This window comes from Patiriisocius marinistellae, from assembly GCF_009014635.1.
Lineage (GTDB): Bacteria > Bacteroidota > Bacteroidia > Flavobacteriales > Flavobacteriaceae > Patiriisocius > Patiriisocius marinistellae.
In genome coordinates, this window is record NZ_BKCF01000007.1 from 57,672 (window position 1) to 115,342 (window position 57,671).

The 57,671-nt window shown below is 34.0% G+C and carries 48 protein-coding genes and 5 tRNA genes (2 of these 53 cut by a window edge); 42 read left to right on the forward strand and 11 right to left on the reverse strand.

Annotation, left to right across the window (positions count from 1 at the left end):
* The 4 genes in view from GB234_RS14090 to GB234_RS14105 are tightly spaced (at most 25 nt apart) and all read left to right on the forward strand, a layout consistent with a single transcriptional unit that may run on beyond the window.
* A protein-coding gene (locus GB234_RS14090; protein ID WP_235906151.1) for a GNAT family N-acetyltransferase crosses the window boundary here: on the forward strand, positions 1–391 show its final stretch. The gene continues 482 nt to the left of window position 1, outside the view; 391 of the gene's 873 nt are visible here — the last part of the coding sequence; its start codon lies off the left edge, out of view; the stop codon is at positions 389–391.
* A complete protein-coding gene (locus tag GB234_RS14095; protein WP_151895230.1) occupies positions 388–1,488 on the forward strand; it encodes a DegT/DnrJ/EryC1/StrS family aminotransferase in 1,101 nt (366 codons plus the stop codon). Before GB234_RS14090 ends, GB234_RS14095 begins: the two co-directional genes overlap by 4 nt.
* Entirely contained in the window at positions 1,489–2,796 is a 1,308-nt protein-coding gene (locus tag GB234_RS14100; protein WP_151895231.1) for an O-antigen translocase, read from the forward strand. It abuts the gene before it with no gap.
* Positions 2,797–2,821: 25 nt separating this feature from the next.
* Positions 2,822–3,652, forward strand: coding sequence for a phytanoyl-CoA dioxygenase family protein (locus tag GB234_RS14105; RefSeq protein ID WP_151895232.1), 831 nt, complete (start codon positions 2,822–2,824; stop codon positions 3,650–3,652).
* Here the strand turns inward: GB234_RS14105 and GB234_RS14110 are convergent.
* Positions 3,649–4,791, reverse strand: a complete 1,143-nt coding sequence (locus GB234_RS14110) for a glycosyltransferase (protein ID WP_151895233.1) — start codon at positions 4,789–4,791, stop codon at positions 3,649–3,651. The two genes, GB234_RS14105 and GB234_RS14110, sit on opposite strands and share 4 nt — an antisense overlap.
* A gap of 33 nt (positions 4,792–4,824) precedes the next feature.
* On the opposite strand from GB234_RS14110, the gene GB234_RS14115 reads away from it, so the two are divergent.
* Positions 4,825–5,928, forward strand: coding sequence for a glycosyltransferase (locus GB234_RS14115; protein ID WP_151895234.1), 1,104 nt, complete (start codon positions 4,825–4,827; stop codon positions 5,926–5,928).
* On the forward strand, positions 5,915–6,334 hold the full coding sequence (locus tag GB234_RS14120; RefSeq protein ID WP_151895235.1) for a sugar 3,4-ketoisomerase: 420 nt from the start codon (positions 5,915–5,917) through the stop codon (positions 6,332–6,334). Before GB234_RS14115 ends, GB234_RS14120 begins: the two co-directional genes overlap by 14 nt.
* Positions 6,335–6,366: 32 nt before the next feature.
* On the opposite strand, the gene GB234_RS14125 is transcribed toward GB234_RS14120, so the two are convergent.
* Entirely contained in the window at positions 6,367–7,299 is a 933-nt protein-coding gene (locus GB234_RS14125; RefSeq protein WP_151895236.1) for a glycosyltransferase family 2 protein, read from the reverse strand.
* Entirely contained in the window at positions 7,292–8,179 is an 888-nt protein-coding gene (locus GB234_RS14130; protein WP_172966900.1) for a glycosyltransferase family 2 protein, read from the reverse strand. The genes GB234_RS14125 and GB234_RS14130 overlap by 8 nt, the downstream gene beginning before the upstream one ends.
* Before the next feature lie 112 nt (positions 8,180–8,291).
* Here GB234_RS14130 and GB234_RS14135 point away from each other — a divergent pair, with 112 nt between their 5' ends.
* Entirely contained in the window at positions 8,292–9,713 is a 1,422-nt protein-coding gene (locus GB234_RS14135; protein ID WP_151895238.1) for an MBOAT family O-acyltransferase, read from the forward strand.
* 2 nt (positions 9,714–9,715) lie between these two features.
* Complete coding sequence (locus GB234_RS14140; protein WP_151895239.1) at positions 9,716–10,636, forward strand: LB_356 family protein; 921 nt, start codon at positions 9,716–9,718, stop codon at positions 10,634–10,636.
* 22 nt (positions 10,637–10,658) lie between these two features.
* Here GB234_RS14140 and GB234_RS14145 read toward each other — a convergent pair whose 3' ends face one another.
* From GB234_RS14145 to GB234_RS14155, 3 genes are all read right to left on the reverse strand, one after another.
* Positions 10,659–11,342: a cell division ATP-binding protein FtsE gene (locus tag GB234_RS14145; RefSeq protein WP_151895240.1), complete on the reverse strand. Its 684-nt coding sequence runs from the start codon at positions 11,340–11,342 to the stop codon at positions 10,659–10,661.
* Between the two features lie 158 nt (positions 11,343–11,500).
* Positions 11,501–13,189: a S8 family peptidase gene (locus tag GB234_RS14150; protein WP_151895241.1), complete on the reverse strand. Its 1,689-nt coding sequence runs from the start codon at positions 13,187–13,189 to the stop codon at positions 11,501–11,503.
* Positions 13,189–13,665 (reverse strand): tail fiber protein, encoded by a 477-nt coding sequence (locus GB234_RS14155; RefSeq protein WP_151895242.1) that lies wholly within the window; start codon positions 13,663–13,665, stop codon positions 13,189–13,191. The genes GB234_RS14150 and GB234_RS14155 overlap by 1 nt, the downstream gene beginning before the upstream one ends.
* Before the next feature lie 265 nt (positions 13,666–13,930).
* Between GB234_RS14155 and GB234_RS14160 the strand changes: the two genes are divergently transcribed.
* The 3 genes from GB234_RS14160 to GB234_RS14170 all read left to right on the forward strand — a co-directional run bounded on the left by GB234_RS14160 (position 13,931) and on the right by GB234_RS14170 (position 20,578).
* Positions 13,931–16,954, forward strand: coding sequence for a tetratricopeptide repeat protein (locus tag GB234_RS14160; RefSeq protein WP_151895243.1), 3,024 nt, complete (start codon positions 13,931–13,933; stop codon positions 16,952–16,954).
* A 69-nt stretch (positions 16,955–17,023) separates the two neighbouring features.
* Entirely contained in the window at positions 17,024–18,805 is a 1,782-nt protein-coding gene (locus GB234_RS14165; RefSeq protein WP_235906153.1) for a TonB-dependent receptor, read from the forward strand.
* Between the two features lie 141 nt (positions 18,806–18,946).
* On the forward strand, positions 18,947–20,578 hold the full coding sequence (locus GB234_RS14170; RefSeq protein ID WP_151895244.1) for an amidohydrolase: 1,632 nt from the start codon (positions 18,947–18,949) through the stop codon (positions 20,576–20,578).
* A 3-nt stretch (positions 20,579–20,581) separates the two neighbouring features.
* Here the strand turns inward: GB234_RS14170 and GB234_RS14175 are convergent, their stop codons facing one another.
* Complete coding sequence (locus GB234_RS14175; RefSeq protein ID WP_151895245.1) at positions 20,582–21,280, reverse strand: hypothetical protein; 699 nt, start codon at positions 21,278–21,280, stop codon at positions 20,582–20,584.
* Between the two features lie 20 nt (positions 21,281–21,300).
* Entirely contained in the window at positions 21,301–22,104 is an 804-nt protein-coding gene (locus tag GB234_RS14180) for a zinc-binding metallopeptidase (RefSeq protein ID WP_151895246.1), read from the reverse strand.
* A gap of 44 nt (positions 22,105–22,148) precedes the next feature.
* Here GB234_RS14180 and GB234_RS14185 point away from each other — a divergent pair, with 44 nt between their 5' ends.
* On the forward strand, positions 22,149–22,685 hold the full coding sequence (locus GB234_RS14185) for a DUF2059 domain-containing protein (RefSeq protein ID WP_151895247.1): 537 nt from the start codon (positions 22,149–22,151) through the stop codon (positions 22,683–22,685).
* Here the strand turns inward: GB234_RS14185 and GB234_RS14190 are convergent.
* Positions 22,657–23,379: a class I SAM-dependent methyltransferase gene (locus tag GB234_RS14190; RefSeq protein ID WP_151895248.1), complete on the reverse strand. Its 723-nt coding sequence runs from the start codon at positions 23,377–23,379 to the stop codon at positions 22,657–22,659. The two genes, GB234_RS14185 and GB234_RS14190, sit on opposite strands and share 29 nt — an antisense overlap.
* A 59-nt stretch (positions 23,380–23,438) precedes the next feature.
* Here GB234_RS14190 and GB234_RS14195 point away from each other — a divergent pair, with 59 nt between their 5' ends.
* On the forward strand, positions 23,439–23,981 hold the full coding sequence (locus GB234_RS14195) for a YkgJ family cysteine cluster protein (RefSeq protein ID WP_151895249.1): 543 nt from the start codon (positions 23,439–23,441) through the stop codon (positions 23,979–23,981).
* A 278-nt stretch (positions 23,982–24,259) separates the two neighbouring features.
* Here GB234_RS14195 and GB234_RS14200 read toward each other — a convergent pair whose 3' ends face one another.
* Positions 24,260–25,591, reverse strand: a complete 1,332-nt coding sequence (locus tag GB234_RS14200) for an exo-beta-N-acetylmuramidase NamZ family protein (protein ID WP_151895250.1) — start codon at positions 25,589–25,591, stop codon at positions 24,260–24,262.
* 9 nt (positions 25,592–25,600) lie between these two features.
* Between GB234_RS14200 and GB234_RS14205 the strand changes: the two genes are divergently transcribed.
* From GB234_RS14205 to GB234_RS14340, 28 genes are all read left to right on the forward strand, one after another.
* Positions 25,601–26,839 carry an ABC transporter permease gene (locus GB234_RS14205; RefSeq protein ID WP_151895251.1) on the forward strand — a complete coding sequence of 413 codons (1,239 nt, stop codon included), beginning with the start codon at positions 25,601–25,603 and terminating at the stop codon, positions 26,837–26,839.
* Positions 26,840–27,084: 245 nt separating this feature from the next.
* Positions 27,085–28,065 carry a PLP-dependent cysteine synthase family protein gene (locus GB234_RS14210; protein WP_151895252.1) on the forward strand — a complete coding sequence of 327 codons (981 nt, stop codon included), beginning with the start codon at positions 27,085–27,087 and terminating at the stop codon, positions 28,063–28,065.
* A 230-nt stretch (positions 28,066–28,295) separates the two neighbouring features.
* Positions 28,296–29,756 (forward strand): M66 family metalloprotease, encoded by a 1,461-nt coding sequence (locus tag GB234_RS14215; RefSeq protein ID WP_151895253.1) that lies wholly within the window; start codon positions 28,296–28,298, stop codon positions 29,754–29,756.
* Between the two features lie 10 nt (positions 29,757–29,766).
* Entirely contained in the window at positions 29,767–30,735 is a 969-nt protein-coding gene (locus GB234_RS14220; RefSeq protein WP_151895254.1) for a T9SS type A sorting domain-containing protein, read from the forward strand.
* Between the two features lie 140 nt (positions 30,736–30,875).
* A complete protein-coding gene (locus tag GB234_RS14225) occupies positions 30,876–32,147 on the forward strand; it encodes a DUF2851 family protein (protein ID WP_151895255.1) in 1,272 nt (423 codons plus the stop codon).
* Between the two features lie 31 nt (positions 32,148–32,178).
* Positions 32,179–32,409 (forward strand): PspC domain-containing protein, encoded by a 231-nt coding sequence (locus GB234_RS14230; protein ID WP_172966901.1) that lies wholly within the window; start codon positions 32,179–32,181, stop codon positions 32,407–32,409.
* Complete coding sequence (locus GB234_RS14235) at positions 32,406–33,416, forward strand: potassium channel family protein (RefSeq protein ID WP_151895256.1); 1,011 nt, start codon at positions 32,406–32,408, stop codon at positions 33,414–33,416. Before GB234_RS14230 ends, GB234_RS14235 begins: the two co-directional genes overlap by 4 nt.
* 97 nt (positions 33,417–33,513) lie before the next feature.
* Positions 33,514–35,199, forward strand: a complete 1,686-nt coding sequence (locus GB234_RS14240; protein WP_151895257.1) for an alanine/glycine:cation symporter family protein — start codon at positions 33,514–33,516, stop codon at positions 35,197–35,199.
* A gap of 64 nt (positions 35,200–35,263) precedes the next feature.
* On the forward strand, positions 35,264–36,163 hold the full coding sequence (locus tag GB234_RS14245; RefSeq protein ID WP_151895258.1) for a helix-hairpin-helix domain-containing protein: 900 nt from the start codon (positions 35,264–35,266) through the stop codon (positions 36,161–36,163).
* Between the two features lie 73 nt (positions 36,164–36,236).
* A complete protein-coding gene (locus GB234_RS14250; protein ID WP_151895259.1) occupies positions 36,237–37,394 on the forward strand; it encodes an acyl-CoA dehydrogenase family protein in 1,158 nt (385 codons plus the stop codon).
* A gap of 44 nt (positions 37,395–37,438) precedes the next feature.
* Positions 37,439–38,866: a carboxypeptidase-like regulatory domain-containing protein gene (locus GB234_RS14255; protein ID WP_151895260.1), complete on the forward strand. Its 1,428-nt coding sequence runs from the start codon at positions 37,439–37,441 to the stop codon at positions 38,864–38,866.
* A gap of 119 nt (positions 38,867–38,985) precedes the next feature.
* On the forward strand, positions 38,986–39,180 hold the full coding sequence (gene rpsU, locus GB234_RS14260) for a 30S ribosomal protein S21 (protein ID WP_151895261.1): 195 nt from the start codon (positions 38,986–38,988) through the stop codon (positions 39,178–39,180).
* 104 nt (positions 39,181–39,284) lie between these two features.
* On the forward strand, positions 39,285–40,172 hold the full coding sequence (locus tag GB234_RS14265; RefSeq protein ID WP_151895262.1) for a tyrosine-type recombinase/integrase: 888 nt from the start codon (positions 39,285–39,287) through the stop codon (positions 40,170–40,172).
* 211 nt (positions 40,173–40,383) lie between these two features.
* Positions 40,384–40,457: transfer RNA gene (locus GB234_RS14270), tRNA-Thr, on the forward strand.
* Positions 40,458–40,528: 71 nt separating this feature from the next.
* A tRNA-Tyr gene (locus tag GB234_RS14275) sits at positions 40,529–40,610 on the forward strand.
* A gap of 174 nt (positions 40,611–40,784) precedes the next feature.
* Positions 40,785–40,857: transfer RNA gene (locus GB234_RS14280), tRNA-Gly, on the forward strand.
* A gap of 134 nt (positions 40,858–40,991) precedes the next feature.
* Positions 40,992–41,063: transfer RNA gene (locus GB234_RS14285), tRNA-Thr, on the forward strand.
* 55 nt (positions 41,064–41,118) lie between these two features.
* A complete protein-coding gene (tuf, locus tag GB234_RS14290; protein WP_151895263.1) occupies positions 41,119–42,306 on the forward strand; it encodes an elongation factor Tu in 1,188 nt (395 codons plus the stop codon).
* Positions 42,307–42,479: 173 nt separating this feature from the next.
* Positions 42,480–42,552, forward strand: a tRNA-Trp gene (locus GB234_RS14295).
* Between the two features lie 37 nt (positions 42,553–42,589).
* Positions 42,590–42,775, forward strand: coding sequence for a preprotein translocase subunit SecE (gene secE, locus GB234_RS14300; RefSeq protein ID WP_151895264.1), 186 nt, complete (start codon positions 42,590–42,592; stop codon positions 42,773–42,775).
* A gap of 5 nt (positions 42,776–42,780) precedes the next feature.
* Positions 42,781–43,335 carry a transcription termination/antitermination protein NusG gene (gene nusG / locus GB234_RS14305; RefSeq protein ID WP_151895265.1) on the forward strand — a complete coding sequence of 185 codons (555 nt, stop codon included), beginning with the start codon at positions 42,781–42,783 and terminating at the stop codon, positions 43,333–43,335.
* Between the two features lie 74 nt (positions 43,336–43,409).
* Positions 43,410–43,847, forward strand: a complete 438-nt coding sequence (gene rplK, locus GB234_RS14310; RefSeq protein WP_151895266.1) for a 50S ribosomal protein L11 — start codon at positions 43,410–43,412, stop codon at positions 43,845–43,847.
* Positions 43,848–43,865: 18 nt separating this feature from the next.
* The gene (gene rplA / locus GB234_RS14315; protein WP_151895267.1) at positions 43,866–44,561 is read left to right on the forward strand and encodes a 50S ribosomal protein L1; all 696 of its coding nucleotides are present in this window, start codon (positions 43,866–43,868) and stop codon (positions 44,559–44,561) included.
* A 12-nt stretch (positions 44,562–44,573) separates the two neighbouring features.
* The gene (gene rplJ / locus GB234_RS14320) at positions 44,574–45,095 is read left to right on the forward strand and encodes a 50S ribosomal protein L10 (RefSeq protein ID WP_151895268.1); all 522 of its coding nucleotides are present in this window, start codon (positions 44,574–44,576) and stop codon (positions 45,093–45,095) included.
* A gap of 57 nt (positions 45,096–45,152) precedes the next feature.
* Entirely contained in the window at positions 45,153–45,527 is a 375-nt protein-coding gene (rplL, locus tag GB234_RS14325; protein ID WP_151895269.1) for a 50S ribosomal protein L7/L12, read from the forward strand.
* Between the two features lie 135 nt (positions 45,528–45,662).
* On the forward strand, positions 45,663–49,475 hold the full coding sequence (rpoB, locus tag GB234_RS14330) for a DNA-directed RNA polymerase subunit beta (protein ID WP_151895270.1): 3,813 nt from the start codon (positions 45,663–45,665) through the stop codon (positions 49,473–49,475).
* Between the two features lie 116 nt (positions 49,476–49,591).
* Positions 49,592–53,893 carry a DNA-directed RNA polymerase subunit beta' gene (gene rpoC, locus GB234_RS14335; RefSeq protein WP_151895271.1) on the forward strand — a complete coding sequence of 1,434 codons (4,302 nt, stop codon included), beginning with the start codon at positions 49,592–49,594 and terminating at the stop codon, positions 53,891–53,893.
* Positions 53,894–54,024: 131 nt separating this feature from the next.
* Positions 54,025–54,342 (forward strand): DUF3467 domain-containing protein, encoded by a 318-nt coding sequence (locus GB234_RS14340; protein ID WP_151895272.1) that lies wholly within the window; start codon positions 54,025–54,027, stop codon positions 54,340–54,342.
* A gap of 120 nt (positions 54,343–54,462) precedes the next feature.
* Here the strand turns inward: GB234_RS14340 and GB234_RS14345 are convergent, their stop codons facing one another.
* The gene (locus GB234_RS14345) at positions 54,463–56,067 is read right to left on the reverse strand and encodes a peptide chain release factor 3 (protein ID WP_151895273.1); all 1,605 of its coding nucleotides are present in this window, start codon (positions 56,065–56,067) and stop codon (positions 54,463–54,465) included.
* Positions 56,068–56,621: 554 nt separating this feature from the next.
* On the opposite strand from GB234_RS14345, the gene GB234_RS14350 reads away from it, so the two are divergent.
* Positions 56,622–57,671: part of an Ig-like domain-containing protein coding region (locus tag GB234_RS14350; protein WP_208997332.1), annotated on the forward strand (this coding region is incomplete at its 3' end). Its footprint extends 3,672 nt past the window's final position; the window shows 1,050 of its 4,722 annotated nt.

Here is a 57,671-nt window from a genome sequence, read left to right on the forward strand (position 1 = left end):
TGTAAAACCAGTGCATTCACTTGAAGAAATTAAACTGCTTGCATCACGTTTTCCAGAAAATATTAAACAAGTTAATGTATATAAAGACGATACCATTGTTGCAGGAACTACTGTTTTTTTAACTAAAACAACTATTCATCCACAATACGTTTCAGGTAATAGTGATAAAAATGCTTATGGCAGTTTAGACCTTGCATACGATTTTATTATTAATCATTTTGCTAAGCAAAAACGCTATTTTGACTTCAATATTTCGAGTGAAGAAAACGGAACAAAACTTAATAGCGGGCTCATTTTTTGGAAAGAAAGTTGTGGTGCGCGTACGTTTGTTGCAGATAATTACGTTGTGGAAACAGTAAAGTACAAAACCTTAGATTTAAACGTGCTATGATTCCATTTATTGATGTATATGCGATAAACGCCCGTTTTGAAAACGACTTCAAAATTGGATTTCAGAATTTTTTAGATAGTAGTTATTATATTCTTGGAAATCAGGTCAAAGCTTTTGAACAAGCCTTTGCAGCCTATTGTGGCGTTACTCATTGCATAGGTATGGGAAATGGATTAGATGCACTACGTTTAATTCTTGAAGGTTATAAGTTACTAGGAAAATTAAAAGATGGTGATGAAGTTCTTGTCGCTTCAAATACATTTATTGCCACAATTATTGCAATCAAACAGGCTGGATTGAAACCCATTCTTGTAGAGGTTGAAACAGAAAAATTTAATTTTGATTTACTAGCTTTAAAACAAGCAATAACGCCTAAGTCTAAAGCGATTATGCCTGTACATTTGTATGGACAACTAGCCCCAATGGAGGAAATTAATGCTTTAAGTAAAGAGTATGATTTAATAGTTATTGAAGATGCTGCCCAAGCACACGGCGCAAAAGATGGAGGTGGAAAATGTGCCGGAAATTTAGGTAATGCGGGAGGTTTTAGTTTTTACCCTACTAAAAATTTAGGAGCACTAGGCGATGGTGGAGCTGTGACAACCAATGATGATGCACTTGCAGCAGTACTTCGGAAATTACGTAACTACGGGACTTCTTCAAAATATGTCAATGATGTTTTGGGGTTTAACTCAAGGCTAGATGAAATTCAAGCTGCTTTTTTAAATATTAAGTTGCCAAAATTAAGTGCAGATAATGATTTCCGAAGAGAAATTGCTAAGCGTTATATTTCAGAAATAGATAATTCAAAAATTTTAATGCCCAATTATGATGGAACTGAAAATCACATATTCCATTTGTTTGTAGTTAGAGTAGAGAATAGAAATGAATTTCAGCAGTATTTAAATGATAATAAAATTGGCAGTTTAATACACTATCCCATTGCGCCACATCAACAAAATGCATTGTTAGAATTAAAAGATTTAAACTTTCCAATTACCGAAATGTTGCACAATCAAGTAATTAGTATTCCCATAAGTCCAGTGATGAATGAAGCACAAGTGAGTCGTGTTATTGAAGTTTTAAATCGTTATTAATTGAAAATTCCAGACTCCATTAAATCAAATTTGTTACTGAAGATAACTTCGGTAAATGCTCCAATTATTATTGTTAGGCAGGTATTTTCTTTGTTTATAAGAAGAGTAGTTGCAGAAAATTTTGGTGAAGTAGGGATTGACATTATTGGTCAATTGCGTAGTATTCAACAAGGAATTTTATCATTAACATCGTTTGGTTTTTTTAATGGTATTGTAAAATATGTTGCAGAACATAAGGAAGACCAAGAAAAATTAAATGGATTATTCTCTACTGCTTTTGTCTTTTGGATGTTTAGTTCCAGTATCGTTGCAATTGCATTAGCTATATTTTCAAAACCGCTTTCTGAGTATTTTTTTGAAACAACAGATTACGCTTCAGTATTAATTGTTATAGGGTGTGTGGCGCCCATGATAGGACTACAACGGTTGTATAATGGTATAGTTAATGGACTTACCGAGTATAAACGTTTTGCTAAGGTTGACATTGTAACATATCTTATCTCGGCTATTTTGCTACTATATTTTGCATGGAATAATCATTTTGAATTTGCATTATATTCTATTGCAATTACCCCAGCGTTACAATTGATTATAATGTTGTATGTATTTTTTAAAACTTTTAAAAACTACATTGATTATAAGCAAATTTCATTTAGAACTCCATTTAAAAATGTGTTGTTAGCGTTTACATTAATCTCATTTATGTCAACAGTGGTTTTAAGCTTTGTTGAGGTTGAAATTAGAAATATGATTCGTACAAATATTTCGCAAACCGAATCTGGTCTCTGGTCAGGTATGCTTGATTTGTCTAAAAATTACATGGCATTTTCATCATTGCTTTTTACGATGTATGTGATACCTAAATTTGCCACTATCAAAACAAAATTTTTGTTTTTTAAAGAAGTGGGCAGTATTTACAAAACACTTTTACCTCTTTTTGGAGCAGGAATGTTATTAATTTATTTTTTACGTCATTTTATTATAGATTTAATTTTTCCAGGTTTTGACGGCATGGCACCATTGTTTAAATGGCAATTAATGGGAGACTTTATTAGGTTAGCTTCTATTATTTTAGCAACCCAGTTTCTTGCAAAAAAGATGGTTAGAAATTTTATATTTTCTGAAGTAATCTCCACCATTCTTTTCTTTGGTCTTTCTTATTACCTCGTTCCCATTTATGGAGTTGAAGGAGTTGTTATAGCACATTTTATTAGGTATATTATTTACTTTATTGTAGTACTTTTATTGTTACAAAGAGCATTTAACAAAAACTTGATGGGTGATGGAGAAGAGACGAAAAATGACTAGATTATAAAATTATAAAATATTTAAAATGGCTGCTGAAACTTGTAAACTGTCTATTGACAATACCCCATATCAATTTGAAGTAATTGGTGATTTTTTTTGGGGTAAAGAAGAGCTCCTTTATAAACCAGAAAATAGCGTTATATCTAAAACTAGTTGGAGTGAAAAGGGGTACGGTGTTGTTGAGGCTTTCTTCGGAAATGAATTTCAAAATTTAAAAGATTCCATTAAAAAAAACATTATCAAAGCCTTTAAAATCAACAAAATTGAATATCCGTCAAATTTTGAATTAAGGGATTACCATAATGTAGTTAAAACAGATAAGCAGCATCTTCAAGTAATTGATATAACCAGAAGTTTGACTAATGAAGATTTTGATTTTGATATAGATGCGCTTACCGAGCGTTTTGGAAAAATTCTAGGCTACAAATTAACCTCGTGGGTGGAAGAGTTGCAAAAATCGCACATTCAAATACGCATAAACCGTCCTAGCTCATTAGATATAAATCCACCACATAGAGATGGTTATTTGAGTTATTGGGAAGATGTAGTAAATGTATGGATACCTATTGAAAGCTGTAATGAGCAAACATCATTGCCGGTATTACCAGGAAGTCATTTATTGCCGGAAAATGAAATTTATAGGACCAATAGCAAAGGTGCTACTATTAACGGAAATACTTATTTTGTACCGTGTATCTTAAAAACTAAGGATGGTAATATGGATATGATACGCCCCAACCCTAAAGAGGGAAATGCACTATTGTTTTCACCATTTTTAATTCATGGAGCAGCAGTAAATAGAAGTGACAAAACACGAGTGTCTATTGAGCTAAGATTTCCGAAGTTAAAAGCTTAAATTTTACTGGACCACTTATCAAAATACTTTTGAGAAACATCAATATAATTATGATGCGCTTCAATAAATTTGCGAGCATTTTGAGAAATTTCTAGAATTTTTTCTGGATTTAAAATAAGCCACTCTAGTTTTTCTGCAATTTTAATAGGGTCCGGTAGTGCGTTGATTGCAACAGTGTCTTCCTCAAGTTTATAATAATCTAACCATTCTTTCTCGGCACCAGTAAATACAACCTTTCCTTTTGCCATAGCCTCAAGTGCATTGAATCCTTGATCATAAGCAAATACTTGGTCTAATAAAATATGTGCTGAATTAAAAAGGTTTATATAGGTTTTATAGGGAACGTTTTCTACGGTAATAATTTCAATTTTATCTTTAAATTTTTCTGAAATTATTTTCAAGGCCTTTTCAAAAATATAGTTTCCTTTTTTATGGTAATTAGACCTATTGATTCCATGGAAGATACTTATTTTTCCATTTAATACTGGATGGATATATTTAATTTGTTCAGTCTTAATGGGGTTTGCTACCATCCCTAAATATTTTTTATTTCCTAAAAGAGGAATCTCATAATCAAGGTCTGAAGCTATGACACCTTTAATGCTTTTATAAATAAAATGGTGAAGTTCAATATAAGGGGTACTTGTGTGCTTTATTGCATTTAGATATTCTGGAGCACTACCACGCCCTTCTTTAAATGGTGTTAAAATTGAATATTTAAAATTATCATCCATTGCATATTTAACGCTTGGATAATCTGTACCACAAGACAATAAAAACACATTTTTGTTATGCTCAAATACAAATGCGAGTAGCTCTTTTTCAATTTTGGGAACAGTGCCAAAGGTATTCTCATTAATTAATTGAACAATATCATTGCCTTTAAATAGATCCTGATGTTTGTAAAATTGCTTTCTAATATTTAGTGAGTTGATATCAACTTTAAATAGTTTATAAATAACTCTTTTAACAAAACGAGGAAAACCTTTTATAAACTTATTTTGAAAATTTATATCTACTAAGCGATTTTTAAAGCCATCACCTAAACCTAAAACTGTAACTTCGTGACCTAAAGTGACCAATCCTTCTTTTAAAGTATAATGAGAAGAATTATATTCGCCAAGTAGAAGAATTTTCATTTAATTACGTTCAATTTTAAATTAAAGAAACGTTTGCAAGATAACCATAAAAAAATTTGCATTGTAGCAATATCTCTCGGTAAAGGAGGTGCTGAACGCTCCTCCGCAATGCTTTCCCAAATGTTATCAAACAAAGGGCATAATGTGCACATTGTTATTTTAAATGATAATGTTGACTTTAAATTTTCAGGAACGTTGTTTAATTTGGGTGTGTTTAAAAAGCAAAACGACACGTTATTAAAACGATTAAAAAGATTTAGAAGGCTTCGGAAATTTTTGATTAATGAAAATTTTGATGTTATCATTGATCACAGATCTAAAAATAGCTACTGGCGTGAGCAATTTTATAATCGATATATCTATAAGGGATTAAAAAAGATTTATGTGGTACATAGTTCTAATCTTTCGGGATACTTTACCGAAATGCCTTTGAGGTTTGCAAGTGTTTATAATAAAAATGTATGCACGATAGGAGTTTCAATACATATTTCAGAAGAGATAAAAAAAATGGGGGTTACAAATTGTAACACTATTTATAATAGTTATAATCCAGAATGGGGAGCAGGTAAAAATGAATTGCCCAATATTTTAAAAGATAAAAAATATCTACTTACGTACGGAAGGATTGAAGATGCTATAAAAGATTTCAGTTTTTTGATTCACTCATTTCAAGCATCAAAAATCTGGCAACAAGATGTTTTTCTAGTGATTATGGGCGATGGAAAAGATAAAGAAAGAATTAAAGAGTTAGCAGAAAGTCAAGAATGTAAATCTCATATTGTTTTTATTCCTTTTAATAAAAACCCATTTTCGATTGTTGCAAACGCACAGTTTACAACACTTACAAGTAAATATGAGGGATTTCCTATGGTCCTTGTTGAGTCTCTTTCGTTAGGCACTCCAGTAGTATCATTAGATATTGTATCTGGCCCTTCAGAAATTATAATACATAAATTAAATGGTTTGTTAGTTAAAGAAAGAAGTATACCTTTATTCTCAAAGGCCATTCATGAAATGATTACAAATAAAGAGCTGCTTGAATACTGTAAAAGGAATGCAAAAGTTACAGTTACAAAATTTTCAATGGAGGAGGTTTCAAAACAATGGGATACATTAATACAAAATGAGCTACATTAATTTAAAGAATATAGAGTTAAGGGATATCCCTAAGATAATTGCACAGGATGGAAGAGGTAATCTATCTGTAATAGAAAAAGATCTCATACCTTACGATATTAAAAGAGTGTATTATTTGTACGATGTACCTAGCGATTCTATTAGGGGAGGACATGCCCACAAAGAATTACAACAGTTTTTGATTGCTTTGAGTGGTAGTTTTGATGTTGTTCTTGATAATGGAAAAGAGCGCAAAACGTTTACATTAAATAGACCTAATAAAGGACTCTTAATTCCATGTGGGATTTGGAGAGAACTTGAAAATTTTTCGGCTGGTGCTGTGTGTCTTTCTCTTGTTAGTGAAGTCTATGATGAGGAAGATTATATTAGGGATTATGATGATTTTAAATTGTATTGTAAAGATTAACTAATTTACTATTTGTAATTAGATTTTAAATTTTATTTAAAAGCGCTCAAAGGCAGACCAAGAGTTTCTAAAACCCTTTTCATTAAAGCTAAACTTTTTAACATTAAAGGCGATGCATTTAATAAAAACCGTTGTTTCTTATTTAGATTTTCTTGGTTTATTTCTTTAAAATGTTTTTCAAACCCTTCAATGTTTCCTGTTTTTTTAGCTAATATAGCTATCGAAAAATGATTTAAATCTAAAAACTTCTGTAATGAAGAGTGTTTGTTTTCAAATTGTTTGTAAGGATATAAATCAATTTTTTCATTTATATTAAATGTTGTATTTGACAAACTTGAAGGACTATAATTATAGGTTGCATAGGGAGTGTTTTTAAAAACAACTTTGTAATGCAATCCTATACGGATCCAAAGATCAGTATCTTGACCACTTTTTATTTTTGGGTTATAAACCCCTATTTTATTAAAAACAGAGTGGTGTAATACAGTACTTGAGCTAGTCAAAATACTATTGATATAACTACTGTCAAAAAAATCTAACACTCGTGTTTCGTTAGGTTGCAAATTTGCAATAGAATATACAGGAGCACTTGTTTTTTTTCTATTTTCTATTCTACATGCCACAGCAAAAACTTTTTCTTCAGGGTAAGTTTTGACTAATAAATTAATACATTGAAGATATCCTTGATCCCAATAATCATCTGCATCCAGCAACGCAATGTATTTTGATGTTGTCATAGAAATTGCAGCATTTCTCGCTGCTCCAGCGCCAGCATTTTCTTGATAATAATAGTTAATGCGCGGGTCATCAAAACTTTTTATAATTTGTTCACTGGTATCTGTAGATCCATCATTTACAATGATAATCTCAAAATCCTCAAACGTTTGGGCAAGTACACTTTGGATTGTTTGACTCAAAAATCCCTCTTTATTATAAACAGCAATCACTACAGAAAATTTAGCCATTACGTTTTAATTTTATAAAGTGACTTAATTTAAAAGCGTCCAGTAATCTCATAGAAGGTTTAGCGGAATGTAAATTTTTAAATGTCTGTTTTTTTACAAGTGCAAAGCTTTTTTGAAATGTAAGTAAACCATGTCCTTTTTGCAATTTAAGATAAACTCGCTGCAACGGTCTCGCATCATTACTTATTAAACCCTCCTTTTCCATATTGTAAGTAGATTCAACAGCGTTTAATGATTTTTTTAAAAATGTCACAGCATCTTCAAGTCCGTGATGAACAATTGGGTTATCAATATGTAGCATTTTAATATTTTCCATTTTTAAATTGTACGAAAATAAAATATCCATACCGTAGGCATTATATTTTTCTGGATTACATTTTAAAAATGTGCTTTTTCTAATACATAGGTTTTGAGAAATAACATCAAAAGGAAACTTTTTGCGTTGTGAAACAGTTTTCACCTCTCTCTGTTTACCATAAGTCCAGCGCAGGATTAATTCTTTATTTGGCTTTCTATCTGTGTATGAAATTCCGCCATAAATACACTCGTGTTCTTTATTTATTGCTGAAACGTAACTAGAAATAAACATAGTATCTTTAGGAAGCACATCTGCATCTAAAAACAGTAACCACTCAAAAGTAGCCTCAACAGCAAGTTTATTTCTTGTCGCGGTACGCCCTAAATTTTCTTTGTTTTTAGTATAATTAACATGCGATAAGATCGATAATTTTTCATTGTTTTCACAGCTCAAACTATTTGTGCTGTAATCATCAACAATGGAAATTTCAAAATCAATACCTGTATCCACACACTGCTTATGAACATTGTTTACAAGTTCACGCACATCATAATTATACGTAGGTATCAGTACAGAAATCATCCCCCGAAAGTACAAAACTCCCATTGAAGAAACCACTCACACTGCAACTTTTTAAAGCTCGGTACAATATGAAAAAACAGTACTTCTGTGTATATTGCCATAAAATCCTAACATGCTTTTCAATACCGTAGATTTTGCTTTTTTCTTTCCGCTGGTATTGCTTTTATATTGGACAATTTTTAAGCGATCACTTCAACTTCAAAATGTATTTCTAGTTGTTGTTAGCTATCTTTTTTATTCCTTTTGGGATTGGCGATTTCTATCACTCATTTTTTTAAGCTCGCTTGTAGATTATTCTATAGGTCTCGCAATGGGCAAAGCCGAAATTCCTAAAACCAGAAAAATGCTGCTCATTGCCAGCTTGGTATTTAACCTAGGATTACTTTTCACATTTAAATATTTCAATTTTTTTGTCACCTCATTTTCAGAAACATTTGCCGTATTTGGCACTAGTTTTAATATGAGCTCCTTAGATATTTTGCTGCCTGTTGGTATTAGTTTTTATACCTTTCAAACACTAAGTTATACTATAGATTTATATCGTAAACGTATTGAACCTACTAAAAATGTAGTTTCATTTTTCGCCTTTGTTTCGTTTTTCCCACAATTAGTAGCAGGTCCTATTGAGCGAGCCTCACATTTACTGCCACAATTTAAAAAACCACGTGTTTTTAATAGGGAGCCTACTGTTGATGGATTGCGATTAATCCTTGGCGGACTCTTTAAAAAAATGGTTATTGCAGATAACTGTGCCTTAATAGCAAACCATATATTTGAAAACTACCAAGCCGAAAGCGGAAGCACATTATTTTTTGGTGCAGTGTTTTTTGCATTTCAAATTTATGGAGATTTTTCTGGGTATAGTGACATTGCTATTGGTACTTCACGATTGATGGGGTTTGATTTAATGAAAAATTTTAACTACCCATATTTATCACAAAACCTATCCGATTTTTGGCGACGTTGGCATATTTCGCTTTCCACTTGGTTTAGGGATTATGTGTATATCCCGCTTGGTGGCAGTAGGGTTTCAAAAACTAGATTGATTGTAAATGTTTTCATTGTTTTTTTAGTGAGTGGATTATGGCATGGGGCTAATTGGACATTTATTTTTTGGGGATTCATTCATGGGCTGTTTGTTATTCCTGTAATTCTATTTGTTAAAAAGGATGTCACGTTTCCGAAGGGAAAAAAACTACCTACATTTAAAGAGCTATTTAATATTTTTACAACATTTTTAATTGTAGTCATCGCATGGATTTTCTTTCGTGCCGAAACAATTACAGATGCATTTTTATATATAAAAACAATCGCTTCGCCAAGTTTAATTACAATGCCTAATATTCCAAGAAGTGGTATATTATTATTGTTTTTGTATATGTGTTTTGAATGGATACAACGCCACAGAGGCCATATTCTGGACATTACGTTTATTAAATCAAAATTAATGCGCTATGCAATATACTATGTTCTCGTTGGGATTATTTTGCTGCATGCGGGTGATTTGCAGCCATTTATTTATTTTCAATTTTAAGTATGAAAAAGCTCTATATAAAACTACTCATATTCCTGTTGCCATTGTTGGCATTGTGGGGAGCATTAGAGTTTTTTTACCGTACTACAGAAACGAATTACACCTATAAAACAGCGAAGCTCATTGAAAATTATGACTGTATTGAGACGCTCATTTTAGGAGATTCGCATACTTTTTATGGATTAGATCCTGAGTATTTTACCTCTAAAACATTTAATCTAGCTAACATAAGTCAAACGCTTTATTTTGACGAATTGCTATTAGAAAAGCATATTGACTCAATGGATAGTTTGAAAACGGTTATATTAAATGTGAGTTATTTTAGTCTGTCTTCTTTAGAAAACTCAAAAGAAGATAGTTGGCGCAAATATTTTTATGAAGCGCAGATGGATTTAGATGTTCCTATCGTGTCGTCATTTGCACCCCAAAAATATAGTCTAGCATTGGCGAGAAGACTTCATAAATCTTTAGAGTTAACTCATCAATATCATGATAACGGTACCATTGTTAATTGTTATAAAAACGGTTACGGAATACAAGATGAAAATGACATTGTTACAGATAAAGAGAATATCTCAATCTTCATAGCAAAAAAACACGAAGATGGATTGTTAGATTTTAAAAACAATACCGTAAGACTGCAACGAATGATTGCACTTTGTCAAAATAGGAATGTCAAAGTATTATTAATAGAGATGCCTGTGTATCCCACTTATTATGACTTGTTAGATCAAGAAAAATGGTCAAAAATTGAAACTACTTTACATCTATTAGCTAAAGAGCATCAAAACACAGACCACTTAGATTTAACACAGCATTCTACATTTAATAAAGAAGATTTGAGGGACGCAGACCATTTAACAAATAATGGAGCTAAAAAATGTAGTAGGTTAGTGGATGACTATTTAAAAGCAACTCTTTAAAATTTTCAGTCTGCATTAAATTTTAAACCGTCTTCTGTACTACTTCAAATATTTGATTTTCATCACACTTTAAAGTTTTTGAAGGATATTTTAAAAGTAATGCATAGTCGTGCGTTGCCATTAAAATGGTGTTACCATTATTGTTTATTTCTTGCAAGACCTGCATTACTTCAACACTTGTTTGCGGATCAAGGTTTCCTGTGGGCTCATCTGCAAGGATAAGTTCTGGGTCATTGAGTAGTGCTCTTGCTATTGCAACACGCTGTTGTTCACCACCAGATAATTGATGTGGGAATTTAAAGTTTTTAGTTTTCATTCCTACCTTATCAAGTACTTCATCAATTTTAGCCTCCATCTCCTTTTTATCCTTCCAGCCGGTTGCTTTAAGTACAAAGAAAAGATTGTCTTTTACAGTGCGGTCATTTAGTAATTTAAAGTCTTGAAAAACAACACCTAGTTTTCTGCGTAATGCAGGAATATCTTTCTCTTTTAAAGTCTTTAAATTATGTCCTACAATATGCCCTTCCCCTTTTTGTAGAGGCAAGTCTCCATAAAGCGTTTTCATAAAACTACTTTTACCAGAGCCCGTTTTACCTATTAAATAAACAAATTCGCCTTTGTCAACTTTTACGGAGACTTCATCAAGAATAAGATTTTCTCGTTGAAAAATAGAAGCATTTTTAAATTCTAAGACAGCTTGAGACATGTGCAATAAATTTTAAAACAAATATAATTTTAAATTTAGATAATATAGAATTTAAACAGTTTCACCTGTATGATTTTCAAAATTAAAAATAATAGTAAAGAGTTGATTGCGTAATTGTTTAATAACCAAGTTAATTTTCAATATTATCTTAATTTTTATTATTGAGGTTTATTGTTCGTCGATAGGTCTTTATAGCTTCCATATTTTTTAGGAGGTGTGGGTTCACATTCTTTAATTTCAATGGTTGGATCAATGCTTAATTTTGCAAAACCCCTTTTGTTAGGTGCAATGCGAGTGCCTGATTTTAAAACAATTGATTCTTTAGCTTTAAAATCAACAGTAGCATCATCTCTAAACGTTTGATTTTGGAGTGTAATTGTATTTGGTGCGCTGCTTATAGTGAATTCAAAGCGGTAGAAATCTCTATTTTTAAAAGTCACATTTCCGAAGGGATTCTTAAGTTCATTAGCCATTTCCACAGCACGATATGTATTTAGTCTTCCAGCCCCGAGCATACCAACAAATATTTCATTACCATTTAAGTGCTCAATGGCATCGCTTGTTTGTTTTAAAATGGTTTCAACTTCATAGGCTGTTAAACAATAATTTACAGACCACATTAAGCCTATGGTGCCTGTTACATAAGGTGCTGCATTAGAGCTAGCGCCTCCATAAGGGTTTTCTTTTCCGCAAATATCAGCCCCTAACAAATAACCCTCTGCAGGAGCAAGCAGGTCAATAGCTTTATTTACTTGCATACCTTTTTCAGGGTCGTTTGGCGTAAGTGTTCCATCTTCCTCTATATAAAAATAGCCATTTCGTCTATCATTCATTCTTTTTGTCATGAGCCTCCCTTCTTTGTCTGGGAAAACTTCATCTGTTTCAAAGGTATTGCCTAAGTACGTGCCAGTTACCGAAATTACCCGATCGTACGAGGCAGGATATAAGGAATCGCCTATTTTTATACCATCTCTATTGCAATCCCTTCCATTTCCTGCACCAGCAACAATGATGATACCATCATCATAATATTCTTTAATTCTCTCGTTAATGTTTTGACTGTAATTCCCGCCCATTTTACACATAGCCCAACTTGTATTAATCACTTTTGCACCAGCGGCTACTAATTCTTCTATTTTTTCCATTGTTCCATAACTGTGTGCAATAACATCACATCCTGAACAAATTCCAGGCCTTCCATATGCGTTGTCCATACGCCCAATTGCTGTTCCAGCTATATTAGTTCCATGAGAACAGGATATACCTTTTTTTGAATTATTATATGATAAATAGTTGCTTACACGACCTTTTAAATCTGGGTCAAGTGAGTCGACTTTAGAGTCACTAATACCTACAATTACTTTTTTATTGCCTCGTGTAATACTCCAAGCATCTGCTGCTTGAATAAGATCCAAATCATAACTAGGATATTTGTTTCCTTTGTTTTCAACAGCACTTGTTGTGCCATAATCGTTGGGGTAGTAAGGGTTTTTTGCAGGGTAAAATTGGTCAATTCGTGTGTATTTATTGGGGAATTTGTTTTTTAATCTACTAAGGAGTTCTACATTGTCTGTCTCAATGGTGTGCACTGTTTTTAATAATTTTCGATCTGTATTAGGAAATGCTATTTTAAACTGAAATATATTGTACTTCTCATATATCGCTGTCTCATTTTTATCATTCTTATTTTTTATTGTAAAAGTTCCATCGCGTTTTTCTTTTACTATGAACGCTTCAGTATCTGCAATGTTTACATGAAAATAAAAATGCTCAACCTCTTCTTGTGAATGTGCAGTCACATTTCCGAAGAAGAAAAAAGGTGTAAAAATTAATACTAAATATTTCATTATTTTTTCTCGATTAGCGATTGAACTGCTTTTTTAAGAGCTTCAATTTCTTTTTGTTGCTCAATAGTATAGAGCGTTAATTCTTCTACTTTTTCTAATAATGCTAGGTTCATTTCTTTTAAGGATAATCCTTTTTCTTCAATTGTTGATGCGCTAGGAATGTTAGGTAAATGATGGTTTTTAGCGATGAATGATTCAAGTAAAGTTAAGCTCATCATTGTATAGTCTTTTTTTAAAGGAGACTCTCCGTCAAAATACATGTCAAAAACATAATCTGGAGCAACGGCTCCATTAAGGTCAACTAAAACTTCTTGAGTGTGAATTGTTCCTTTAACAGTCAATTTTTCGTCAGGATTTTGAGTGCCAATGCCTACCATTCCATTTTTTTCTGAGATGACATTAAATACGCTAGTATTAGTTTGAGCAATACAAGAGGTCATACTAATAATGAAGAGGACGAGTAAGGAGTTTTTCATGAAAATTTAGATTGAGATTATCGTTTAAAGTTACAGTAAATTTTATTAGTGGATGCTTTTTAGAAAACGAGTTAAAATTATATTAAATCTTATTTCTTATGATAAACCTATATAATTATATACAAACTTTGCCGTTAACTTTATTGACAACCTGAAATTTTCAAAGGACAAATTATAGTTCATAACCTGTGAATACTTCAAAGGATATTTATAAAACTCATGGAGTGAAACTTATATCTTTGACTTAGCATTTAAACCCAAACTAATGTTGAAAAACCTTATAGCCTTTAGCTTATTTTTAGCTCTTTCTACAACCACATTTGCACAACAAACAGCTTCTTTTACAAACGAACTGGTCGAATTTAACCAAGCAGTTGAGTTATATAATAACGACCAATATCTCGCAGCTCAAAGTCAGTTTTCAAAAGTAAAACAGACGACAGATAGTGAGAGCGTTGAAAGTGATTGTGCTTATTATATTGCTAATTGTGCTGTGCGTCTTAACCAACAAGATGCAGACCAGTTGATGACGTCTTTTGTTTCTAACTACCCTACGAGTGTAAAAAGAAATTCAGCTTACATTGATGTAGCAAATTACTACTTTGAAAATGGAAAATATTCGTACGCTCGTAAATGGTATGATAAGGTAGATACTTCAGGGTTAAGTGGTGGAGAAAGAGATCGTTTCAATTTTAATAATGGGTATGCATATTTCAAATCTAATGAGTTTACACAAGCAAAAAAGTATTTTAATCAAGTAAACACTTCGCAAAAATATGGCTCGCAGGCTAAATATTATTTAGGATATATTGCTTATGAAGGTGATGATTATGAAGAGGCAAATGAGCTTTTTGAAGAGGTTAAAGACGAAGAGCGTTATAGTAAAGACATGTCGTATTATCAGGCAGACATGAATTTTAAATTAGGCAAATTTGATAAAGCAATAGAACTAGGTGCTGCTCAATTTGACCGTTCTAGCCCAAAAGAGAAAAGCGAATTGTCAAAAATAATTGGAGAGAGTTATTTCAACCTTGGTCAATATGCTGAGGCAATTCCTTATTTAAAAGAATATAAAGGACAACGCGGTCGATGGAATAATACAGATTATTACCAATTAGGGTATGCGTATTACAAACAAGCAAAATATGCAGAAGCTGTTGGAGAGTTTAATAAAATAGTAGATGGTAATAATGCTGTATCTCAAAATGCATACTACCATTTAGCAGAGTCTTATTTAAAACTCGATCAAAAACAACAAGCTTTAAATGCCTTTAAAAATGCATCCGAAATGGATTTTAGCTCTGAAATCAAAGAAGATGCTTGGCTTAATTATGCAAAAATTAGCTACGAGATAGGGAATAGCTACCAGAGTGTGCCGCAGGTTTTATTATCATTCATTGAAGAATATCCAGATAATAAAAATAATACAGCACTTAAAGACTTATTAATAGACTCTTACATCACTTCGAAAAATTATAGCGAAGCAATGCAATTGTTAGAAAACAATAGCTCATTTGAAAATAAACTAGCGTATCAAAAAGTAGCGTTCTATCGTGGAATTGAAGTGTATAATGAAAGCAATTATCAAGAGGCAAAATCATTTTTTAAAAAATCTTTAAAAGAACCTCGCGACCCTAAATTTACAGCACGTGCAACTTATTGGAATGCTGAGAGTGATTTCCAATTGTCAAACTTTGAAGAAGCTGCATTAGGATATAAGCAATTTATGCAACTTCCTGGAGCGGTAGGAACTCAAGAATATATAAATAGCGGCTACAATCTGGGTTACAATTATTTTAAATTAAAAGACTACGATAAGGCTATTGAAAATTTTAAAAAATATACAACCTCTTCATCTGCTGATAAGGCTAGGAAAAAAGATGCCTTTTTACGATTAGGTGATAGTTATTTTGTAACCAGTAAATACTGGCCAGCAATGGAAAATTATAACAAATCAATTGAGTTGAGCAATAGCGATAATGACTATGCGGCATTTCAAAAAGCAATAAGTTATGGCTTTGTTGATAGAACAGAGGATAAAATTAAAGGGTTAGAAAGTTATGGAAATAGTTATCCAAAATCAATCTATAAAGATGATGCCCTGTATGAGTTAGCAAACACCTATTTAGCACAAAACCGAAATGCAGATGCCACTCGTACGTATCGTAAACTAGTAAAAGAGCAACCTAAAAGTAGTTACGTTTCAAAAGCATTATTGAAGCAGGCGCTTATTCTAGATAATGATGGAAAAAGTAACGAAGCACTTTCATTATTTAAAATGGTTGCTAGTGATTATCCCTCTACGCCAGAGGCCATGCAAGCAGTGGGCAGTGCAAAAATTATTTTTATAGATCAAGGTCGTGTGGATGATTATGCGACATGGGTAAACACTTTAGATTTTGTTGATATTGAAGATGCAGAGTTAGATGATGCAACATATCAAGCTGCTGAGCAACCTTATTTACAAAACGATGTATCGCAAGCAATTAAGCGTTTTGAAGCATATTTAGAGCAGTTCCCGTCAGGGCAACATGCTATGAAAGCACATTTTTATTTAGGTGAAATGCACTTCGGAAATGAGGACGGCGTTAAAGCAATTCCACATTTTAAATTTGTAGTAGACAAAGAGCGTAATGAATTTACTGAGCAGGCATTAGCGCGTATATCAGAAGTATACCTTGCCCAAAAAGACTATCAAAATGCGTTGTCATATTTAGCTCGTTTAGAAACCGAAGCAGATTTTCCACAAAATATAATCTTTGCTCAAACTAATAGTATGAAAGCAAGCTACGAGTTAAAGAACTACACACAAGCGGTTGCTTATGCAGATAAGGTGTTACAAAATAGTAAGATTGATAATAGTATAAAAAGTGATGCTCAAATCATTATAGCACGTTCAGCTATTAAAACAGATAATGAAGCTAAAGCAAAAACAGCCTATGCCGAAGTAGCTAAAATTGCAACAGGACAGCTTGCCGCCGAAGCACTTTATTATGAAGCTTATTTTAAAAATAAAGACGGAAAATTTGAATCTTCTAATCAGTCGGTTCAAAAACTAGCAAAGGATTATTCCGGATATAAATTGTTTGGAGCAAAAGGACTATTGATTATGGCTAAGAACTTTTATGGATTAGGTGATGCATACCAAGCTACGTACATTTTAGATAGTGTAATTACTAATTTTGCTGATTTTCCAGAAGTAGTTGCTGAGGCACAAAAGGAACTTGCAACAATTAAAACAGCAGAGTCTAAAACAAATTCTTCGGTTGAAGCACCAGAGAAAAATTAAACAAAATTGTTTGCACCCCACATATTTCCGAAGTAAAACAACAAAAAGCAACCTAAATAATACCATTGTATGACAAGTACAACTTTTATAATAAAATCAATTTTTAAAAGCTTAAATAATCAAAATGTATTGTTATTGATTATAGCATTCATTTGTACGTTTCCTATTATAGCGCAAGAAGATGATGATCCGCTAGGGACTGAAGTGGTTAATATTGTTAAGCCATACACGCCTACAATTAGTGATGCATTTAAGATTAAAGAAACACCAGTTTTAAATGACTCCATAAGTGAACAAAAAAAACAAGTAGAGTACAGTATTTTCTCAGTGCCTGTGGCTTCAACATTTACACCGTCAAAAGGAAAAGCGCAAACAGTTGAAAAAGCAAAGAAGATAAAATTGTTTGATAATTATGCAACGTTAGGTTTTGGAAACTACACTACTGTTTTAGGCGAATTATATAGTAATTTTCAATTGAGCCGTACAGATAATGTAGGAGTCTTTTTTAGTCATAACAGCGCAATGGGAGATATTGATGATGTAAAAGCCTCAACAGATTTTTTTGACACGCAATTAGATTTAAGCTATAGTAGCCGCCAGCGAGATGCCTCTTATGGATTAGATGTGGGAGTAGAGCATCAATCATATAACTGGTATGGTATAAATGATGCTTTCAATTTTCAACCAGATGCTTTTTTTGATGATACAGATTTTGTTCAAAACTATTTTAGCGGTTACATAGGTGGAACTATTGATGTTGAAAATTCGTTTTTTGATAAGGCAACTGCAAAACTTAGATACTTGAGCGATAGTTATGAGTCATCTGAAATTAATTTTACCGCCATGCCAGAGTTTGCATTCCCCGTAGCAGACAATAAGTTTAAAATAGGAATAGATTTAGATTATTTAAGCGGCAGTTTCTATGAAGGGTTGTTTGACTCAGAAACACAGAATTATAGTCAGTTTAACGCGGGGATTCTTCCATCAATTGATATTATTACAGATGATTTATCGCTATCACTTGGCGCAAAAGTTTATGTGGGGATGGATACAGAGAATAGCGAGACAGATTTTTATGTGTACCCTAATGTTTTAGCTTCCTATAGTGTTGTTGATGAGTTGGTAATTGCATATGCTGGGATTGAAGGAGGTTTAACACAAAATACTTTTTATGATTTTAAAGAAGTTAATCCATTTATATCTCCCACGCTAAATATTGCTCCCACGAGCAAAAACTATGATGCATTTTTGGGGTTAAAAGGAAAGTTGTCAAGCGCCATTGCTTATAATGTGCGAGGGAGTTACAGTAATGAAAATGACAAAAGCTTGTTTAAGGCAAACTCATATACACCATCGCCATTAGACACTGAAGGCTATAAATATGGAAATTCTTTTAATGTTATTTATGATGATATAAACACATTAAGTTTTTTTGGGGAATTAAAGGCCGAAATTTCTCCCAATTTCAATATAGGTGTTAATGGAACTTTTAATAGTTATAACACAGATAACCAACAAGAAGCTTGGAACCTCCCATCATTACAAGCAACAGTATTTAGTACATTTAATATTACAGAAGCATTGTACGGAGGTGTTTCATTGTTTTATGTAGGAGAACGTAAAGATTTTGATGATAATTTATTGATTGATAATATTGTTGCTGATAGCGGCGTAGTAACTCTAGATGGGTATGTGGATGCTAATGTGCATGTAGGATATCGCTTGAGTGAGCGCTTATCAATCTTTATGAAAGGTAGTAATTTAATAGGTGGAAACTATGAAAAGTGGTACAATTACCCCGTTCAAGGAATTCAAGTATTAGGTGGTGCAACATATAAATTTGATTGGTAATAAGATCATAAATTTAGATTGGTAATCTATATAATGCTTCTTTCAGATTTCGATTTCTGGAGGGAGCATTTTTTATTTTCTCTCTTCGGAAATTTGCTTCGATGTATTCCTTATTTTTACCAAAACTGAAAACTAAAATTTATGAAGCCTTTATACCTTCTACTTTCAATCTTACTATTTGTAAACTGCGCCCCTGATAAAATTGATGCAGATTTATTAGTTAAAAATGCAAATATCTACACAGTTAATGAGTCCTTTGATACTGCAAATTCATTTGTTGTAAAAGATGGAAAAATATTAGAAATAGGTATTAAGCCAGAACTGGAACTTAAATACAGCGTTACCGAAACGTTTGATGCAGGTGGAAAAACAATTGTCCCAGGACTTATTGATGCGCACGCACATTTATATAATTTAGGGAGGTCTATGCAACGTGTAAATCTAGTAGGTACTACCAGTTATAAAGACGTCTTAGAAAGGGTTGTCACATTTCAGAAAGAAAAAGAAACAGATTTTATTTTAGGTAGAGGTTGGGACCAAAACGATTGGCCAATTAAAGAGTTTCCTACAAATATTGAATTAGATTCATTGTTTCCTAATACACCAGTAGCATTAACTCGTATTGACGGTCATGCAATGGTAGCAAACTCAAAAGCATTAGCACTTGCAGGTATTACTAAAAAAACTAAAGTTCCCGGTGGAGAGGTTGAGGTTTTTGACGGAAAATTAACAGGATTGCTTATTGATACTCCTATGGAGTTAGTAAGAAAAGTAGTTCCTAAGCCTAGCATTGAGATGATTGAAAGTGCACTAACTCAAGCTGAGGAGGTTTGCCTTTCCTATGGCTTAACAACACTAGATGACGCTGGTCTTTCTATTGAGGTCATAAATGCTATTGATGCTCTCCAAAAAAACGGAAAACTTGATTTAAGAGTATATGCTATGGTAAGCAACACTCCTGAGGACTTAAATCATTTTCTACCCAATGGGATTATTAAAACAGATAGGCTAAATGTACGCTCTGTTAAGGTATATGCAGATGGAGCATTAGGCTCTCGTGGTGCTGCAATGCGTGAAAGTTATAGTGATGTTGAAAATCATTTTGGTGCGATGATTACACCAGCAGCACAATTGGACTCTCTAGCTTCGGCTATTGCGGCAGCAGGTTATCAAATGAATACGCATGCCATAGGAGACTCTGCAAATGTAGCTGTTCTTAGAGCTTATAAAAAAGCACTTGAAGGAAAAGAAGATGCTCGCTGGAGAGTAGAGCATGCACAAATTGTAACACCTATTGACTTTAAAGATTTTTCTAAAAACATCATCCCATCAATACAACCCACTCACGCTACCAGCGATATGTATTGGGCAGAAGATAGAGTAGGTGCAGAACGCATTAAAGGTGCCTATGCATATAAAACATTATTAAATAATGCAGGGATTGTAGCTTTAGGAACAGATTTTCCAGTAGAACAAGTAAACCCAATGCTTACGTTTTATGCGGCAGTAGCAAGAAAAGATTTAGATAATTATCCTGATGATGGTTTTAGAAAAGAAGACGCTTTGAGTCGTGAAGAAGCATTAAGAGGAATGACTATTTGGGCAGCCTACGCAAACTTTGAAGAAAATGAAAAAGGGAGTATTGAAAAAGGCAAGTTTGCAGATTTTACAGTGCTTGATCGAAACATAATGGAAATACCAGAAGATAGTATCCCTAAAACGATGACGATAGCAACTTTTATAAATGGAAAAAAAGTGTTTACTCGAAATTAAACTTTACTGATCCCTAAAATCTTCTTCACGGAGAAAAATATCAAATTGAGTAGCAGAAGTAGTGTTTGTTTCAGGAATAATTACTTCTGCTATTTGATAGTCACCAGTCAACGTATCTCTTCGAGTAAACCGAATTAATTCGGAAGTGTTTTTGTCAGTATATATGCTTCTAGAGTAATCAACATCTACAAATTTTAATTTATTCAACTCGCCAAGTCCAGTATATTCTGGACGCATTCTTATTGGTGTATATTGAACATCAGTATCAAGTTTTACTGTGAGGTTCATTGGATAAAGGTGTAATAGCCTAAAATCAAATTGTAAATCTTCACCTAATTCATCAAACTCTATAGAACTTGACTCTATGGCATAAATTGAATCGTTAGTAATTGCTGTAATATAATATGTATCGCCCAATCCACTATTTGTGAAAGTAACATCATAATTACCATTAGAGTCTGTTGTGGTAGAATCTATAAATTGAATGAAATCTTCTTGATTACCTGGAGCTATGTTGGGAACATCATTATATTCTGCTATTCTTATTTTTAGATTAGTAACAGGTATATTGTTATTAGTATCTAAAACACTTCCGTATAATCTTGTTTCAATACCACCTTCGTCTGTTGTATCTTTAAAACAACTTGATAATAAAGAGGACAAGAAGAAAACTAGTATGATTTTAAAATATAGGGTGTTCATATTTTATTTTTTTAATAATATTATCTACTACCTTTTGCTTGTAAGTCTGCTAGGCATAATTCTATATCAAATTCTGGAACATTAGCGCGTTGTCTTAGCATATTTACCATGCGTGTTACGTGTGATCTAGTGATGTTTGATGCTTCAAAAAACATCAAGCAATCTTCAATAACACAATGTTTTGGGTGGTCTAAATCTTCGTGTTCTCCATCAATATGGATATCGTCATCTTGTATGTTGACAAGACCTAAAATATGACCAAATTCATGATGTAACGTTGTTGATTCTAGCAGGGGTAAAACCTCAGGGTCATCAGCAGTAATATTAACTAGCGTATTTTGATATACTACAACACTCGTATTTTGATATGCTGTTCCAAGTGTTACTGTAGTGTCTGTGTCATTTTCAGAACTCCCATTTGAGAAAAAAACATACATTGCTATATCATCACCCACTGTGTATTGTGTGCGAATATTAGTTTCAATATCTCTAATTTCTTGAATAGTAAAGGGTGCTCCTGACTGATTGGGAACTACAGTTTCAATAAAATTAACTCCATCACTTTTATTAACACGCGCAATAATAAAATCTTTAAAACGATCAAGAGCTTCTTGGGAAGGCTTTTGATTGTTAGTATAAGCAAGTTCAACCGTTAAACTTTTAAAAGTTGCATTTGATAGAATATCTTCGGCTGAGGTACCTAGGGCTTTTAAATTTTGAGCTCTTGGGTCTTCTACGGCATCATTATTGTCATCGTCTTTGCAAGCAGTAAAAGCTACTGTTACAAAAAAGAGGATAGAGAATGTTAATTTAAATCCTTTCATTGTATAAATTTGTATTTTAGCAAACATAACTTTTTCAACGCATTATGAACGTACGGTATTTATTTTTAACGGTTTTTTTAACCATTTGTTTTTCAGCAACAGCACAAAAAAACGATTTTCAGCAAGAAGTAATCAACTACTTAACTACTAATGGTACGGTAAAACAGTATGAAAGCGTATTTGATGATATGTTTGTTGTAATTAAACAACAATTTTCTGGTGCAAACATACCAGAGACTGAATGGGCAAATTTGAAAAACTCAAAATCTAAAGATGTAGATATGGCTATACGTATGTTTGCGTCTGCATATAGAAAGCACTTTACACAAGATCAAATTATAGCTATGAATAACTTTTTTGGAACTCCTGCTGGAGTGCAAATGCGTATCAATCCTGAGGCTTTAAACGCAGACCAGCGTAAAGAAGTGAAAGCTTTTTATGATAGTGAAGCGGGACAAAATTTAAATAGTGTGAGCGGAGAGTTAACTACAGATGTTTCTCAAATTAGCGAATACTGGAGTAGAGACTTGTTTAATGAAAAAATGAATGCACTTATTGCAAAGGGCTATTCGCCGCAATAGTAAGTCTAGCCAAATAATCAAAATGCTCCCCGTGAGCAATGATTTCAAAATCAAAACCGTTGCTAGTAGCAGCGGTTTCAAATAAATTTGCATCAAGGTAGAGCCAGTCAAATGGCTCACCTTTTTCTTTTTTATAAGACATTGTAAATGTCAATTCACCATAATACCTATCTGATGGAACCCAAATTCCACCATCTTCACCTTCATCAAACATATACTTAATATCACTAGTGTCAATTAAAATTTGACCACCGTCATTTAGTAACGTCCTTAAATGTTGTAAATATTTTGACACATTGCTGAGTTGGCTAAATATACCAGTCCCATTCATTATTAGTAAAATAGTGTCAAAAGTCTCGTCATTTAGATTAAGTAATTCAATATGTTTTGTACGCTCAACACCTCTCTGTTTTGCTACTTCTATAGCACCTTCGGAAATGTCAATTGCCAAAACATCCAGTCCTTGATTTTGAAGATACAACGAATGATTTCCGGCGCCGCAGCCTACATCAAGTGTGCTACCTTTAGATAACCTTAGTGCTTGCTGTTCTAATGCTGGCATCTCTTTAAAATCTCTAAATAGGTATGAAAGAGGCATCTCATCTTCTTCACTAATATTAGTTTCAGTGATAATGTCTTCGGTGTGGTTTCCTTGGAAATAATCTAATAGCGCCTTGCCTAGTATATCTTTCATTGTTAAAATTTCAGAAAAAATAAACCCTTGATTGATTTTTGAAGCTTTACTTTTGCGTCATGGAAGAAACGTTACGGGAACTCCCTAAAAAAGCCAAAGATAAACATAACGAGCACAAAAAGTATTTTGCAAAGCTCAAGAAAAAACCACCCAAAAATCTAGATAAGATTATGGTGGAATTACACGATGCTGAGTTTGAAAAGACAGATTGTTTAGCATGTGCTAACTGTTGTAAAACAACGAGCCCAATATTTACAACAAAAGATATTAATCGTATTGCCAAGCATTTTCGTATTAAAGAGCAACGTTTTATTGAGACCTACCTTAGTGTTGATGAGGACAATTTTCACGTATTGAAGTCTGCTCCGTGTACTTTTTTAGCAGATGATAATTCCTGCTCCATTTATGATGTACGACCCAAAGCATGCGCCGAATACCCACACACTGACCGTAGAGATTTTCATAAAATTAGTGAGATTACTTTAAAAAATACAGCCATTTGCCCTGCAACATTTAATATTGTAGAGGCGATGAAAAAAGCCGTTGATGTGGGAAAAAATCCAAGAGGTGAGAAACACAGATTTAATGGGGGAAGGCATTAAGTTCAAAATCGAATTTAATATAAAAGATTTTTTTATTGAATACTATCGTAGATAGTTCTAATAATTATTAATAAAAGAAAAATAATTAGAAGTGAAATAAGCAAAACTCCAAAAGCACTCCAAGATATTAAAGCGCCTGCTGTATAGTAGCTGCCATCATATTTTTCTTCTAAGATAATGTGTACTTTTTTTTGTTTCGGAATTTAATCCATAAATAAAACCATCCAATTGGATAGTAGATAAAACTAGAAAATAACAGCATAAGTTTTTTTAAAAGACTAATCGTACATTAAATACTGCTGTCGCATCGCATCAAATTCCTTTAGTCCTGATGCCCAAGTTGCTCTAATTTCTTCAGCAGATAATCCTTGTTCAATTTGCTGTTGTAGTTTTTTTGTTCCTGCTAGTGTGGTAAAATAGGGAATAAAAAAGTCTTTTTTCTTGCCGTGGGCTTCGTAGGCCTCAATGAGCCATTCTAGGTTGATTTTATTGAGTTTTGGATGATTTGTTAAATCTTTTCCTTGGCAAAGTTCTCCTTTAAATTTTGGGTATTTAGCACCTTCGTTTGCTTGCGGTGTAAATTGAAAATCATACAATGTAGATGGCAGACTTGGTGCGCCAAAGATTTGAAATTGTTGTTCCGTTCCTCTTCCCGCACTTACAATAGTGCCTTCAAAAAAGCAAAGGCTAGGGTAGAGGTTGATAGAAATGTCGTTAGGTAAATTGGGGGAAGGTTTAATAGGTAATGAATAAGGCATATTACGCTCGTAGTTTTCCATTTCGATAACCGTGAGATCGCATTTTATGTTGTTTTCTAACCATCCTTCGCCATTAATCATTTTTGCGTATTCGCCAATGGTCATTCCGTGGACTACGGGAATGGGGTGCATACCCACAAAACCAGCGTGCTCTTTTTCAAGAATGGGGCCGTCAATGTAATAGCCATTTGGGTTAGGTCTGTCTAAAACGATTACTGGAATTCCAGCTTCAGCGCAGGCTTCCATCACATAATGTAGTGTAGAAATATAGGTGTAAAAACGAGCACCCACATCTTGAATATCAAATACCATCACATCGATACCTGCGAGTTGCTCAGGCGATGGCTTTTTACTTTTACCATAAATAGAAATGATTGGGATACCTGTTTTAACATCAACTCCATCTTTAAGTAATTCTCCAGCATCTGCTTTTCCTCTAAAACCATGTTCTGGTGCGTAGACTTTTTTTACTGAAATTTTAGCCGAAACCAAATAATCTACAAGGTGTGTATTGTTATTAGTAGTATGATCTGCCGGATTGTAAATTCCCGAATTAATTTCTTTTTCAAAAATATTTGTTACCGAAGTTTGATTAGCAACAACACCCACTTTTTTATTTTTTAGCATTGGTAAATAAACGTTATATCTATTAGCGCCAAGTACTATATCTTTGTTTTTTTCTCTCTCATCTTTATCATTAAAATCATCAATTTCTGTTTCTTGAATTTCTAGTGTAGCATTTAAAGCACTCCCATCACCTGTCACCCGTCTTCCGTCATCTTTAACGTTTCCACACGAAAACAATCCTAAAATCGTTATAAATACTATATTTTTGAGAACTATTAAACCCATTTGTTACTTGTGAATTTCGAATTATTTATCGCCCGCCGCGTTGTTGCTTCTAAGGATTATAAAAGTAGCATTTCGGCACCAATAATAAAAATTGCTATCGTAGCAATTGCGCTTGGTATGGTGATGATGTTAATTTCGATTGCAACGGGTGTGGGGCTTCAAAAAAAGATTAGGGAAAAGGTTTCGGCATTCAATGGTGATATTATTATTACAAACTTTGATACTAATTTTTCTGACGATTCACAGATTCCGGTTTCTAAAACGCAGGAATTTTACCCCAATTTTAATATTTCCGATAGGGTAACACACATACAAGCCACCGCGACAAAAGGCGCTGTCATTAGAACCGAAACAGATTTTGAAGGCATCATTGTCAAAGGTGTAGGCGAAGATTACAATTGGCAATACTTCGAGGATTTTTTGACCAAAGGCACGCTACCTAATTTTAAGACAGATAGTGAAAGTAATGAGGTATTGTTGTCAACATATTTAGCAAACAGGCTACAATTAAATGTGGGTGATAAGGTGTTGACGTATTTTTTTGATGAGCAAAGTTCAAAACCACCACGTACACGAGCATTTGCTATTTCAGGATTGTACAATAGTGGATTTCAAGAATTTGACGCGCAATTTATGGTTGCAGATATTAGACACATACAGCGATTAAATAAATGGGATGAAAATGAAGTGGGCGCTTTTGAGCTGTTTGTAGATGATTTTGATTCTGTAAGAGAAATAGGAAATACGGTGTATGATGGTGTGGGAAGTACACTAGATACACAAACAATTCGCGAAAAATTCTATTCAATTTTTGAGTGGTTAGATTTGTTTGATTTTAATATCGCACTCATTATTGTGTTGATGATTGTGGTTGCGGGATTCAATATGATTACTGCTTTGTTAGTCCTTATTTTAGAGCGTACACAAATGATTGGCGTCTTAAAAGCACTAGGAAGTGACAATTGGAGCGTACGTAAAATTTTTATTTATAATGCCATGTACTTGGTGAGTGTAGGTTTGTTTTGGGGTAATTTAATTGGGATAGGGTTGTTGTTATTGCAGCATAATTTCAATTTATTTCCGTTAAATCCAGATACTTATTATGTTGACCAAGCACCCGTGTATCTTGCGTGGGATTATATTTTGGCGCTCAATATTGGGACATTTATTTTATGTTTTTTGATTTTGCTGATACCCTCTTATATCATTTCAAAAATTAGTCCGGTACGAGCAATTAGGTTTGAGTAGTTGGGCAATATAGATTTTCTTTTCTTTTCTTCGGAAATATTAATTGTGTAGTTTTTGCCATTGTTTTAAACTTCATTTTAATAAATAGTTTAATGACACATTGCATTGCTATTGGGAAGCAAAATTTTAATGATATATAATTATTTTAATGTTATAAATTTCCGAAGACAACAATCTAACTTGTAAGCATCAATTAATAGTCGTTTGTATAAGAAATAGTACCTTTGCGCTTTCAAAAATAAACTATGGATTACGCAGAAAATATATTAGGTACAATAGGAAATACACCGTTAGTCAAAATAAACAAACTAGCCCAAGATATTCCAGGACTCGTCCTAGCAAAATATGAAACTTTTAACCCAGGAAACTCAACAAAAGACCGTATGGCGTTGATGATGATTGAGGATGCTGAGGCAGATGGAAGGTTGCAGCCTGGAGGAACAATCATCGAAGGTACCTCTGGAAATACAGGAATGGGTTTAGCGCTTGCAGCAATCGTTAAAGGATATAAAATGATTTGTGTAATAAGTGACAAACAGAGTAAAGAGAAGATGGATATTCTTAGAGCTGTAGGAAGTGAAGTAGTTGTTTGTCCAACCGATGTTGCTCCTGAGGATCCACGCTCTTATTATTCAACTTCTGCTAGATTAGCAAAGGAAACGCCTAATTCTTGGTATGTAAATCAATATGACAATCCAAGTAACGCCAAAGCACATTATTTAAGTACTGGACCAGAAATATGGAAACAAACTGAAGGTAAAGTAACTCATTTTGTTGTGGGTGTTGGTACTGGAGGTACTATTAGTGGTGTAGGTAAATATTTAAAAGAGCAAAATCCTAATGTGAAAATTTGGGGGATTGATACCTACGGTAGCGTTTTCAAAAAATACCACGAAACAGGCATTTTTGACGAGAAAGAAATTTACCCATACGTAACCGAAGGTATTGGCGAGGACATCCTCCCAAAAAATGTAGATTTTGATATCATCGATGGCTTTACTAAGGTAACCGATAAAGACGCTGCCGTGTGGACACAAAAACTATCTAAAGAAGAAGGTATGTTTTTAGGCAATAGTGCAGGTGCAGCCATGAAAGGATTGCACCAACTAAAAGAACATTTTAATGAAGATGATGTAATAGTCGTACTTTTCCATGACCACGGAAGTCGCTACGTTGGAAAAATGTACAATGATGAGTGGATGAAGGAGATGGGGTATATTGAATAGGTGACTTAAAACAAAAAGGAAATAATAATTAAAATTTTAGTTTATTTTTTTGATTTTTACAACGCACAAAATATATGAGGTTTAAAAATAATGTAAGCTAGTGTTCGTTTGTTTTTAAATTTTTATATATTTAGGTAATCTAATTTTAAAAATCAAAATGACATGAAGAAATTCTCTCTCTCTCTCTCTCTCTCTCTCTCTCTCTCTCTCTCTTATTTAGCATTGTAGGAGTGTATGGTCAATCTTTTATTTGCGTAACAGAAGATGATCTAACTCCCGATCCATCTGGGCATTATTCTTATTCTACAGATTCCGAGATTCTAGATTCTTTTGAACCTGTAGTATTTAATGTTAAGTCTTGGATTTTACTTGAAGATAACGATATTGTTAATTTAGACGACCCATTATATACTGGACCAGATACTGATGATGCGTTAGAAGCTATTGCAGTTTTAAATAGAGCGTATAATCAATTTAATATTTTTTTTAAATATAATGGTATTTCTGCAATTGCAGATAGTGAAGTTGCATTAACCATAAATCCTTGTTCTAACCCTAATAGCGCTTGTAATTTTACCGCATGTAATCCAATTGACTATCCTAATCATAATCCTTATTGGGAAGTTGGGTCTGTAGTTCAGCAAAACGCTGCGTATAATGACCCAAATTCAATTAATATCTATGTAATGAAAGAAACTGTTTGTTACGGCGGCGTAAGATGGGGCTCAAGGTTTGTTGGTATTGGAGATACTAATTTTAATGGACCCTCTTTGGTACATGAATTAGGTCATGCTCTCGGATTATCACATACCCATAGTGGATATAGTAGTTCAGGTTATTGTGAGCAAGTTACACGTGATGTAAATGACCTAGATGATGCAGATGATCCTAATGATACTTATTTCAATGCAGATGTCGCTGGTGATAGAGTGGTTGATACTAATGCAATACCAGCTATGGGATCAAACCAAGGTATAAATACTTACGACCCTATCAATTGTTTATACACAGGTAGCGGAACAGATTGTAAAGGAACTCCTTTTACACTTACTTATGAAGATTTAATAAATACAATGGCTTATTCCTTTGATTGTATTTCAAATTATATGACACCAGGTCAGGGAATTAGAATGAGAGAAAAAATTGCAATATCTAATACTTTAACTCCTGCAATTACATCTATCGAGAATCTATATAATCCTTATATAGGCGATTACTACAATGCAGGACCGTTAGGGGTGAATGATACTCCTCTATTTCAACCTGGATTTGATTATAAATTTGTTAAATGCGCTGGTGATTACCCGCAACCTTCAGACTTTTATGACACAAGCTGGTCTTACAGTATTAACAGTGTATATTTGCAAGTTGATAAATTTGAAACGGACTTTAGTATCATCACACACCCTAATCATTCTGCAATTATTATTGAACAGCTCCAAAATTATGAACTAACAGTAGGGGCAAAAAAATGCTATGACAATTATAATCGCAGTGCAGAAAGTGGTAAGGTTATGAAATTTAATGATGGTTATTTTAACACAAATGTAACCACAGTTCCAAAAAATCAAAATGAAATTAATAACCCTCAGTTGGTTGATAACTTAAATCCAGGGCTTTATAAAATAGAAAAGTCATATAATGATGGTACAATACAAGAAACTGTAATATTAAAACAGGGTAATAATTAAATACTAAAATATGAAAACTTATACATTCCTTTTTTTTGTTCTTATTGCTTTTCAAGTTAACTCACAAATTACTTTAATACCAGACACTAATTTTGAAAATGAGTTAATAGAGCAAGGTATCGATACTGATAACACAATTAATGGACAAGTGGCCACGGCTGATATTGAGAACCTTACCATGCTTATGGTGAATGATGAAGGAATTCAAGATTTAACGGGAATTCAAGATTTTATATCGCTGGAAATGCTGAGTTGCAATTTAAACGAACTGACATCAATTGACGTTAGCAATTTAATCAACCTAACTTTTCTAGGGGTTGGCGTAACTAATATAACAACAATTGATGTGTCTAGTAATGTAAATTTAGAAAGTTTTTTTTGCGCCTATAATAATCTAACATCTATTGATGTATCTAATAATCCAGCGCTTGAGGTTTTATTTGTAGGTCAGTCCGAGGGGGTAATAACGCCTCGCAATAGAATTACTGACCTAGATTTAAGTAATAACCCTAATCTCGATAGATTACAAGCGTTAAATTTAGATTTAGAACATTTAAATTTAATGAACGGAAATAATAGTATATTGGACAATGTTGAAACAGAGGGGAATCCTTTATTACAATGCATCCTTGTAGATAATCCTATAGCAGCAAACAACGGAGAACCGCCTTATAGTACTTGGGAGATTGACCCCACAACAAGTTATGCCAACGGCCCTAATTGCACATTGGGTATTGTGGGCAATGAAATAGAGGTATTATCGGTTTTTCCAAATCCTACACAAGAATATATAATGTTTGACTTGGGGTACGAAAGAGCTCAAAAAATAGAAATTTATAACACGTTAGGAAACCTTGTTAAGGTGTATAAAAAAGGTGTTTCAAACATTCTTCCTGTTAAAGAGTTGTCAAATGGCATGTATATTTTAAAGATACAAACTGAGACTAAATTGTATTCTGCCAAGTTTTTGAAAGAATAATACTCGTACAAATTGTAAAAATCCCTGTTGTTTTGACATCAGGGATTTTTCTTTTATGGTAAAACTCATAATAAATACATCGCCTCATCAACTTTTTTCCTACCTTTCTCATTCGCAAAGCTCCCCGCTACGCACTTTTTATGAAGGAGGACTTCTTACACTACGTCTGGAAATTTCAAAAATTCAATACTGCGACACTTACCACAACTTCTGGTGATACCATTCAAGTAATTCGTGTGGGTATGCATAACCATAATTCGGGTCCAGATTTTTTTAACGGGCAGGTGTTGATTGGCGGACAAAAATGGGCTGGTAATATAGAAATACACATAAAATCGTCAGACTGGTTTGCACACCGTCATGAAATTGACCCAGCGTACGACAATGTAATTTTGCATGTAGTGTGGGAACACGATGTTGAGGTATATCGCAAAGACGGTACTGCAATTCCTACGGTGATTTTAAAACCTTTAATTCCTACGGAAATTTTAAACGCATATCATACCCTATTTAAAAAAGATCAAAAATGGATTGGATGTCAACAACGCTTTCATGAAGTTGATGATTTAACTATGAATAATTGGATTGAACGATTATATATTGACCGCTTACAACGTAAAAGCGAATTGATGATGCATCGATTAAAAGAACTTAATAATCATTGGGAAGCGTTATTGTTTGAGATGCTTGCTAAAAGTTTTGGACTTAAAGTAAATGGCGAGGCTTTTTTGAGCATAGGACAATCTATTAATTTTAGCGTCGTTCAAAAATGCCGAAAAGAACCAGAAACTCTTGAGGCTTTGTTAATGGGACAAGCTGGTTTTTTTAATTCTGAAAATGATGATCCATACTTTGAGTCTCAAAAAGAAAACTATAAATTTTTACTGCGGAAATTTCAATTGGATGCTACTTCGGTTATTATTCCAAAATATTTTAGATTAAGACCTCCTAATTTCCCTACAATTAGATTGTCACAATTAGCAAATTTATATCATCAAAAACAGGCTCTGTTTTCTGAGATTATGAATGTTAATAATAGTTCTCAAATGTATGAGGTGTTTAAAATTTCGGCTTTGCCATATTGGGGATCTCATTATAATTTTGGTGTGACTTCAGCAAAGAATAAACGTGTTCTTACTAAAAAATTTATTGATCTGTTGATTATAAATACGATACTTCCGTTGCGTTTTTGTTATGATTCTCACTTAGGGAAAGATGATACAGAAACGTTATTTACAATGGCGCAGCAAATTTCGGCAGAGAATAATAGTATTACCAAAAAATTTAATGATTTAAGACCGATTGCTAAAAATGCAATGGATAGTCAAGGGTTATTACAGTTGAAAAATGAGTATTGTAACGCGATGAAATGCTTGCAATGTGCAGTGGGTAATCAATTATTAAAAGCGTGAAATTTTGCTTGAAAAGTTGTAATTTGCTCCTATGCTAAATAAGATTTATAAGATACGGCATTACTTTGAGCGCAATGGTTATTATGTATGTGCACGTCTTGCAGATAGGCTAGGTATGCGTACAAAAAGCGTGCGACTCTTTTTTATTTATGTGTCGTTTGCGACTGCAGGAGTTTGGTTTGCTATATATCTTACTTTGGCTTTTTTGTTGAAATTAAAAGACTTAGTGTATACAAAACGGACTTCGGTTTTTGATTTATGAGAAAACTATTTCAATCTAGATTATATTTTGCTTTTTTCCTTTTACTTGCTGTTTTTGCAGCTGGTGTAATAGGGTATCGATTTATCTCAGACTATTCTTGGGTAAATGCATTTTATATGACGGTGATTACTGTGACTACAGTAGGATTTGGAGAAGTACAACCACTCAATGATGTGGATAAATTATTTACTTCCATTTTAATACTTTCAAGTATATTTATTGTAGCATTTTCAATAAGTGTTATTACTGAGTACATATTAAATAAAAACAACATTGGTAATTTAAGAGAAAAAAGAGCTTATAAAATGATAGGTAAAATGAAAAACCATGTAATCGTTTGTGGTTACGGACGTAACGGAAAACAAGCCGCTCAAAAGCTTTTAGACTACAAACAAGATTTTGTGGTTATAGAAAAAGATCATGAGGTGGTAGATAAGTTTGCAGAGGAAGATTTGTTATTTATCGAAGGAAATGCAAATGAAGATGAGGTTTTAATCGAAGCCGGACTAGAAAGGGCAAGTACTATTATTTGTGCATTACCAAGTGATGCAGATAATCTTTTTATTGTGCTTTCGGCAAGACAGATCAATCCAAGCTTAAAAATTATTAGCCGCGCAACTGAGGAAACTAGTTATCGAAAAATGAAGCTTGCTGGTGCAGATAATGTAATTCTACCAGACAAGATAGGAGGGGATCACATGGCATCTTTAGTAGTGGTGCCAGATTTAATTGAGTTTTTAGACAATTTGTCAATATCAGGTGATGACGATAGTATTAATGTAGAACAAGTCTCTTTTGAAAATGTATGTCCATCAGGAGATGAACAAGCAATTGAAAAACTTGATATTCGTAGAAAAACAGGATGCTCTGTAATTGGTTATAAAGGTCCTACAGGGGAATATGTTGTAAACCCAGAGCCATCTTTAGTCTTAAAAAAAGGGTCAAAGTTAATATTAATAGGTCGCCCAACACAAATTGAAAGTCTCAAAAACCTATATAACGTTTAGAAAACATTAACATTTTAACGGTTTATACGCTTGAGTTTTGCCTATTTTTTAGCATATTGCTTGACTTAAAATAAAAACTAATCTATAAATACCCATTATGAAGAAATATCTTCTTTCCTTATTTGCACTTTTAATGCCGTTACTCACTTTTGCTCAAGAAGTTGAGGAGGTTGGAATTGATGAACAGATTAATCAGGCATTTGCTCCAGTAGCTAACTTTTTTTCAAGTATAATATTCTTTGAAGTTGCAGGGGTTCCATTTGTATTAATATTATTGGTTTTCAGTGCTGCATTTTTCACATTATATTTTGGCTTTCCTAATATTAGATTCTTTTGGAGAGCAATTCAAACCGTAAGAGGGAAATATGAAGATATAGAGAAGCACGGAGCTAAAGAACTATATGGTGAGGGAGGTATTGCTCAGGGTGTTGATATGAACAAGGTTGATGATTTTGATAAACATTTAGAAACTGTTGATGAGCTTGCAATAGATGGTGATATAGCAGATACAATTAGAGATGAAAGCTCAGACGGTGAGGTAAGTCATTTTCAAGCATTAGCTACTGCAGTATCTGGTACTGTAGGTAATGGTAATATTGCTGGTGTAGCACTAGCAATTGCCTTAGGGGGACCTGGAGCTACTTTCTGGATGATTATTTGTGGACTTTTAGGGATGAGTACAAAATTTGTTGAGTGTACTTTAGGGGTTCAGTTTAGAGATGTAGGTCCAGACGGTACTGTTTATGGAGGTCCTATGTATTACTTAAGTAAAGGTCTTAAAGAAAAAGGGTTTGCTACACTAGGAAAAATCACAGCTGCATTATTTGCAATCTTTTGTATTGGAGGTTCATTTGGTGGAGGTAACGCTGCTCAATCAAATCAAGCAACAATTGTCTTAAAAGAATTATTTAATTTAAATAGTGCAGGTGCAGGATTTTGGATTGGTGTTGTTTTAGCAATTCTTGTTGGTATTATTATAATTGGAGGTATTAAGCGTATAGCACAAGTGACAGAAAAAGTTGTGCCATTTATGGCTGTTATGTATTTAGTAGCATGTTTATATATAATCTTATCTAATTTTTCATTAATCGATGATGCAATTTCTTTAATTATTACAGAGGCATTTAACCCTACTGCAATAGGAGTGGGAAGTATTATAGGGGTTCTTTTAGTAGGATTTAAACGTGCAGCCTTTTCAAATGAAGCTGGAGCGGGTTCTGCCTCTATTGCTCATTCAGCTGTAAGAACAAAATATTCAGCTAGTGAAGGATTAGTAGCGTTGTTAGAACCTTTTATTGATACTGTTGTAATCTGCACGATGACAGCACTAGTAATCATTATCTTTAACTTTGGTGGTTTCTTTGAATATGGAGGAGACGGTACTGGAGCTGTAATTATCGATGGTTTATCATATGAAGGAGCAGGGATAACATCTCAAGCCTTTGCACAATATATTCCTTATTCAAATGTATTTTTAACTATTGCAGTAGTGTTATTTGCAGTCTCTACAATGATATCTTGGTCTTATTATGGACTTCAATCTTGGAAATATTTATTTGGAAGAGGTAAAAAAGCAGATTTACTTTATAAAGTTTTATTCTTAACATTTGTTGTAATTGGAGCAGCTGCAAACATGAAATCAATATGGGACTTTTCAGATGCAATGATATTTGCAATGATTTTCCCTAATATGGTTGGTCTTTTCTTCTTATACCCAATAGTTAAAAAACAACTTAACAGGTACCTTGATGCCATTAAATTAAAGAAAGACGCAATTAATTAGGGCGATAACCTAATAGTAAAACATATCAATTTTTAAACTCCCCAGTTATAAAACTAGGAGAGTTATGAAAAAGTTTAAATCCCATTTCGAATATTCAAAAGATGAACGAAGTGGGATTTTTATTTTGTGTTTATTTATAATAGGTTTATTAGTTTTTCTGAAATTTTACAAGCCCACACAAGTACCATTGTTGGACACTTCATCTCCACAAATTGTCTCCATCCAACGAGAAATTGATTCATTAAAGTTAGTCGCAATTGAAAAAAGAAAACCAAAAATATTCCCATTCAATCCCAACTTTATAACAGACTATAAAGCATACACTCTCGGTTTATCTACACAAGAATTTGACAGACTCAAAAAATTTAGAAATACAAATAAATGGGTGAATTCAGTAGCCGATTTTAAAAGAGTAACTCAAGTTAATGATAGTGTGTTAAATAAAATAAGCCCCTATTTTAAATTCCCAGAATGGGTAACAAACCCTAAGATAAAGTATAGTTCAAGCACCTCATTTCCGAAGAAAAATTTTAAAGAATATGATAAAGAGTTGCCATTTGCAGAGAAAGTAGATTTAAATATTGCAACAGCTGAGCAGTTAAAAAAGATCTACGGGATAGGACCAGCGCTCAGTGTTCGAATTGTGGAAGAGCGCCAGAAGTTAGGTGGGTTTTCAAATGATGATCAATTATATGGTGTTTGGGGCTTAAAAGATTCTGTAGTAAAGAAAACATTGCTGCGATTTACGGTGAAAACACCAAAAGTTATAGAGAGAATGAATATTAACACTGCATCTGCGTCTGATATTGCAACAATAAAAGGAATATCCTTTGATTTCGCTACTGAAATATGGGAGTTCGTAACCCTTAGAGAACGAATTAATAATCTAAATGAACTAGAAAAAATTGACGGAATGACTACTTCCAGATTAAAGCTAATTGCGTTATATTTGTCTGTTGAATGATTTGTAAAAATCCAGCAAATTATTGAAGAATTGACATTATTTTCCAACCATATTATTAATACCGTAATAGCGTATGTATTTTACCGAAGAGCATGAGTTTTTTAGAAAGAGTTTTCAAGATTTCTTAAAAAAAGAAGTTGTACCACATATTGAAAAGTGGGAAGAGACTGGGACGATAGACAGATTTATCTGGGAGAAATTTGGTGAAATGGGTTATTTTGGTCTTGCTACTCCTGAGGAGTATGGCGGGATGGACTTAGATATATTTTACACAATAATCTTTATTGAAGAATTACAAAAAATAAATAGTGGTGGCTTTGCTGCTGCAATGTGGGCGCATGAATACCTTGCAATGACACACCTTAATAAAGAAGCAAACCACGAACAAAAATTGAAATATTTAGCACCTAGCGTTACTGGTGAAAAAATAGGGTGTCTTTGTATTACAGAGCCATTTGGAGGAAGTGATGTAGGCGGTATGAGAACGACTGCCGTAAAAGAAGGCGATACATATATAATTAATGGGTCAAAGACTTTTATTACTAATGGTATTTATAGCGATTATTTAATTGTTTGTGCAAAAACAAACCCAGAGTTAGGGAACAAAGGGATTAGTATTTTTGTTATGGATAGAGATACGCCTGGAATAAGCGCAACAAAATTAGATAAACTTGGCTGGAGAGCCAGTGATACTGGAGAAATCGCATTTGACAATGTTGTTATCCCTGCCGAAAATTTAATGGGCGAAGAAAATATGGGCTTTCCATATATAATGCAACATTTTGCATTAGAGCGCTTGATTATGGGGGTTAATGCACATGCAAGAAGTGAATGGGCGTTAGAATATGCAATTGCGTATATGAAAGAACGTACTGCTTTTGGTAAACCTATTTCAAAATTCCAAGCGCTACGTCATAAAGTTGCAGATTTGTCTAGTGAAGTTGCAATGGCAAAAACATTTAATTACGTTACTGCAAAACGTCTTAATGATGGGGAATACGTGGTTAAAGAGGCAACAATGTCAAAACTGGTCTCAACAAAAATAGCTGATGCTGTTGCATATGAGTGTGTGCAGTTACTAGGTGGTTACGGTTATATGGAAGAATACCCAATGGCGCGTAATTTGAGAGATAGCAGATTGGGACCAATAGGTGGAGGAACTTCCGAAATTCTTAGAGAGATTATTTCTAAAATGGTCATTGATGGAGTTTCTTACAAACCTGCGACATAATAGAACGTTATTCAGTTCGTTCTACTTTTAATAAACAACCTACAATGAAAAATCATTTCTTAAATAGGATATCACTTTTTTTACTTTGTTTAATTTCTTTTAATGCTGTTGCTCAAATAGATATTAAAGGAAAGGTAGTTGATTTTACAACCTTTGCAGGTATAGAAAGCGCGAGTATTTATGTTCAAAATAGTACCATAGGTACCATTAGTAATGCTGATGGTAATTTTGCGCTAACAGTACCTCAAAAATTTATAAATGATACCCTAGTTATTTCTAGTATAGGTTTTAAAAGTTATAAAAGCGTTGTAAAAGATTTTGATGCATCAATGGATTTGTTTCTTGAAGAGGACGTAGCATCTTTGGACGAAATCATTATCGTTGCTGAAACCCGTCCAAAAACTGGTAACGACATTGTACTTCGTGCAATCGAAGAACTTCCAGAAACATTACCAGATAGTGCGTACATTCAAAAGGGCTTTCTTAGGCACAAAGAAAGGAATTCAACCGAGTATAAATGGCTTATTGAAAGCGCCATCACATTATATGATGACAGTTATAACTCAGGTGCAAAAAAGAATCTCAGGATTAATGTTGATGAAACCCGTAAAAGTTATGACCTTAGAGATGTAGATAGCCTTTATGCTTACACAGCTTACCTTAAAAATAGAACTAGAAATAAAAAACTACGTAAAAACAATTTGAGGCGTGATACCATTTCAACTTCTAGTTTAGTGAAAGCTATTAGATGGAATGACGAGCGGGTAAATGGACTTGATAAGCTCTTTAGAGGTAAAATTAATCTTATTAGAAATGCAAATGAGTCAGGTGCTATATTTGGCGAGGGGTTATTAGAAAGACAACAGTTTAAATTAGATACAGTTTTAGTTGAGAATGATAAAAAACTTTATAAAATCGAAATCTTAAAAGGAAATGATTTTGTAGGATTAAACACACCAGATATTTATAATGAAGGCTTTGAAGCTAAAGGATGGTTGTATATTGATTGGGATACTTGGGCAATCAAGAAAGTAGAATACCAATTAATTGCAGCTTCAGATAATCAAAAAAAGCGTAGCAAAAGTCTTTTTGGAACACTGTTAAATCACAAACTCGTAATGACCTATATGGAGTATGAAGGCAGAATGTACCCTAAGTACATCTATTATGAAACACCAAAACTCGTTAACGCAGGAGACCGATCGTCTGATCAAACCGATAAAGAGGGAAGACCCACACAGGATAAAGAAGAGTTTTATTACAATACCGTACAAGAGATAGTTTTTACTGAAATTATTAGAGATAAAGACCTAATAAAAGAGGAGCGTTCAAAACAATGGACAGAAGATATTTTTTCGCCACAACCGTATCATCCCGAGTTTTGGGAAAATTATAATGTATTGTTAGAAAGTAAAGAAGAAGAAAAGTTGATTAGAGATTTAACAAGAAGAGCAGGATTGTTTAAAGAGTAGTAAATATATATTCTGAAATTTTTATTTCATTAATATTTCAGAAAAAAAACAAATACCCGTTTTGAGATTTCAAAATAAGTAGTATTTTTGCAGTCCAAAAGAGAGGAGGTTATGACACTATGTTAATTATACCAGTTAAAGACGGAGAAAATATAGACAGAGCGCTTAAGCGTTTCAAGCGTAAGTTTGATCGTACGGGAACGATGCGTCAGCTACGTTCACGTCAAGCATTCTCAAAGCCATCTGTAGTTAGAAGAAAACAAATACAGAAAGCGCAGTACATTCAAGGACTTAGAGATGCAGAGGAGATCTAGTTTCCTATCATCCTAAAAATATAATTTAAGACCGCTACTTTTAAAGTAGCGGTCTTTTTATTTGTAATTTTAACGCAAAGCTGAAATTTAAAACAACAAGTCAATTGCTACTATCTCCATTTATAGACTATTTAAGCCTCGAGAAAAAGTACTCGGCACATACCATAACGGCATATAAAAAGGATTTAGAAACTTTTTTTGAATTCGGAAAAGAGACATTCGAAATCTCAAATTTAGCAGAAGTAAATTATCCTATTGTTAGGAGTTGGATTGTGACATTAGTTGATTCTGGAATTTCAAACAGAACGGTAAATCGAAAAATTTCATCATTAAAAACATATTATAAGTTTTTATTGAAAATAGGAGAGATAGTTGAAAACCCATTAGCAAAGCACAAAGCTTTAAAAACCTCAAAAAAAATACAAGTCCCTTTTTCGGAAACCGAAATAAATAGTGTGTTAGAAATGCTAAAATACGCTAACGATTTTGAAAGTTTTAGAAATAAATTGATTGTTGAACTTTTTTATAGTACGGGAATGCGTCGGGCAGAATTAATTAATTTAAAACTCAGTGATATTTCCGAGGTTAAAAAAACAATCAAAGTATTAGGAAAAAGAAAAAAAGAACGTATTATTCCATTGTTGTCATCTGTTTTAGAGACGGTTGTGGCTTATCTTAAATTTAGAGAAGATGTTGATGTGAATAATTCGACATTTTTACTGTTAACATCAAAAGGCGAGCCTATTTATGAAACACTAGTTTATCGAGTGATTACAGCATATTTTGAGATGGCCTCGGTAAAGTTGAAAAAAAGCCCGCATATTTTGAGGCATTCATTCGCAACACATTTGCTTAATGAAGGGGCTGAGTTAAACGCAGTCAAAGAGTTACTAGGTCATTCAAGTCTTGCTTCTACTCAGGTTTACACTCATAATAATATCGCTAAATTGAAAGAAGTATATAGAGGTGCACATCCTCGAACCTCGAAGTAAATTATTTTTTTAATTTTTTGTAAAAATTTTACTCAAAAAGTTTGCACACATCTTAGTTTTGAATATTTTTGCACCGCATTTGTGATGAAGAAATTATTACAATATTTTTTCTAAAATTTGTTTTGTAAAAAGGATAAATTACATACATTTGCAATCCGTTAGAAATAGCGGACTTTTTTATGCTGATTTTCGCAGTGTAAAATAGTTAAAGGCCGATGTAGCTCAGCTGGCTAGAGCAGCTGATTTGTAATCAGCAGGTCGTGGGTTCGAGTCCCTCCATCGGCTCTTTTTTTTAAAGAAGTTCTTTAAATATTGAAATTGTTAGTTTTGTCTCTGTTTAGGAGGCGGGCTGATACGGGGAGATACTCAAGCGGCCAACGAGGGCAGACTGTAAATCTGCTGACTACGTCTTCGCAGGTTCGAATCCTGCTCTCCCCACAAGCAATTTAAAACAAGAAGCTGTTAAAAGATTTTTTACATAGTTTCGTTTTAGGGTTGTTTGGGTTGGGTCACCAATCCAGGAGGGCTAAGATAAGTGGTTTTCCAAATAAATGAAATATTGAATTCCATTAACGGTAAGTTCTAATTTTTAGATCTTGCTAAGTTATAAAAGCGGGAGTAGCTCAGTTGGTAGAGCGTCAGCCTTCCAAGCTGAATGTCGCCAGTTCGAACCTGGTCTCCCGCTCTATTTTTCTGCGAAAGCAGATATTCATTGTAGCCTGTTTTAGGTTGCAATGATTTCTCTTTGAGTTCTTGTTCAGTATGCGTTACTATTCTTGAAGCGCTAATGTGGAACTTGATGCCAGCAATGTAAAACTCGCCGGTGTAGCTCAGGGGTAGAGCGTTTCCTTGGTAAGGAAGAGGTCACGAGTTCAATTCTCGTCATTGGCTCGACATATTAGAATAATTTTGAACACTAATATATAACTAAGTAAATAAATACAAAATGGCAAAAGCAACATACGATCGTTCGAAGCCCCACTTAAATGTAGGTACTATTGGACATGTAGATCACGGTAAAACAACATTAACAGCTGCTATTACTAAGGTACTAGCTGATGCTGGTTATTCAGAAGCTTCAGCTTTTGATCAAATTGATAACGCTCCTGAAGAAAAAGAGCGTGGTATTACAATTAATTCTTCACACGTTGAATATGCGACGGCTAATCGTCACTATGCGCACGTTGATTGTCCAGGTCACGCCGATTATGTAAAGAACATGGTTACTGGTGCTGCACAGATGGATGGAGCGATCTTAGTTGTTGCTGCTACAGACGGACCAATGCCACAAACACGTGAGCACATTCTTTTAGGTCGTCAGGTAGGTATTCCGCGTATCGTTGTATTTATGAATAAAGTAGATATGGTTGATGATGAGGAATTACTTGAATTAGTTGAGATGGAAGTGAGAGATCTTTTGTCTTTCTATGAGTATGATGGTGATAATGGACCTGTAATCGCTGGTTCTGCATTAGGTGCGTTAAATGGTGAACAAAAATGGGTTGATACAGTTCTTTCTTTAATGGAAGCTGTTGATTCATGGATCGAAGAGCCATTGAGAGAAGTGGATAAGCCTTTCTTAATGCCTATCGAAGATGTGTTCTCTATTACTGGGCGTGGTACTGTAGCAACTGGTCGTATTGAGACTGGTATTGCTAATACTGGAGATCCTGTAGAGATTATTGGTATGGGTGCTGAAAAATTAACATCTACTATTACTGGTATTGAGATGTTCCGTCAAATCCTTGATAGAGGTGAAGCTGGAGATAACGCTGGTATTCTTTTGAGAGGTATTGAGAAATCAATGATTTCTAGAGGAATGGTAATTGTTAAGCCAGGTTCTGTAACTCCACACGCTAAATTTAAAGCTGAGGTTTACGTATTGAAAAAAGAAGAAGGTGGGCGTCACACTCCATTCCATAATAACTATCGTCCGCAGTTCTATGTACGTACAACTGATGTGACGGGTAATATTTCTCTTCCTGATGGAGTTGAAATGGTTATGCCGGGAGATAACTTAACTATTCATGTTGAGTTGATTTCTGCAATCGCAATGAGTATTGGTTTGCGTTTTGCTATCCGTGAAGGTGGTAGAACGGTAGGTGCTGGTCAGGTTACTGAAATTTTAGACTAAATTTTAGTCAAAAATATATAAGGTAAAGGTGTCTCGTTTTCGGGACGCCTTGACTTTTATAACGGGTTTAGTAGTTCCCCATTGAGGTTAGGCCTTTTTAAATTTCTATAGAAATAGTAAATATTTTAATATCGCATTTATAATTTTTGAATTTGTAATTCTTGAAATTATAAACGGGTTTAGCTCAGTTGGTAGAGCACTGGTCTCCAAAACCAGGTGTCGTGAGTTCGAGTCTCGCAACCCGTGCAACGTTTGTGTAAACGAAAATTAAATACCTTTTAAGATGGTAAATTATATTAAAGAGTCGTATAACGAACTAAGAAATCATGTTACTTGGACACCTTGGCCAGAGGCACAGCGTCTTACGGTAATTGTTGCTGCGTTTTCGGTAATCCTGGCGCTTGCTGTATGGGGAGTCGATAGTGTGTTTAGTAAAATTATATCTTATTACTTTGAGTTAATAAAATAATAAGAATGACTGAAACGAAAAGTGCAAAAAAATGGTATGTTGTCCGTTCAGTAAGTGGACAGGAAAACAAGATTAAAGAATATATTGAATCTGAGATCAATAGGTTGAACTTAGCGGATTATATTGAGCAGGTCTTGGTTCCTACTGAAACTGTGGTTCAAATACGTAACGGAAAAAAATCTAATAAGGAACGTGTTTATTTTCCTGGTTATATTATGATTCAAGCGAGTTTGGCTGGTGAGATTCCACATATTATAAAGTCAATTAATGGTGTTATAGGTTTCTTGGGTGAGACTAAAGGGGGAGACCCAGTGCCATTGAGGCAGGCTGAAGTTAATAGAATGTTAGGGAAGGTTGATGAGCTTTCAGTAAAGGATGAGAATGTTAATATTCCTTATGTAATCGGTGAAACTGTAAAAGTTGTTGATGGTCCATTTAATGGATTTAATGGTACAGTTGAAAAGATTAATGAAGAAAAGCGTAAGCTTGAAGTGATGGTGAAAATTTTCGGAAGAAAAACACCATTAGAGTTGAGTTATATGCAAGTAGAGAAAGTATAATTGTTACACGCTATATAATAGATTTTTTCTTTAGCTTCCACTAATGAGAAAATCGCAAAATTTAAATTTAGAACATGGCAAAAGAAGTCAGTAAAGTAGTAAAATTGCAAGTTCGTGGAGGTGCGGCAAACCCGTCACCACCAGTTGGACCCGCTTTAGGTGCTGCCGGTGTGAATATCATGGAGTTCTGTAAGCAGTTTAATGCTAGAACACAAGACAAGCAAGGAAAAGTATTGCCAGTTGCGATTACAGTTTATAAAGACAAGTCTTTTGACTTTGTTATTAAAACTCCTCCAGCTGCAGTTCAAATTCTTGAAGCTACAAAGATAAAAAAAGGATCTGGTGAGCCTCACGTTAAGAAGGTAGGGACTATAACTTGGGATCAAATTAGAGCTATTGCAGAAGACAAAATGCCCGATTTGAATGCATTTACAGTTGAAAGTGCTATGAAAATGGTTGCTGGTACTGCACGTTCAATGGGAATTAAAACAAAAGGTGCTGCACCTTTTTAATAAAAAAGAATCTATAAAATGGCAAGATTAACAAAAAAGCGTAAAGTGAATGTAACTAAGGTGGAGGATAAAGCCTACACTGTTGCTGAAGCTTCTGCGTTAATAAAAGAAATCTCCAATACAAACTTCGATCCATCTGTGGACCTTGCAGTGCGTCTTAATGTTGACCCACGTAAAGCAAACCAAATGGTTAGAGGTGTTGTAACCTTACCTCACGGTACAGGTAAAGATGTGAAAGTGCTTGCGCTTGTAACTCCTGATAAGGAAGCAGAAGCAACAGCCGCTGGAGCAGACTTTGTTGGGTTAGACGAGTACCTTGACAAAATCAAAGGTGGTTGGACGGATGTTGACGTAATTGTAACTATGCCGAGTGTGATGGGTAAATTGGGACCTTTAGGTCGTGTTTTAGGACCTCGTGGTCTTATGCCAAATCCAAAAACAGGTACGGTAACTATGGACGTAGCTAAAGCTGTTTCTGATGTGAAAGCTGGTAAGATTGACTTTAAAGTTGATAAAACTGGTATTGTACATGCCGCAGTTGGTAAAGCATCTTTTGATGCTGATAAAATTGCAGGGAACGCAAAAGAATTATTAACTACATTGGTAAAACTGAAGCCGCAAGCGGCTAAAGGAATCTATATTAAGAGCATCTTTATGTCAAGTACTATGAGCCCTAGTATAGAAATTGATACAAAAAGATTTACTGAGCAGTAACAAATAGAACTTATGACAAGAGAAGAAAAATCACAAGTAATTTCAACGTTGACTGCACAGCTTACAGATAATACGACTATTTATTTAGCCGATATTTCTGGTCTTGATGCAGGAACTACAACAAACTTACGCCGTGCTTGTTTTAAAGCAGGAATAAAACTTGCTGTAGTTAAAAACACATTGCTAGCAAAAGCAATGGAAAGTTCAGATAAGGAATTTGGAGATTTATCGACAGTTCTTAAAGGGAACACGTCTTTATTATTTTCTGAAACGGGTAATGCGCCTGCTAAAGTAATAAAGGAATTCAGAAAGAAATCTGATAAGCCTTTGCTTAAGGGGGCATACATCGAAGAAGCTATCTATATTGGAGATGATCAACTAGATAACCTAGTTAATATTAAATCCAAAGAAGAAGTTATCGGTGACATCATTGGGTTGTTACAATCTCCGGCTAAAAATGTTATTTCTGCTCTTAAGAGTGGTGGAAGCACAATTGCTGGACTTGTTAAAACACTTCAGGAGAGAGAGGCTTAATATATATTGCACTAATTAAATACAAATAATAAATTACAATTTTAAAAACGATAGAAAATGGCAGATTTAAAAGATTTCGCAGAACAATTAGTTAACTTAACCGTAAAAGAGGTTAATGAATTAGCTACTATATTAAAAGATGAGTATGGTATTGAGCCTGCTGCTGCTGCTGTAGCTGTTGCTGCTGGTGGTGCTGGTGGTGGTGAAGCTGTTGAGGAAAAGTCAGAATTTGACGTAATCCTTAAAGCAGCTGGAGCTTCTAAATTAGCAGTTGTAAAACTTGTTAAAGAACTTACCGGAGCTGGTCTTAAAGATGCAAAAGAATTAGTTGACAACGCACCATCTCCAATTAAGGAAGGTATTGCTAAGGATGAAGCTGAAGCTTTAAAAGCACAATTAGAAGAAGCAGGAGCAGAGGTTGAGCTTAAGTAAGCTAACTACTCTCCAAACCTTAAGGTTTAGGTCTTTCGTTTAAACGAAAAGACCTAAACCATTTTTGCGTATATAAAGGTTACTATTTTTTGAGTGTACGCATACACTGTTTTTTTAAATTAATTCCGTCCATAGATGTCAGCAATGTTAACTGAAAGATTGAATTTTTCTTCTGTACAAAATAAGCCGGATTATCCGGACTTTCTGGATATCCAAATTAAATCCTTTCAGGATTTTTTCCAACTGGAGACCAAGTCAGATGAAAGAGGCCAAGAAGGACTTTACAAGACTTTCTTAGAGAATTTCCCAATCACAGATACTCGCAACCAGTTTGTTTTAGAGTTTTTAGATTATTTCGTAGATCCACCAAGATACTCTATCCAAGAGTGTATTGAACGTGGTCTTACTTACAGTGTGCCTTTAAAAGCACGTTTAAAACTGTATTGTACAGATCCTGAACATGAAGATTTCGAAACAATTGTACAGGATGTATACTTAGGTACCATTCCTTATATGACTCCTAGTGGTACTTTTTGTATCAATGGAGCCGAACGTGTTGTAGTATCACAATTACACCGTTCTCCAGGGGTTTTCTTTGGACAATCATTCCATGCAAATGGAACAAAATTATATTCAGCAAGAGTAATACCTTTCAAAGGTTCTTGGATTGAATTTGCTACCGATATTAATAGCGTTATGTATGCTTATATCGATAGAAAGAAAAAATTACCTGTAACAACACTTTTCCGTGCCATTGGTTTTGAGAGAGATAAAGATATTCTTGAAATCTTTGACTTAGCTGAAGAGGTTAAAGCATCAAAGACTGGACTTAAAAAGTATTTGGGTCGTAAGCTTGCAGCACGTGTGTTGAAAACTTGGCACGAAGATTTTGTTGATGAGGATACTGGTGAAGTTGTATCCATTGAACGAAATGAGATTGTATTAGATCGTGATACTGTTCTTGAAAAAGAGCATATTGAAGAGATAATTGATTCTGGTTCCAAAGTAATTTTATTACACAAGGAGGATAATCATCTTGCAGATTATGCAATTATCCATAATACATTACAAAAAGATCCTACTAATTCAGAAAAAGAAGCAGTAGAACATATATATAGACAATTACGTAATGCTGAACCGCCAGATGAGGAAACTGCTCGTGGTATCATTAATAAATTATTCTTTTCTGATCAAAGATATAATTTAGGTGAAGTAGGTCGTTACCGTATGAATAAAAAATTAGGTCTTGATATCGCAATGGATAAGCAGGTGCTTACCAAAGAAGATATTATTACTATAGTAAAATATCTTATCGAGCTTATTAACAGTAAAGCTGAGATTGATGATATTGATCACTTATCTAACCGTCGTGTGCGTACAGTAGGTGAGCAGTTATCATCTCAATTTGGTGTTGGTCTTGCACGTATGGCAAGAACAATTCGTGAACGTATGAATGTGCGTGACAATGAAGTGTTTACTCCTATCGATTTGATTAATGCGAAAACGCTTTCTTCGGTAATTAATTCTTTCTTCGGAACGAATCAGTTATCACAATTTATGGACCAGACCAATCCACTAGCCGAAATTACGCACAAACGTAGACTTTCAGCATTAGGACCAGGTGGTTTATCAAGAGAAAGAGCAGGATTTGAGGTTCGTGATGTACACTATACACATTATGGAAGATTATGTCCTATTGAAACTCCTGAAGGACCAAATATTGGTCTTATTTCATCTTTGGCTGTTTATGCAAAAGTGAACAATCTTGGTTTTATTGAAACACCATACCGTAAGGTAACAGATGGGGTTATTGATTTAAAAACTGAACCTAAGTATCTTTCGGCAGAAGAAGAAGAAGGCCAGATGATTGCGCAGGCAAACATTCCACTTGACGGAAAAGGAAAAATCGATACAGATAGAGTTATTGCTCGTGAAGAAGGTGATTTCCCAGTTGTTGAGCCTACACAAGTAAATTATGCTGATGTTGCACCTAATCAAATTGCATCAATTTCGGCTTCATTAATTCCATTCTTGGAACATGATGATGCCAACCGTGCATTGATGGGAAGTAACATGATGCGTCAAGCAGTTCCTTTATTAATTGCAGATTCTCCTATCGTTGGTACTGGTTTAGAAAGACAAGTAGCTAGTGATTCTCGTGTATTGATTAATGCAGAGGGAGATGGAACTGTTGAGTATGTAGATGCAAACGAAATTACAATCAAATACGATCGTACCAAAGAAGCTGGAATGGTAAGTTTTGATAGTGATGAGAAAACATACCAACTTATTAAGTTTAGAAAGACAAACCAAGGAACATCAATTAACTTAAAGCCTATTGTAAAGAAAGGTGATAGAGTTGCAAAAGGACAAGTATTGTGTCAAGGATATGCTACCGAAAAAGGAGAGCTTGCACTTGGTCGTAATATGAAGGTTGCCTTTATGCCTTGGAAAGGATATAATTTTGAGGATGCAATCGTAATTTCAGAAAGAGTAGTACGTGAAGATATCTTTACTTCTATTCATATTGATGAATATTCTTTAGATGTTCGAGATACCAAGTTGGGTAATGAAGAATTGACAAATGATATTCCTAACGTTTCAGAAGAGGCTACTAAAGACCTTGATGAAAGTGGAATGATTCGTATTGGTGCAGAAGTAAAGCCTGGTGATATACTAATAGGTAAAATAACTCCTAAAGGAGAAAGTGATCCTACACCAGAAGAAAAATTACTACGTGCAATCTTCGGTGATAAAGCTGGTGATGTTAAAGATGCTTCATTAAAAGCGTCTCCTTCATTACATGGAGTTGTGATCAATAAAAAAGTTTTTGAAAGAGCAGTTAAGGATAAGCGTAAGAGAGCTAAGGATAAGGAAGATATTTCAGCACTTGAAATTAAATATGACGCTAAATTTGATGCACTTAAGGAAATATTAGTTGAAAAATTATTCATTATCGTTGGAGGAAAGACAGCTCAAGGTGTTATGAACGACCTTGGTGAAGTTGTATTCCCTAAAGGTAAAAAATACACCCTTAAAATGTTAAATGCTGTAGATGATTATACGCATTTAGTAGGTGGTGTTTGGGCAACAGATGATGAAACTAATGCTATGGTTGCAGATTTGATGCATAACTATAGAATTAAAGAGAACGATTTACAAGGAAGTTTACGCCGTGAGAAATTTACAATTTCAGTTGGTGATGAATTACCTGCTGGTATTTTAAAGCTTGCTAAGATTTATGTTGCTAAAAAACGTAAACTTAAAGTAGGTGATAAAATGGCGGGACGTCATGGTAACAAAGGTATTGTTGCACGTATTGTTCGTGATGAAGATATGCCATTCTTAGAAGATGGATCGCCAGTAGATATCGTGTTGAACCCACTTGGGGTACCGTCACGTATGAACATTGGTCAGATTTATGAAACTGTATTAGGATGGGCTGGTCAAAAACTAGGGCGTAAATATGCGACACCTATTTTTGATGGAGCAACCATTGATCAAATTAACGAATTAACAGATGAAGCTGAAATTCCAAGATTTGGGCATACGTATCTTTATGACGGTGGAACAGGTCAACGTTTTGATCAACCTGCAACAGTAGGTGTGATTTACATGTTGAAACTTGGCCATATGGTAGATGATAAAATGCATGCGCGTTCTATAGGACCATACTCACTAATTACGCAACAACCATTAGGAGGTAAAGCTCAGTTTGGTGGTCAACGTTTTGGAGAGATGGAAGTTTGGGCACTTGAGGCATATGGTGCATCAGCTACACTAAGAGAAATATTGACGGTAAAATCTGATGATGTTATAGGTAGAGCTAAAACTTACGAAAGTATCGTAAAAGGAGAAGCAATGCCTGAACCTGGACTACCAGAATCATTCAACGTACTTATGCACGAATTGAAGGGTCTTGGTCTTGACATTAGATTAGAAGAATAAAAGTGATGTAGGCTAACGCTTTCGCGGAAATGTTAGCCTACACATTTATATAATTCTTCATTGACCTTTTTAGAGGTCTATTTTTCAAATAATAATAAAGTTTATTATACAGCATTATGGCAAGAAATAATAACGAACAACAACAGAAGAAATTTAATAAAATTTCTATTGGATTAGCATCTCCCGAAGCGATTCTTGCAGAGTCAAGAGGAGAGGTTCTAAAACCAGAAACTATAAACTACCGTACGCACAAACCTGAGCGTGACGGTCTTTTCTGTGAGCGTATTTTTGGTCCTGTAAAGGATTATGAATGTGCCTGTGGAAAATATAAAAGAATACGCTATAAAGGAATCGTATGTGACCGTTGTGGTGTTGAAGTAACTGAGAAAAAAGTACGTCGTGACCGTGTAGGACACATTAACTTAGTAGTACCAGTTGCCCATATTTGGTATTTCCGAAGTTTGCCTAATAAAATAGGATACCTTCTTGGATTACCATCTAAGAAATTGGACATGATTATTTACTACGAACGTTATGTAGTAATTCAACCAGGTATTGCAAAGAACGAAGAAGGTGATCCAGTTAAGAAACTAGATTTCCTTAGTGAAGAAGAATATATTGCAATACTAGATTCAATTCCACAAGAAAATCAATATTTAGATGATAGTGACCCTAATAAGTTTATCGCAAAAATGGGTGCCGAATGTTTAATCGATCTTTTAGATCGTATTGACTTAGACACATTATCATTTGAATTACGTCACAAAGCAAACAACGAAACTTCAAAGCAACGTAAGACAGAAGCCCTGAAGAGACTTCAAGTTGTCGAAGCATTGCGTGATGCAAACAAAAATAGAGAAAACAAAGCAGCATGGATGATTATGAAGGTGGTACCTATTATTCCACCAGAATTACGTCCATTAGTACCACTTGATGGTGGTCGTTTTGCAACTTCAGATTTAAATGACCTTTATCGTCGTGTAATTATCCGTAATAATCGTTTAAAGCGATTAATGGAAATTAAAGCACCAGAGGTAATTTTGCGTAATGAGAAACGTATGTTGCAAGAATCGGTAGATTCTTTATTTGATAACACTCGTAAATCTTCAGCAGTAAAAACTGATAGCAATCGTCCATTAAAATCTCTTTCAGACTCATTGAAAGGTAAACAAGGGCGTTTCCGTCAAAACTTACTTGGTAAGCGTGTAGATTATTCAGCACGTTCAGTAATTGTTGTTGGACCAGAATTAAAATTATTTGAATGCGGTATTCCTAAGGGAATGGCAGCAGAACTTTATAAGCCTTTTGTAATACGTAAACTTATCGAGCGTGGTATTGTTAAGACTGTAAAATCTGCAAAGAAAATTATAGATAAAAAAGAGCCTGTAGTTTGGGATATCTTGGAAAACGTTCTTAAAGGACATCCAGTATTGCTAAACCGAGCGCCTACTTTGCACCGTTTAGGTATTCAAGCATTTCAGCCTAAATTAATTGAAGGTAAAGCAATCCAGTTGCATCCATTAGTGTGTACGGCATTTAACGCCGATTTTGATGGGGATCAAATGGCAGTACATCTTCCTTTAGGACCAGAAGCAATCTTAGAAGCACAATTATTAATGCTTGCCTCACACAATATTTTGAACCCTGCTAATGGTGCTCCAGTTGCAGTACCTTCTCAGGATATGGTATTGGGTCTTTATTATATGACCAAACTTAAAAAGTCTACAAATGACTTAAAAGTTAAAGGTGAAGGCTTAACTTTTTATTCAGCCGAAGAGGCTATCATCGCTTATAATGAGAAGATGGTAGATTTAAATGCTGAAATAAAAATTAGAACAAAAGATTTTAACGAAGAAGGTAAGCTTACCATGCAAATTATCACTACCACTTTAGGTAGGGTTATATTTAATGAAAGGGTGCCAGAAGAAGCAGGATTTATTAATGAAGTATTGACTAAGAAATCTCTTAGAGATATTATTGGTGGTATTTTGAAGGTAACAAGTGTACCAAAAACAGCGAATTTCCTTGATGAAATTAAAACGTTAGGATATAAGTTTGCATTTGAAGGTGGATTATCTTTTAGTTTAGGTGATATTATTATCCCAGCTGAAAAATACCCAATGATTGATGAAGCAAACGAGAAAGTAGATGGAATTAGAGCTAATTATAATATGGGTCTAATTACTCAAAACGAACGTTACAATCAAGTAATTGATATTTGGACAGCAACTAACGCGGCGCTTACTGAATTATCAATGAAGCGTATTAGAGAAGATCAACAAGGATTTAACTCGGTATATATGATGCTTGATTCTGGAGCACGTGGATCTAAAGAACAGATTCGTCAGCTTACAGGTATGCGTGGATTGATGGCAAAACCGAAAAAATCAAACAGTGGTGGAGGTGAAATTATTGAAAACCCTATTCTTTCTAACTTTAAGGAAGGACTTTCAATTCTTGAATACTTTATCTCTACTCACGGTGCACGTAAAGGACTTGCAGATACAGCATTAAAAACGGCAGATGCAGGTTACTTAACACGTAGATTAGTTGACGTTTCTCAAGATGTAATTGTAAACAGTGAAGACTGTGGTACTCTTAGAGGAATTGAAGTGTCTGCACTTAAGAAAAATGAAGAGATAGTTGAAAAACTTGCTGCAAGGATAGTTGGTAGAACTGCATTAAACGATGTGGTAAATCCATTAACTAAAGAAGTTCTTGTTGTTAGTGGAGCTCATATTGATGAAGATATAGCAGCTAAAATTGCAGATTCACCAATTGAAACTGTTGAAGTACGTTCAGCATTAACTTGTGAGGCTACAAAAGGTATTTGTTCTCAATGTTATGGTAGAAATTTAGCAACCAATAAAATGGTTCAAAGAGGAGAAGCTGTAGGTGTTGTAGCTGCGCAATCCATTGGAGAGCCTGGTACACAGTTAACACTTCGTACATTCCACGTGGGTGGTATTGCTGGTAACATTTCCGAAGAAAATAAACTTAAAGTTAAGTTTGATGGAAAAGCTGAAATAGAAGATTTGAAGACTGTAAAAGGTCAAGATAGCGATGGAAACGATATTGATATTGTTATTTCTCGTACATCTGAACTAAAATTGATTGATAAGAAAACTGGTATTACATTGAGTACTAATAATATTCAATACGGTTCAACCATTTATATAAAAGATGGAGATACGTTGAAAACTGGCGATGTTGTTTCTCAATGGGATCCATATAACGGTGTTATTATTTCTGAATTTGCAGGTAAAATCAAATACGAGAATATTGAGCAAGGTATTACTTATGCTGTTGAGATTGATGAACAAACAGGTTTCCAAGAAAAAGTAATTACTGAATCTAGAGATAAGAAAAAGATACCTACACTTCAAATTTTAGGTAAAGGTGACGAAGTAATTCGTAGCTATAACTTACCAGTAGGAGCATTAATTCAAGTAGATAATAGCGAGAAAATTAAGATTGGTAAAATCTTAGTTAAGATTCCTCGTAAATCTGCAAAAGCAGGTGATATTACTGGAGGTCTTCCACGTGTAACTGAGTTATTCGAAGCTCGTAATCCTTCTAATCCTGCTGTAGTTAGTGAGATTGATGGTGTTGTTTCTTTCGGAAAGATAAAACGTGGTAACCGTGAGATTATCGTTGAGTCTAAACTTGGTGAAGTAATGAAATACTTGGTTAAATTGAGTAACCAAATACTGGTTCAAGAAAACGATTACGTAAGAGCAGGAATGCCATTAAGTGATGGTTCAATTACACCAGAAGATATTCTTAGAATTAAAGGCCCATCTGCTGTACAACAGTACTTGGTAAATGAAGTTCAAGAAGTATATCGTCTACAAGGTGTAAAGATTAACGATAAGCATTTTGAGGTTGTAGTTCGCCAGATGATGCGTAAAGTACGTATTGTTGATAGTGGAGATACATTATTCCTAGAAAATCAACTAGTTCATAAATCAGATTTTATTGAAGAAAACGATAAAATCTTTGGAATGAAAGTAGTAGAAAATGCTGGTGATAGTGATACTTTAAAAGAAGGGCAGATTTTGACTTCGCGTGAATTACGTGATGAAAATTCTATCTTAAGAAGAGCAGACAAAGCACTTGTAGAAGCACGTGATGCAGTCAATGCGACAGCAACACCTATTTTACAGGGAATAACGAGAGCCTCTTTACAGACTAAATCGTTTATCTCAGCTGCATCATTCCAGGAAACTACAAAGGTATTGAACGAAGCCGCTGTAGCAGGTAAGATTGACCACCTTGAAGGTCTTAAGGAAAATGTAATTGTAGGTCATAAAATACCAGCCGGAACAGGGATGCGTAAGTATGATACTATTATTGTAGGTTCTAAAGAAGAGCTTGAAGAAATGACAAAAGAGAAAGAAGAAGTTAATTATAACTAATTCTGGAATATTGGGAATTCCAATAGTTTAAATATTTCAAAATCCCGTGCTTGTCACGGGATTTTGTATTTTTAGGCAAGAAATAAATAATGTACTTTTTTCGCTTTCGCGGAAATTTTAAAAAATTAAAAATGGCAGATCAAAAAGAACAACCTAAAAAAGGACAATTAAACATAGAACTCGATGCTGAAACAGCACAAGGAATATATAGCAACCTAGCGATCATAAATCACTCACAGTCTGAGTTTATTGTTGATTTTGTTTCTATAATGCCAGGAGTGCCTAAAAGCAAAGTGAAATCAAGAATTGTATTAACACCACAACATGCTAAGCGATTGTTAAAAGCCTTAAATGAAAATATAAGTAGATTTGAAAAGCAACATGGGCAGATAAAAGAATTTAACCAACCAAATATCCCGATAAATTTTGGCCCAACAGGTGAAGCTTGATTGGATTGTAATAACTTCACAAATATTTCTAATCGCTAAGAATCGCGTATTTTAAAAATTCTCAAGGAATTGATCAAATACGCGATTCTTAATAAATAATCTTAATCAATATTTATAATTCTATTTCTTTGTAGTTTTTTCAAATTCACTTACAAAATGTAGTTTTACGTTTGGATATTTACTCTGCGTCATTTGAAGTGTAAATGCAGAATCTGCAAAAAATACAAGTTGACCTCTTTTGTCTTTAGCAAGGAATTTAGATTTTACACGTTTAAAATCTTTAAATTCATCACTTTTAGGGTCTTTAGCTTCTACCCAGCATGCTTTATGTACATTGAGGTTTTCATAGCGGCAAATAGCGCCATATTCATGTTCTAAACGATATTGTATTACTTCAAATTGAAGAGCACCAACCGTACCAATAACTTTACGACCATTAAGTTCTAATGTGAATAGCTGCGCAACACCCTCGTCCATTAATTGATCTATTCCTTTTTCTAATTGTTTGCTCTTTAAAGGGTCTGCGTTATTAATGTATTTAAAATGCTCTGGAGAAAAACTAGGAATGCCTTTATATTTCATTTCTTCACCCTCGGTTAATGTGTCACCTATTTTAAAACTACCTGTGTCGTGTAGTCCTACAATATCCCCTGGATAAGATATATCTACAATTTGTTTCTTTTCGGCGAAGAAAGCATTTGGGCTTGAAAATTTCATTTTTTTACCATTACGCACGTGTAGGTAATTTGTATTTCGCTCAAATGTACCAGATACGATTTTGACAAATGCTAATCTATCACGATGTTTGGGGTCCATATTAGCATGTATTTTAAATACAAATCCCGAAAAATCTTTTTCTTCTGGTTTTACTAATCTTGTATCGCTATTTTTAGGTTGTGGTTTTGGAGCAATCTCAATAAAGCAATCAAGTAATTCTCTAACACCAAAATTATTAAGGGCAGATCCGAAAAATACTGGTTGTAATTTGCTACTAAGATATTCTTCTCTATCAAAATCTGGATAAACCTCGTGTACCAATTCTAACTCTTCTCTTAATGTTTTGGCAGCAGTTGATCCTATTAATTCATCTAACATTTCCGAAGAGATATCATCAACTTCAATTGTTTCTTCAATGTTTTTTCTACTATCACCACTAAATAGATTGACGTTTTTTTCCCAAACATTATAAATACCTTTGAAATCGTATCCCATTCCAATGGGAAATGATAGGGGGGTGGTTCTTAAACCAAGTTTTTGTTCAATTTCGTCAAGTAATTCAAAGGCATCTTTACCTTCTCTGTCCATTTTATTAATGAATACAATCATGGGAATGTTTCGCATGCGACAAACCTCTACAAGTTTTTCTGTTTGCTCCTCTACACCTTTAGCAACGTCAATTACAACGATAACACTATCTACTGCGGTAAGTGTCCTAAAGGTGTCTTCAGCAAAATCCTTGTGTCCAGGTGTATCTAATATATTTATTTTGATCCCTTCATATTCAAAAGCTAGCACAGAAGTAGCGACAGAAATACCTCGTTGACGCTCAATTTCCATGAAGTCACTTGTAGCACCTTTTTTTATTTTATTACTTTTTACAGCACCAGCTTCTTGAATAGCTCCTCCAAATAGTAATAGCTTTTCTGTAAGTGTAGTTTTTCCTGCATCTGGATGAGAAATAATACCAAAAGTTTTACGTCGATTGATTTCTTTTTGTAGAGACATTTTTATCAAAATTTTAATGCAAATATACATCTAGTGGCTGGAAATACAGTATAATTTTTGAACACTTAAAATGACTTGATTTAATCCAATTTGAAGGTTATTTCCTACAATAATCTTCCCCTATTAGCAAAGTGAGAATGTATTTAATCGCATATATTTGTTTTTGGACGATTTTTGTTTACATCTTGTTAATTAAATTTTGCTGCTTGCTATTAGGTACTTTAACAAGGTTGTTGTTTTAAATGTAAAATTTGAGTATATAAATTGAGTAATTAATAATTGTGGGATAAATAAAAATTGGTTCTGTCCTACAAATAAATTTGTGGTTTAAATTGTAAATAGAGTGTTCAGACAAGATTAGAAACGTTTTTTCCTACAAAAAATAATCGTGAAATCTTAGTCTTTTGAGTAGTTCAACGAGTATATTTTGCAGTTGAACTAATACCTTGGTATCATAAACAAAAGGTGTGTTTTTACTATGTAACTTTGTTATTTAGAATTTCAACTTATTGTTTTCTATTTATTTAGTAAATCGAATATATAATCGTAATAGTATGCATAAAACTACATTAACCTCGAAAATTAAAAAAAGTGCATTAGCATTGACATTAAGTTCTTTGCTAATTGTTGCTACGTTCTTTTTAGCTGGTTTGTCTTTTAGTGATGAAAATTTCTCTGCAAGTATTGTTGAAGAAAATGAAGTTATTTTGAATGATGATTTTGCTTCAAATAGTGATTTGCTATTAACTAGTGCTACAAATGATTTTTCAAAGTATAATGAGGAATCTTCTTCTTCTTCGATTATGACGGATATTTGTTATAAGACTGGAGTTTGGACAGAAGTTTCTGCGGGAGTTTGGATAAGTCAACTTTCGCAAGATGTTAAGGTTAGAGTTACGATGGAAGATTTTTCGACTCATTGGGATGCATCTGGTTTTCCTGAATCTGGACCGTTAGATGCTTCTTGTGGTGGTTTTACTACTAATTTTAGTGGTATAGCAAATCAAGAATCTCTTAAAACACTAGTTGGTGCGCAAGGTCAAAATCCTTCAAAAAATTTCACTACTTTTAATGTTGAATTTATAGATAATAATGGAGCTTCTACGCCTGTAATTAATCCTAAAATGCATTGGGCAGGGATAGGTGGTTCTAATGGGAATAATTTTAATACTTCAAAATGGACACTTCAGGGAGGTGATTCTGCTACTTTGTTAAGTTCTGCTAATTCAATGCAATTAAATGGTCAAGTTGTTGAATTAGGGAATGCTGGTAATTATACTTCACAATCTGTAAATTCATGCGGAACTGGAGAGGGGTCTGGAACATTGCAAATAAATGGCTCCCAAACTGTCTTTAGTTTTAAGGTTCAGCAATTTAACTCAGATGGTAATATTGATTTTTCAAATAGTAGAGATGGTATTGATTTCGTTTTTGAAGGTTGTTTTGGTAGTTCTGGAACTCAACCAGTATCTGATTGGTTGTTTTCATGTGGTGATGATAAGCTAGTTGATGAATATGGATATAATGCTAATGGTGCTACAACTACTGTTGCTACATTGCCGAATCCTTCAAATATATATCAATATCAAGTAGAAATTGTTTAT

Coding starts and splice junctions, on each gene's coding strand:
- GB234_RS14225 (WP_151895255.1), top strand. CDS start 30,876: ATGAAGGAGGACTTCTTACACTACGTCTGGAAATTTCAAAAATTCAAT.
- GB234_RS14170 (WP_151895244.1), top strand. CDS start 18,947: ATGAAGCCTTTATACCTTCTACTTTCAATCTTACTATTTGTAAACTGC.
- GB234_RS14235 (WP_151895256.1), top strand. CDS start 32,406: ATGAGAAAACTATTTCAATCTAGATTATATTTTGCTTTTTTCCTTTTA.
- rplK (WP_151895266.1), top strand. CDS start 43,410: ATGGCAAAAGAAGTCAGTAAAGTAGTAAAATTGCAAGTTCGTGGAGGT.
- rpsU (WP_151895261.1), top strand. CDS start 38,986: ATGTTAATTATACCAGTTAAAGACGGAGAAAATATAGACAGAGCGCTT.
- GB234_RS14110 (WP_151895233.1), bottom strand. CDS start 4,791: ATGAAAATTCTTCTACTTGGCGAATATAATTCTTCTCATTATACTTTA.
- GB234_RS14125 (WP_151895236.1), bottom strand. CDS start 7,299: ATGGCTAAATTTTCTGTAGTGATTGCTGTTTATAATAAAGAGGGATTT.
- GB234_RS14245 (WP_151895258.1), top strand. CDS start 35,264: ATGAAAAAGTTTAAATCCCATTTCGAATATTCAAAAGATGAACGAAGT.
- GB234_RS14220 (WP_151895254.1), top strand. CDS start 29,767: ATGAAAACTTATACATTCCTTTTTTTTGTTCTTATTGCTTTTCAAGTT.
- GB234_RS14250 (WP_151895259.1), top strand. CDS start 36,237: ATGTATTTTACCGAAGAGCATGAGTTTTTTAGAAAGAGTTTTCAAGAT.
- GB234_RS14155 (WP_151895242.1), bottom strand. CDS start 13,665: ATGAAAAACTCCTTACTCGTCCTCTTCATTATTAGTATGACCTCTTGT.
- GB234_RS14255 (WP_151895260.1), top strand. CDS start 37,439: ATGAAAAATCATTTCTTAAATAGGATATCACTTTTTTTACTTTGTTTA.
- tuf (WP_151895263.1), top strand. CDS start 41,119: ATGGCAAAAGCAACATACGATCGTTCGAAGCCCCACTTAAATGTAGGT.
- rpoC (WP_151895271.1), top strand. CDS start 49,592: ATGGCAAGAAATAATAACGAACAACAACAGAAGAAATTTAATAAAATT.
- GB234_RS14140 (WP_151895239.1), top strand. CDS start 9,716: ATGAAAAAGCTCTATATAAAACTACTCATATTCCTGTTGCCATTGTTG.
- GB234_RS14150 (WP_151895241.1), bottom strand. CDS start 13,189: ATGAAATATTTAGTATTAATTTTTACACCTTTTTTCTTCTTCGGAAAT.
- rpoB (WP_151895270.1), top strand. CDS start 45,663: ATGTCAGCAATGTTAACTGAAAGATTGAATTTTTCTTCTGTACAAAAT.
- GB234_RS14210 (WP_151895252.1), top strand. CDS start 27,085: ATGGATTACGCAGAAAATATATTAGGTACAATAGGAAATACACCGTTA.
- secE (WP_151895264.1), top strand. CDS start 42,590: ATGGTAAATTATATTAAAGAGTCGTATAACGAACTAAGAAATCATGTT.
- GB234_RS14200 (WP_151895250.1), bottom strand. CDS start 25,591: ATGGGTTTAATAGTTCTCAAAAATATAGTATTTATAACGATTTTAGGA.
- rplJ (WP_151895268.1), top strand. CDS start 44,574: ATGACAAGAGAAGAAAAATCACAAGTAATTTCAACGTTGACTGCACAG.
- GB234_RS14190 (WP_151895248.1), bottom strand. CDS start 23,379: ATGAAAGATATACTAGGCAAGGCGCTATTAGATTATTTCCAAGGAAAC.
- GB234_RS14340 (WP_151895272.1), top strand. CDS start 54,025: ATGGCAGATCAAAAAGAACAACCTAAAAAAGGACAATTAAACATAGAA.
- GB234_RS14130 (WP_172966900.1), bottom strand. CDS start 8,179: ATGATTTCTGTACTGATACCTACGTATAATTATGATGTGCGTGAACTT.
- GB234_RS14145 (WP_151895240.1), bottom strand. CDS start 11,342: ATGTCTCAAGCTGTCTTAGAATTTAAAAATGCTTCTATTTTTCAACGA.
- GB234_RS14095 (WP_151895230.1), top strand. CDS start 388: ATGATTCCATTTATTGATGTATATGCGATAAACGCCCGTTTTGAAAAC.
- GB234_RS14345 (WP_151895273.1), bottom strand. CDS start 56,067: ATGTCTCTACAAAAAGAAATCAATCGACGTAAAACTTTTGGTATTATT.
- GB234_RS14160 (WP_151895243.1), top strand. CDS start 13,931: ATGTTGAAAAACCTTATAGCCTTTAGCTTATTTTTAGCTCTTTCTACA.
- GB234_RS14195 (WP_151895249.1), top strand. CDS start 23,439: ATGGAAGAAACGTTACGGGAACTCCCTAAAAAAGCCAAAGATAAACAT.
- GB234_RS14185 (WP_151895247.1), top strand. CDS start 22,149: ATGAACGTACGGTATTTATTTTTAACGGTTTTTTTAACCATTTGTTTT.
- GB234_RS14165 (WP_235906153.1), top strand. CDS start 17,024: ATGACAAGTACAACTTTTATAATAAAATCAATTTTTAAAAGCTTAAAT.
- rplA (WP_151895267.1), top strand. CDS start 43,866: ATGGCAAGATTAACAAAAAAGCGTAAAGTGAATGTAACTAAGGTGGAG.
- GB234_RS14105 (WP_151895232.1), top strand. CDS start 2,822: ATGGCTGCTGAAACTTGTAAACTGTCTATTGACAATACCCCATATCAA.
- GB234_RS14230 (WP_172966901.1), top strand. CDS start 32,179: ATGCTAAATAAGATTTATAAGATACGGCATTACTTTGAGCGCAATGGT.
- GB234_RS14120 (WP_151895235.1), top strand. CDS start 5,915: ATGAGCTACATTAATTTAAAGAATATAGAGTTAAGGGATATCCCTAAG.
- rplL (WP_151895269.1), top strand. CDS start 45,153: ATGGCAGATTTAAAAGATTTCGCAGAACAATTAGTTAACTTAACCGTA.
- GB234_RS14240 (WP_151895257.1), top strand. CDS start 33,514: ATGAAGAAATATCTTCTTTCCTTATTTGCACTTTTAATGCCGTTACTC.
- nusG (WP_151895265.1), top strand. CDS start 42,781: ATGACTGAAACGAAAAGTGCAAAAAAATGGTATGTTGTCCGTTCAGTA.
- GB234_RS14135 (WP_151895238.1), top strand. CDS start 8,292: ATGCTTTTCAATACCGTAGATTTTGCTTTTTTCTTTCCGCTGGTATTG.
- GB234_RS14175 (WP_151895245.1), bottom strand. CDS start 21,280: ATGAACACCCTATATTTTAAAATCATACTAGTTTTCTTCTTGTCCTCT.
- GB234_RS14180 (WP_151895246.1), bottom strand. CDS start 22,104: ATGAAAGGATTTAAATTAACATTCTCTATCCTCTTTTTTGTAACAGTA.